This is a genomic window from Serratia sp. CoH_134_PS_4 (assembly GCF_058190535.1).
On record NZ_JBXWKI010000022.1, the window covers coordinates 1 to 41,660 of the forward strand.

General features: G+C 44.5%; 47 protein-coding genes and 1 pseudogene. 11 read left to right on the forward strand and 37 right to left on the reverse strand.

Annotated elements, in window-relative coordinates; translation table 11 throughout:
- Positions 1-362 precede the first annotated feature (362 nt).
- The 17 genes from AC2FCQ_RS23385 to AC2FCQ_RS23465 form a co-directional block, all read right to left on the reverse strand.
- Positions 363-830, reverse strand: coding sequence for a conjugal transfer protein TraL (locus AC2FCQ_RS23385; RefSeq protein ID WP_241391969.1), 468 nt, complete (start codon positions 828-830; stop codon positions 363-365).
- A gap of 36 nt (positions 831-866) precedes the next feature.
- Positions 867-1,259 carry a cag pathogenicity island Cag12 family protein gene (locus AC2FCQ_RS23390; RefSeq protein WP_261136818.1) on the reverse strand — a complete coding sequence of 131 codons (393 nt, stop codon included), beginning with the start codon at positions 1,257-1,259 and terminating at the stop codon, positions 867-869.
- The gene (locus AC2FCQ_RS23395) at positions 1,252-1,521 is read right to left on the reverse strand and encodes a hypothetical protein (protein ID WP_261136820.1); all 270 of its coding nucleotides are present in this window, start codon (positions 1,519-1,521) and stop codon (positions 1,252-1,254) included. Before AC2FCQ_RS23395 ends, AC2FCQ_RS23390 begins: the two co-directional genes overlap by 8 nt.
- 57 nt (positions 1,522-1,578) lie before the next feature.
- Complete coding sequence (locus AC2FCQ_RS23400) at positions 1,579-3,405, reverse strand: type IV secretory system conjugative DNA transfer family protein (protein ID WP_261136822.1); 1,827 nt, start codon at positions 3,403-3,405, stop codon at positions 1,579-1,581.
- Positions 3,392-4,423 carry a P-type DNA transfer ATPase VirB11 gene (gene virB11, locus AC2FCQ_RS23405; protein ID WP_219015155.1) on the reverse strand — a complete coding sequence of 344 codons (1,032 nt, stop codon included), beginning with the start codon at positions 4,421-4,423 and terminating at the stop codon, positions 3,392-3,394. Before virB11 ends, AC2FCQ_RS23400 begins: the two co-directional genes overlap by 14 nt.
- Positions 4,423-5,757, reverse strand: coding sequence for a VirB10/TraB/TrbI family type IV secretion system protein (virB10, locus tag AC2FCQ_RS23410; RefSeq protein ID WP_261136824.1), 1,335 nt, complete (start codon positions 5,755-5,757; stop codon positions 4,423-4,425). Before virB10 ends, virB11 begins: the two co-directional genes overlap by 1 nt.
- Complete coding sequence (gene virB9, locus AC2FCQ_RS23415) at positions 5,754-6,683, reverse strand: P-type conjugative transfer protein VirB9 (RefSeq protein WP_261136826.1); 930 nt, start codon at positions 6,681-6,683, stop codon at positions 5,754-5,756. Before virB9 ends, virB10 begins: the two co-directional genes overlap by 4 nt.
- Positions 6,680-7,381, reverse strand: coding sequence for a VirB8 family type IV secretion system protein (locus AC2FCQ_RS23420; protein ID WP_126179346.1), 702 nt, complete (start codon positions 7,379-7,381; stop codon positions 6,680-6,682). The genes virB9 and AC2FCQ_RS23420 overlap by 4 nt, the downstream gene beginning before the upstream one ends.
- A 191-nt stretch (positions 7,382-7,572) precedes the next feature.
- Positions 7,573-8,745 carry a TrbL/VirB6 family protein gene (locus AC2FCQ_RS23425; RefSeq protein WP_261136829.1) on the reverse strand — a complete coding sequence of 391 codons (1,173 nt, stop codon included), beginning with the start codon at positions 8,743-8,745 and terminating at the stop codon, positions 7,573-7,575.
- Between the two features lie 9 nt (positions 8,746-8,754).
- On the reverse strand, positions 8,755-9,006 hold the full coding sequence (locus AC2FCQ_RS23430; protein ID WP_126179348.1) for an EexN family lipoprotein: 252 nt from the start codon (positions 9,004-9,006) through the stop codon (positions 8,755-8,757).
- A 14-nt stretch (positions 9,007-9,020) separates the two neighbouring features.
- Positions 9,021-9,737, reverse strand: a complete 717-nt coding sequence (locus AC2FCQ_RS23435; RefSeq protein ID WP_126179349.1) for a TrbJ/VirB5 family protein — start codon at positions 9,735-9,737, stop codon at positions 9,021-9,023.
- A gap of 9 nt (positions 9,738-9,746) precedes the next feature.
- Positions 9,747-12,497: a VirB4 family type IV secretion/conjugal transfer ATPase gene (locus AC2FCQ_RS23440; protein ID WP_261136832.1), complete on the reverse strand. Its 2,751-nt coding sequence runs from the start codon at positions 12,495-12,497 to the stop codon at positions 9,747-9,749.
- Between the two features lie 15 nt (positions 12,498-12,512).
- A complete protein-coding gene (locus AC2FCQ_RS23445) occupies positions 12,513-12,797 on the reverse strand; it encodes a TrbC/VirB2 family protein (RefSeq protein WP_126179351.1) in 285 nt (94 codons plus the stop codon).
- Positions 12,798-12,801: 4 nt separating this feature from the next.
- Complete coding sequence (locus tag AC2FCQ_RS23450; protein WP_261136834.1) at positions 12,802-13,446, reverse strand: lytic transglycosylase domain-containing protein; 645 nt, start codon at positions 13,444-13,446, stop codon at positions 12,802-12,804.
- A gap of 56 nt (positions 13,447-13,502) precedes the next feature.
- Complete coding sequence (locus tag AC2FCQ_RS23455) at positions 13,503-13,937, reverse strand: hypothetical protein (protein ID WP_261136836.1); 435 nt, start codon at positions 13,935-13,937, stop codon at positions 13,503-13,505.
- A 301-nt stretch (positions 13,938-14,238) separates the two neighbouring features.
- Complete coding sequence (locus AC2FCQ_RS23460) at positions 14,239-14,478, reverse strand: hypothetical protein (protein WP_261136838.1); 240 nt, start codon at positions 14,476-14,478, stop codon at positions 14,239-14,241.
- A gap of 92 nt (positions 14,479-14,570) precedes the next feature.
- Positions 14,571-15,038 carry a transcription termination/antitermination NusG family protein gene (locus tag AC2FCQ_RS23465; RefSeq protein WP_219015150.1) on the reverse strand — a complete coding sequence of 156 codons (468 nt, stop codon included), beginning with the start codon at positions 15,036-15,038 and terminating at the stop codon, positions 14,571-14,573.
- A 221-nt stretch (positions 15,039-15,259) separates the two neighbouring features.
- Here AC2FCQ_RS23465 and AC2FCQ_RS23470 point away from each other — a divergent pair, with 221 nt between their 5' ends.
- Positions 15,260-15,541 carry a helix-turn-helix domain-containing protein gene (locus tag AC2FCQ_RS23470; protein WP_126179355.1) on the forward strand — a complete coding sequence of 94 codons (282 nt, stop codon included), beginning with the start codon at positions 15,260-15,262 and terminating at the stop codon, positions 15,539-15,541.
- A 478-nt stretch (positions 15,542-16,019) separates the two neighbouring features.
- On the opposite strand, the gene mobP1 is transcribed toward AC2FCQ_RS23470, so the two are convergent.
- The 11 genes from mobP1 to AC2FCQ_RS23525 form a co-directional block, all read right to left on the reverse strand.
- On the reverse strand, positions 16,020-17,168 hold the full coding sequence (gene mobP1 / locus AC2FCQ_RS23475; protein ID WP_260524319.1) for a MobP1 family relaxase: 1,149 nt from the start codon (positions 17,166-17,168) through the stop codon (positions 16,020-16,022).
- Positions 17,158-17,715 (reverse strand): DNA distortion polypeptide 1, encoded by a 558-nt coding sequence (gene ddp1, locus AC2FCQ_RS23480; protein ID WP_261136841.1) that lies wholly within the window; start codon positions 17,713-17,715, stop codon positions 17,158-17,160. Before ddp1 ends, mobP1 begins: the two co-directional genes overlap by 11 nt.
- Positions 17,716-18,563: 848 nt before the next feature.
- Entirely contained in the window at positions 18,564-18,773 is a 210-nt protein-coding gene (locus tag AC2FCQ_RS23485; protein WP_126179359.1) for a hypothetical protein, read from the reverse strand.
- 126 nt (positions 18,774-18,899) lie between these two features.
- On the reverse strand, positions 18,900-19,085 hold the full coding sequence (locus tag AC2FCQ_RS23490) for a hypothetical protein (RefSeq protein WP_490309111.1): 186 nt from the start codon (positions 19,083-19,085) through the stop codon (positions 18,900-18,902).
- A 112-nt stretch (positions 19,086-19,197) separates the two neighbouring features.
- Complete coding sequence (locus AC2FCQ_RS23495; protein ID WP_261136846.1) at positions 19,198-19,713, reverse strand: J domain-containing protein; 516 nt, start codon at positions 19,711-19,713, stop codon at positions 19,198-19,200.
- A gap of 481 nt (positions 19,714-20,194) precedes the next feature.
- Complete coding sequence (locus AC2FCQ_RS23500) at positions 20,195-20,629, reverse strand: helix-turn-helix domain-containing protein (protein ID WP_261136849.1); 435 nt, start codon at positions 20,627-20,629, stop codon at positions 20,195-20,197.
- Positions 20,626-20,895, reverse strand: coding sequence for a hypothetical protein (locus AC2FCQ_RS23505; RefSeq protein ID WP_126179362.1), 270 nt, complete (start codon positions 20,893-20,895; stop codon positions 20,626-20,628). Before AC2FCQ_RS23505 ends, AC2FCQ_RS23500 begins: the two co-directional genes overlap by 4 nt.
- On the reverse strand, positions 20,888-21,448 hold the full coding sequence (locus AC2FCQ_RS23510) for a hypothetical protein (protein ID WP_219015178.1): 561 nt from the start codon (positions 21,446-21,448) through the stop codon (positions 20,888-20,890). The genes AC2FCQ_RS23505 and AC2FCQ_RS23510 overlap by 8 nt, the downstream gene beginning before the upstream one ends.
- 41 nt (positions 21,449-21,489) lie before the next feature.
- A complete protein-coding gene (locus AC2FCQ_RS23515; RefSeq protein ID WP_261136851.1) occupies positions 21,490-21,771 on the reverse strand; it encodes a type II toxin-antitoxin system RelE family toxin in 282 nt (93 codons plus the stop codon).
- Positions 21,761-22,012, reverse strand: a complete 252-nt coding sequence (locus AC2FCQ_RS23520; protein ID WP_219015177.1) for a type II toxin-antitoxin system Phd/YefM family antitoxin — start codon at positions 22,010-22,012, stop codon at positions 21,761-21,763. Before AC2FCQ_RS23520 ends, AC2FCQ_RS23515 begins: the two co-directional genes overlap by 11 nt.
- A 61-nt stretch (positions 22,013-22,073) precedes the next feature.
- Positions 22,074-22,766: a hypothetical protein gene (locus AC2FCQ_RS23525; RefSeq protein WP_261136852.1), complete on the reverse strand. Its 693-nt coding sequence runs from the start codon at positions 22,764-22,766 to the stop codon at positions 22,074-22,076.
- 1,138 nt (positions 22,767-23,904) lie between these two features.
- Between AC2FCQ_RS23525 and AC2FCQ_RS23530 the strand changes: the two genes are divergently transcribed.
- From AC2FCQ_RS23530 to AC2FCQ_RS23545, 4 genes are all read left to right on the forward strand, one after another.
- The gene (locus AC2FCQ_RS23530) at positions 23,905-24,843 is read left to right on the forward strand and encodes a replication initiation protein (protein ID WP_261136861.1); all 939 of its coding nucleotides are present in this window, start codon (positions 23,905-23,907) and stop codon (positions 24,841-24,843) included.
- A 9-nt stretch (positions 24,844-24,852) separates the two neighbouring features.
- The gene (locus AC2FCQ_RS23535) at positions 24,853-25,314 is read left to right on the forward strand and encodes a hypothetical protein (protein WP_261136853.1); all 462 of its coding nucleotides are present in this window, start codon (positions 24,853-24,855) and stop codon (positions 25,312-25,314) included.
- 212 nt (positions 25,315-25,526) lie between these two features.
- Complete coding sequence (locus AC2FCQ_RS23540) at positions 25,527-25,898, forward strand: DUF2726 domain-containing protein (protein ID WP_261136855.1); 372 nt, start codon at positions 25,527-25,529, stop codon at positions 25,896-25,898.
- 3 nt (positions 25,899-25,901) lie between these two features.
- Positions 25,902-26,744, forward strand: coding sequence for a HEPN domain-containing protein (locus AC2FCQ_RS23545; RefSeq protein WP_261136857.1), 843 nt, complete (start codon positions 25,902-25,904; stop codon positions 26,742-26,744).
- Positions 26,745-27,181: 437 nt separating this feature from the next.
- On the opposite strand, the gene AC2FCQ_RS23550 is transcribed toward AC2FCQ_RS23545, so the two are convergent.
- Entirely contained in the window at positions 27,182-27,499 is a 318-nt protein-coding gene (locus AC2FCQ_RS23550; protein WP_260524432.1) for a hypothetical protein, read from the reverse strand.
- A 23-nt stretch (positions 27,500-27,522) separates the two neighbouring features.
- On the reverse strand, positions 27,523-28,167 hold the full coding sequence (locus AC2FCQ_RS23555; protein ID WP_218218577.1) for a ParA family protein: 645 nt from the start codon (positions 28,165-28,167) through the stop codon (positions 27,523-27,525).
- A gap of 714 nt (positions 28,168-28,881) precedes the next feature.
- Between AC2FCQ_RS23555 and AC2FCQ_RS23560 the strand changes: the two genes are divergently transcribed.
- Positions 28,882-29,454 carry a cytochrome b/b6 domain-containing protein gene (locus tag AC2FCQ_RS23560; RefSeq protein WP_001515348.1) on the forward strand — a complete coding sequence of 191 codons (573 nt, stop codon included), beginning with the start codon at positions 28,882-28,884 and terminating at the stop codon, positions 29,452-29,454.
- 199 nt (positions 29,455-29,653) lie between these two features.
- Positions 29,654-30,577: a cation diffusion facilitator family transporter gene (locus AC2FCQ_RS23565; protein ID WP_000167917.1), complete on the forward strand. Its 924-nt coding sequence runs from the start codon at positions 29,654-29,656 to the stop codon at positions 30,575-30,577.
- Positions 30,578-30,833: 256 nt separating this feature from the next.
- On the opposite strand, the gene AC2FCQ_RS23570 is transcribed toward AC2FCQ_RS23565, so the two are convergent.
- Positions 30,834-31,475, reverse strand: coding sequence for a recombinase family protein (locus AC2FCQ_RS23570; RefSeq protein ID WP_001567361.1), 642 nt, complete (start codon positions 31,473-31,475; stop codon positions 30,834-30,836).
- A gap of 167 nt (positions 31,476-31,642) precedes the next feature.
- Here AC2FCQ_RS23570 and AC2FCQ_RS23575 point away from each other — a divergent pair.
- Positions 31,643-34,620 (forward strand): annotated as a pseudogene (locus tag AC2FCQ_RS23575) (Tn3 family transposase).
- 162 nt (positions 34,621-34,782) lie between these two features.
- Here AC2FCQ_RS23575 and AC2FCQ_RS23580 read toward each other — a convergent pair.
- The 5 genes from AC2FCQ_RS23580 to AC2FCQ_RS23600 all read right to left on the reverse strand — a co-directional run bounded on the left by AC2FCQ_RS23580 (position 34,783) and on the right by AC2FCQ_RS23600 (position 37,815).
- A complete protein-coding gene (locus AC2FCQ_RS23580; protein WP_261136810.1) occupies positions 34,783-35,010 on the reverse strand; it encodes an antirestriction protein ArdR in 228 nt (75 codons plus the stop codon).
- A gap of 11 nt (positions 35,011-35,021) precedes the next feature.
- The gene (locus AC2FCQ_RS23585) at positions 35,022-35,264 is read right to left on the reverse strand and encodes a hypothetical protein (RefSeq protein ID WP_260524390.1); all 243 of its coding nucleotides are present in this window, start codon (positions 35,262-35,264) and stop codon (positions 35,022-35,024) included.
- 110 nt (positions 35,265-35,374) lie between these two features.
- Positions 35,375-36,196, reverse strand: coding sequence for a SprT-like domain-containing protein (locus AC2FCQ_RS23590; protein WP_260524389.1), 822 nt, complete (start codon positions 36,194-36,196; stop codon positions 35,375-35,377).
- Positions 36,197-36,260: 64 nt separating this feature from the next.
- Positions 36,261-36,599 carry a hypothetical protein gene (locus AC2FCQ_RS23595; protein ID WP_260524388.1) on the reverse strand — a complete coding sequence of 113 codons (339 nt, stop codon included), beginning with the start codon at positions 36,597-36,599 and terminating at the stop codon, positions 36,261-36,263.
- A 475-nt stretch (positions 36,600-37,074) separates the two neighbouring features.
- Positions 37,075-37,815, reverse strand: coding sequence for a phosphoribosyltransferase (locus AC2FCQ_RS23600; RefSeq protein WP_260524387.1), 741 nt, complete (start codon positions 37,813-37,815; stop codon positions 37,075-37,077).
- 433 nt (positions 37,816-38,248) lie between these two features.
- Between AC2FCQ_RS23600 and AC2FCQ_RS23605 the strand changes: the two genes are divergently transcribed.
- A complete protein-coding gene (locus tag AC2FCQ_RS23605) occupies positions 38,249-38,554 on the forward strand; it encodes a hypothetical protein (RefSeq protein ID WP_260524386.1) in 306 nt (101 codons plus the stop codon).
- A 386-nt stretch (positions 38,555-38,940) separates the two neighbouring features.
- Here AC2FCQ_RS23605 and AC2FCQ_RS23610 read toward each other — a convergent pair whose 3' ends face one another.
- Positions 38,941-39,732, reverse strand: coding sequence for a tyrosine-type recombinase/integrase (locus AC2FCQ_RS23610; RefSeq protein ID WP_260524385.1), 792 nt, complete (start codon positions 39,730-39,732; stop codon positions 38,941-38,943).
- A 441-nt stretch (positions 39,733-40,173) separates the two neighbouring features.
- Between AC2FCQ_RS23610 and AC2FCQ_RS23615 the strand changes: the two genes are divergently transcribed.
- A complete protein-coding gene (locus AC2FCQ_RS23615; RefSeq protein WP_261136811.1) occupies positions 40,174-40,728 on the forward strand; it encodes a TIR domain-containing protein in 555 nt (184 codons plus the stop codon).
- Positions 40,729-40,783: 55 nt separating this feature from the next.
- Positions 40,784-41,620, forward strand: a complete 837-nt coding sequence (locus AC2FCQ_RS23620; RefSeq protein WP_261136812.1) for a macro domain-containing protein — start codon at positions 40,784-40,786, stop codon at positions 41,618-41,620.
- Positions 41,621-41,660 lie beyond the last annotated feature (40 nt).

The window sequence follows — 41,660 nt, forward strand, 5'->3', positions numbered from 1 at the left end:
GCGGAGCTACAGATTACGGAGACGATCGGGGATTAACCGATTTTTGAATCCAAAGACCAGGCTAAAACCTGAGTACAAAAGAAGAAAAAGGACAGTCAGAGTCCATGACAACCCGACCACACTTTTAATTACACCACGGAAAGTATCAAAGCTTAATGTAATATCTGACGATACAGGGTCTTTAGTTAACAAAAGCATCATCCAGAAGGTCAGCACAGGAAGCATTATTGATACAGCCACAATCACACGGATTGCCAATTCAGATAACCCCGTAAAAAACGCCCATAAATCATTACCACGTTTAAAACCCTAGTCAGGGTGCGGTTTTTAATTTCCATAGCCAATCCTCCAATCACATGTGATTACCAGTAATACGTATCTCCGACCTTTTCACCGTCGATATAAATATCAACGTAGTTCTGGCTCCGGCACCCTGGCGGGTAATGATTGCCGTTGTTGATAATGCACAACTGGTTTTTCTTGAATTCGGCGGGCTTGGTTTCATATTTCGTACACCATTCGTCGCCGTGGCCGTGCGCCCAACGTACACACTCTTTACGCTCAGGGAGCCATGCACCTTTACCGGTGCTAGCCGATCCGCTGCTACCACTGTCTACGGCGCAGGATGAAAAGCTGGGTAACGGCGATTTGCCTTTCTTGACCCGTTTAAGCATCGCAGAATGCGCTGAGCTGCATCCCTCAGGAAACCCACTGGGCAAACACAGCCAAATCGCGCATTCATCCTCTGATGCGGCATAGGACGTTTTCGGCGTAAAGCCACTGACGAGTAAAAGGGCAGACAATGCCAGCCCTGCAAGCAAGGTTTTCATATTGAACCTCTAAATTGAATTTACGGTGGAAGGGGATTAACGCGAAAGATAAATATCCGTGCTGTTGCAGTTCAGGCAATCAACTTTAGCCTGATATCGAATAACACCTTTAGCCCCATGCTGACGAAGCCATGACTTGGTAGAGAAGAAACTCTCCGAGCTGGTTGTCGCCACCATCACGAATGGCGAATGCAATACTGAATAGTAAATATCGGCGGTATACGGTGTATGAGGTGAAAAATCACGAATGATATTCGACCATCGGCCACTCACCGACAGCGACGGGATCAGCATGTTGTTTTCCTTCCATGCCGGTAATCCTGTGTTCAGGATTTCTTGATTGCCTTTCCAGTCTACGGGCGGCGGTGGAGGCGGGGAAGAACACCCAGCGAGGATAAACGCCGCTCCAAAAATAAGTTTTTTATTCATTCGTTTTTTCCTTAACGCTACCAACCACGAACACATTCGACTTCACCTTTTCTATTTGTTGATGTAGCAGGAAAATGCGCGCGTTGTTTTCCTCAAGCTGCACGCGAATAGCTTGCAACTCTTTAAGCTGTTCCTGCTGTAACTTAATCAACTGCTGCGTATTGGTATCCGCTTTAACATCATACGAAGGTGTACCCGCACAAAATCCGACAGTAGGGGCTAAGAACATAGCCACTGTGATTACTCGTTTAAAAAAAACCATAAGGACTCCTTATTTAAATTACAGCATTACATGCTGATAGCAAATCTCACTCCATCGTTAGAATAATTCCGCCTCAAGCTCTCCTAAAGACAGCATGACTTCCTTCGATGGATAATCCAGTCCTTTACGGCCTGTTGCCGTCCCCCTATTCAACTTTTTAACCTCCGCTTCAAGTTTAGGTGACACCGAAACAAGCTTATCCATGAAGTAGTGGTTGTTATAGTAGAATGCTTTTTTACATTTGATGGGGTTTTCTCCTTTGAGCAAGATAAACTCCTCTTCAAACTTCAACGTACTAAGTTCCTGAGGAAGAACCAGCGCACGCTGTGCGTCACTCTCTGATTCACCACGACTTAATCCGCCCTTACTTCTATTCTTACTTTTCCCTGTATTCTTTAACGTGGTGTAACCTAATTTAGCCGAGACTTCATCCGCATCTTCTTTTTCACTGACCGCATAAATCACCCGACAAGGATGGTTTGCCATTAATGACTTAGCCCCATACAATCCGTAAATCTCAATCAGCTGTGCGATATTTTGGTAAATGGTTAAAAGTTTCAGCTTAAAGCCAGCAATGAATCCAGAGGCTTTCTTGATGTAATGCATCGCACCAATGGATGGGAACTCATCAAGCAAGAAAAGAACATCATTTTTGTTTTCCGGCACGAAGTCCGGATTTTCACGCATATTAACGTCAATGGCAAAATTGAAAAACAGATTTAAAAATGAATCAGCAATCTTTGCATCATCGGCGTTAACACCGATGTAAACCGTGATTTTCTTTTTACGTAACTCTCGTAAATCAAAATCATTGCGGTCGGTAGCTGCACGAAAAAGCGGAAGCGTAAACGAATCAAGCTTTTTCTGAAATGTCTCTTCCGTACTAGATTTAGCTTCACCCTCTGCCTCAAACAATTTTTTAATCTTGTTCAATGCATCGTTGATAATATACGTATCATTAGCATTCCCTTGAGACATTTCAACAAGTGCTTCTCTGTCTGACAAAAGCGCCTCCTGATCTACGGCAAAATACAAATCCATTACCGTACCGATAGAAAAAAGAGGTTTTACGCTGATGCTCGCAAGGAATTTCTTGTCATATTTAATCAAGTAATACAGCAGTTCTGTAAACCCAACAAAAACCCGACTGGCCGCGCTGTTAAAGTGCGCTTCCGGGCCACTCAATCCAACTGACGGCCAAACAGTTTCTGCCAGGTTCTTCAAATAACCAGCCCCTTTCTCTGAGGCCAGGTCAATATAGAAAAGTGGGTTAAAACCGTGGGTTTTGCTGCTGAACGGATCGAGAAGATAAACCTTATGGCCGAGAATTAATTGCCTGAACTTACTGGTTATCTTGTAACACTCTTGCTTAGGGTCAAGCACAATCATCGAGTGCAACCAGCTCAACAAATTGGGAATAACTACAGCTGCCCCTTTACCAGCGCGTGTACCCGCCCCCATAGAGATAAAATCCGGGGCGATGTAGCGCAACAGCTTACCTTTATGGAGGCCGATAATGACCCCCCCTTTACTATCATCGCCCCAGGTCACGACCTTGGAACGACGAATATCGGCATCACTGGCAAATTTGGCATTCCCGAACAGCGCGACCTTTTGCGTAGACAGTTGGATCATCAACCCCAACATCGCCACCAGGGAAACCCCTAACCCTATAGCCAGAGCCAAAAGCCCTTGTAACCGTATATCAGAACGGACATTGCTATCCGTTAACACCTGGAACAGCATTGAAAATCGATAAATTTTGAAAAAGCGGCGCAGCGAGACGCCGTTCAGGAAGTAAACCGCCACACTGGCGACCATGACGGTAAGCACTCCCATCATGATCGCCACAAAAACCCACTGCCCTCGGTTAAATTGCCCCATGCCCCAGCTCCTTCATGTATTGCTCGCGATGTACGGGTTTGAAATAAATCTCCCCCATCCGGCGAACATTGCCATTAATGTCAATGCTGGCAACCACATCAATGCTGTTTAAAACTTTACGCAGCAGAACACTGTAAGGCATGTTTTGGCATTCGGTATTTTGATAACAACGCTCAACCATACCGATTATCGCTTCATACGGAGAGCCTGCATGTAAAGATGAAATAATCCCTTCATGCCCTGAACCGATGATTTTTAAACAGTCCCATGCTTCCCCACCGCGAATTTCCGCTAACAAAATTCGGTCAGGGTTCATACGGTAATTAGAACGCACTAATGACGCAGGGGTAACAATCGCCTTATCACCGGCCTCAGCCGGGTAAAAGAGATGTACATAATTCTTGTGCTTATAAAACTTGATTTCGGGGTTATCTTCAATCGTGGTAATGCGCAGATGCAACGGGATAAAACCGATCAGGGTTTTCATATAAGTAGTTTTACCCGAGCCAGTTTCCCCCACAATTAGCATCGTCTTTCCGTATTCAACACATTTTTCCATAAAAAGAGGAATATTGCCCGACTGGTAAAGCTTCAGAAGTTCATCATCATGGTTCTGGGTGTTTTCTTTCCCCATTACCCGATTATAAAAACCGTTTTCTACATAAGATTGATGTTCAACGTTAACCAGCGTCGGTTTACGAATGGTAATAGATACTGTTTCCCTTTCGCAAGTTGGCGGGAGAATTACCTGACAGCGCTCTCCGGTTTCCGTTGTCGCCGATAGTATGGGTTTCAGGTCGGAGATATCATCATCATTGGCGTTTGCCAGTGCTGTCGAGAATGCCATGCAATCGTCTAATGTTATTGGGGATTCATGTTCTTGCCAAATCCCCGCAATTTTCGTGAAAATTTGACCTGGACGATTAACCGCAACTTCGGTTAATCCCTCCATTGCCAGAAAATCGCCAAAATACTGATTTTGGTAATACGACAGTGATTCGTTGATTTTCTTTTCCATTAGTATCCCCATCCTTTTTGTTTAACAGCATAAACATTTGAAAAATCGATATCCTCACCGGTAATCAGGTTAATAATCTCACCCTGATTTTTATAAAGCGTCGGCGGGATATTGACGCTGTTTTCAAATGCGGTTTTAGCCACTTCCGCCAATGACTGGCGGCTGTTTTCGGTGTAATCCGTATTACGGTCTTTGCTACCGGCCTGATCGGTAATGGCACCGGTAACGTCGGGGATCATCCCCAGCATCAGCGCCCCACCGAAACGGTCGAGCCAATGGCTATCAATCCAGCCTGACACCCCAGCTTCCCCCAACTCCCCGGCGGCTTGTGTATCCATCATCGGGATATCGAGGTAGGGTTTCTCCCGCGTCCTTAGCTTTGTCACCATGATGAACGCGCGCCCCTGGCCGTGATTTAACGTCCCGGTGCGGTATACGCCTTTGGCTTCTGTCCCTTTAGGGATCAGCTTGACGTTCCCGCTCGCGCTGTAAATATCTTTACTGATGGTGCAGCGAATTTTACCGGCCAAATCAGAAATAAACCGGTAGTCCAGGGAACACGGAATATTTGTGTTTTCCGATATATACAAGTCGGGGTTGAGCGATATGCGTCTAACTTTTGGTTGGTTAGCCGGCGATGCTCCCCCTTCTTCTAATGTGCCTGGTGCGCCAGGTGTACCGGGTGAGGTTGCAGCCGGTACAGCGGTAGCGTTGGCCTGCGCGTCCTCAATTGCCTGCTCTTCTTTGCGGGTTTTACCGCTATTTTCCGCATTGGCTGCCCCGTCCACCGTCTCCAATGCCATATAGCGCGAGAATGTCGGTTTTTGGGGGGGTAATGGGGCGGCGTCGCCGCTGGCAGCTTGTTGCTGGCTGTCATCGCCTGGGGTACTACTGGCAGCAACAGGCGCAGGCGCCGCAAACGGATCAGAGCCTTTACCCAGGTCGGTACGCCGCGCAGCCACGCCATCATTACGCTGCGCATCACTGCTTTGCTTCGAATCCGTCTTAGGGCTGCGGTTCTTTTCCCAATAGTTAAAAGCAAACGTCCCGATGATCACCACCCCGATAGCCATAAAACCAATGCCAAACAGCATCTTGTTTTTCGGGCGTTTTTTCATCTTGGCAACATCAGCGGCCGTGGCTTTTGAATCCTCTGCCGGTGCCGCTTCTTGCTGCTCGGTCAAATACTTCTCCCGGACAGCTTTTTCCATATCAGCCACTGACATCTCCGCATCTGCTGACTCTCCTGCAGATGAGTTTGACGGGGTTTGGCCAGCAGCCCGTTCACGCGCTTCATTCTCCAATTCGTCTACGCTTTTTTCCTGGTCACTCACGGCTGTACCTCCACACGCTCAACGTTTGGCGAGACTGTGTTCCCGTCTTTTACGGTCACTTTCCCGAACCCTTGATTTTCAACCCCGACCACGCTGTCACCAGAGCGCAGCACAAACCGGGGGTTGGTTTGTGAAATCACCATCACCTTAAAATCGCCTTTCTGCTCTGTGGTTGGTTTCACAGAGACTTCCTTGCCGTTTTCTTCCAGGAACACACTCGGGAACGTCTTAACCGGAGAGAAGCCCATATACGTAAACCGGCCATCGTCATAGGCAAAGTCCGGCGTAATAAGGCGGCTACCTTTCGCCACTCGCATCGAGTACGCCCAATTGCGGGGAGCTTTAGCCAATTCAAATTGGCGCTCTATGCTTTGTTGCATCCGTTGTTTTTCGAACTCTTTTTGTCGCTCCGCCTGGGCAACCTGTTCTTTCATCCTGGCTTCCTGCGGGTAGAGGTAGTTGACGACATACGCGACATCTTTCGTTGACTTGCCTGCGTCAATCAGACGCAATTCCAGACTGTAGAACCGCTTAGTCGTTGTCACAAAAAGGTTGGTACGCCACCCCTCATCGGTCGGCTGGAATACCTGAACGGTCTCTTCCGTCTCACCGTCATCACCACCGCTCTTGACGGCTTTCACCGTCTGCTTGATCGGCGCTACAGTGATGTACACCCGGTTAGCCTCTTTCTGAACATCCCAGCCTTTCGGCATGCCGACACGCGTACTGATCACGTCCTCATCATCATCAAACACCAGGGTCGACACATACCCCTCAGAGGCTTTAACTACCGTGGTATTCCTGGGATTAAATGACACCTGCTGCATACGACTGTCATAGCTGCTGCCCTGTGGTACAGCCGCCGCCAAAACGCCCCCTGACCACACCAGGGCAACGCCAAGTGAAAGTGCGCTTAACGCTCTCATGATGCCCCCTGTTCCTGTTCACGCTGATAGCTGGTCACGGTAAAACCCAACGGGTTTAACTGGCGTTGCTCAGCAGACATTTTTTGCGATGGGTCAAACCGATAAGTCAGACGTGTAGTCCAGAATTGAGAAACAACGTTGCCGCTTTTCACATCCCGGATACGTTTTTCCCAGCGAATAGTTGCCAATAAATCAGGGTTATCTTTATTCGATGATTCGGTTACGAAGTCAGTAATGATTCGCACCTCAACGGTGGATGTTGCGCCATAAACCTTATCTGGCGCATTGGCACCACCGTACCAATCGAGATAACCTTTATTCACTTCACCGGTTCCGTAGACTTGAACGGCGTCATAGTCATGTTGTAAACGGAACCAGTTATAACCTTCGCGCTTTTCGACGTAATTACCGATGAAATATTTCGCTAACGCTAAGTTTTCTGATTCTTTACCATCTTCAACCGTAGTGACCTTTTCGATATAACCCGTCAGTTTATCGGCAACATAGAGATCGACTTTGGTTTCTTTCAATGGCAGTAAGGTAATAAGGCCAATCAAAGCCAGCACACCGAAAAGAACACCGACCCCCGCAATAATAAAAGCAATTTTCTTATCGCGCTGATCACGCTGAATAGTTTTTAACTCAAAACTTTTTGAAGCGGCCAGATAGTCTTTAGTTTTACTAGACTTACTTAACATAAGCGCCTCCAATAGAGGTATTAATTGGTTCTAATTGCCCCGATACCGGAGGAAGGGTGTTTTGCTGCGTTGCACATCCAGAAAGCACGCACAGCAAAAGCAGCACGCCCGTTATTTTCATAGCGAGTACCTTAAATGTATTAAAAATTAATGGAGAGTAACGTCAATGAGGAACAGAAGCGGTTATCTGATTACATGGCGTCTTTAATCTTTGGTTCGTTTTTAACTGTAGGTGCGCTTTTCCATTGCATCCCGGAAGAGGTTTTTGGCGCTTTCGGAGTGATGTCAGCTGGTTTAGGACTCTCCCCGCTCACTCTTGACGCCATAATATTACGGTATTTCTCAGTAACGGCCTTGGCCGTCATTTGTGCCCCCTGTCCCATTGCATACCCTGCGCGGCCTGTCGTGCGGGCATCGCCCTTAAAGCCCTCGCTCATGCCTTTCCCCAAATCTTTTGCGCCGCCTTTCCCCATCTTAACCATGCTCTGCGCAGCTTTAGAGGCACCAAACAACCCAACCCCCACCCCCATTGCTGCCGCTGCCTGCATTGTGCCTTCAACGCCAACACCAGCGAGCTGTGTGGCGAACTTACTGGAAAGCCAAACAAGTACAGCAGCCAAAACACCGGTCGCACAAGCCTGAGCACCGAGTAGTATTAAATTACTCATATCCGCTTGTTGGTTAGCTTTGGCAAGAACATCATTAAATAGGGTTATGGTTATACCAATAAAAAGAGTCGCAAAAAGAACTGTCAAAATACTTGAGAATATAATTTGCAGCCAATTATTAAACATTTGACGCAAGAAGCCCAAGAGCATGCAAAAGATAAATATAGGAGCAACAATTCCCATTAGTAGTATCGTTATCTCTGCAATTACAAAAACCGCAGCAGATACAAGCGTAGTAACTAAGGATCCAGCCCAGGCAAGCATAGCGCCAATGCCACCATCAAGCTTTACGTAAGTAGAGTCGTCCAATTGAAGTAACTTATTGGCTAAATCAGATGTACTCTGCCACATCGAATCTAACATTTGCCAGGGATCTGAACCATGCCCAGATACAGAAGCAAACCCATCTTTCATTCCATTAAGCGCATCAATTGTTAGAGTTAAATAACCTCCGAGATTAAGCATAAACGCCAATATTACTGACATTTTTGCCAAGTCCCATATGATACTTTCAATTGGACGCTGTAGTTTACCAGCAAAAATACGATAACCAGAAACTAAAACATAGAGTGAAATTGTTGCTTGAATAAGAGTTGCCATTAATCCGGCATAAGCCATCATCTTGCCCTGCGTTGCTGCTTGCAGGGCATCCATGACGGTATTATGGAAATGGACGAAAAGTCCTTCACCCGCCATATAAATACCTTATCTTTTCATAAGAGGTAAAAATTTTGCCTTTGTCTGTTCGTCACCTAATTGAGCGAAAGAAATAGCAGCACGACGAGCAAACTCACAGTTGTCGCTTGCTTCACCAGAATCAAGGCAATTCTTATAGACCTTGTACGTTTCATCAGGGTGGCTTTTATACCAAGTCTCTGATTTCGTTTCATCCTTGCAAGCTGAAAGCGAAAATAGAGCAGCAGTAATGAAAGTAATGCTCGCGACGTTAAGTTTCATTGTGATCTTCCCTTTTAGTAAGTAGGTACAGACGCCTTTGCCTGTTGTTCACGAAACGCCTTGTGTCGTTTCGCTTCCAACAGTTTATCACGCTGTTCGGCAGATTTAATGTTCATTTCCCATTGCGTAGAGAGCACGTTCAAATGCACACTCTGCGCCTGGATACTGTTCGCCAAATCCTGTGACTCTTTGCTGTCCTTGGAGTAGCTAATGCGATCGGCCAGCTGGTTAATATTGGTCAGCGTATCGTTGATTTTCTTTTCAACCTCCGAAGTCTGCTCTATCTGCCAGGCTTTATTGACCACTTCCTGCTTACACACGGTGGCAATTGACGAATCGGCTTTCGGGTCGCAAACATCAAACGACTTATACTTGTCGTAAATACGCTCTAAATCGCCAGTAGGCAGGTTATCACTGAGAATAAAGTCATTCAGGCTCAAGCCACGTTCCTGAAGTGCCTTTATCTCGTTTTTCATACTTTTGGCCTGGTTAATGAACTGCTGTACATCACGCACACCGGTCGCCGTTGCAAGCTGATCCTGATAAGAACGAAGCTGGCTCTTATAATGCTGAACTGTCTGTTGCCAGTTTTGCATCTCCCGCACGAACTCCTGGGCGCGTTGGATATTGCTAACACCATCAAAAACCGGAATACCCCCGGCCAATACGGAAGCCGATGGAGAAAACAACGCAGCCAGCAGCACACATGCAGTCAGTTTATTGCTTTTCATAGTAATTCCTTATGCAACTAGTTTTAGGTACGAATCAACCCACTCGTCCGGCTTCATGCCTTCTTTAAAGATTGAGTCGAAGATTTCCAGATCGTCTTTATCAGCGCTGAGTAATTTGGTGGTTACACCAAGACCGGATAAATCCAATGTAACAAGCGCAGCAAAATCATTAAGGTCGCCTTTATGCAAAGGTGATTTAACGATAAGAAATTGCCGCGATAACGGATCAAGACTTTTAATAATATTAAAATACCGCTCGGGGACTTTCAGCTTATTCACGTACTCGTCATAGTCGGCCTTAGGATTTGCCATATAGAAATGCGTTGTACATTGTTCACGCATTGCCCCTGACACACTGCTTTTTATAATCTCCTCTGGCGATTGCGTCGCGGGGATCATCAGTCCGTTAAGTTTACGCATCGTTTTAAGACGGTTATAAACAAAATCGGCGAAAGCCTCATTACCGATCCATTGCCAAAATTCATCCATTTGAATAATTAAACGACGACCATCGAGCAAGCTGGTAACACGGTATAGAAGATAGAAGGATATGGCGGGACAAACATCGGGATTATCCAAGAACTCAGTGCCATCGATGCCAAATATATCATACTCACTCAAATCGAAAGTATCGTTATCATTATCGAACACCCAGGCTAAATCACCGCCCTGAGCCCATTTTGCTAATCGAATTTTAAGGCCATCTTCCCGGGCTTCTGCTGTTGATGGCTCGCTGATATTTTCCAGGAGTTTCGTAACACCAAAAGCACGAAGCTCTTTAGGCAATTTCATTACCCGGTTGATACCGTCATTGAGCATCTTTTCTCTACGTTCTGAAAGCGTATTGCCATTTGCTGTACACAGAATTTTCATCAATTGCTTGATGAAAATGATATTGCGCTTGGTGGGTTCCAACATGAAGGGCGCGAATCCGCTAACTTCACCACTTTTAACCATGAAATACTGCCCACCCAACGCCCTGATCCCCGGTTCTGCTGCTCGGTCTTTATCAAAATACACCGTCGTCAGCCGCTTGGATTTCACATTGCTGGGGAACAAATCCTCCCTGCGCCACTTCTGAGCCATTGCGGCCAGGAACAGCATCAACACCGTTTTACCTGACCCGGACGCACCGAGGATATCAGCATGGCCGAGCGTCTTCTTTCCCCGCTCATCGATACCCATTAGCGTGTTATGCAGATTGAGGTCATATTTTCCGCCTGAGGGTGTTTTCAACTGCACCAACGGCTCCCCCCAGGGAACACCGTCGCGCTTACCGGCGAAAAAATTATGTAATGACTCAATATCCACAAAGTTCTGACTGCTGACCGGCACCAGACGCGGACGAAGATGATACACCCCCGGCAACTGAGCCAGGAACGCCGCACCCAACGACAACATCGACAGTGATACGATAAGCCCCAGATCTTCGAGAACGGTCACGATAGCGTTACTGTCACGTACCAGCTCATCCATCGTATCTGCGTATATCATTAGCGAGTAATGGAAGCGGCCAAACGAAATGACACCCGATGTCACAAGGTCTTTCGCAACTTTCAAATCCACCAATTGCGACTCAGCTTCATCACCGGCGCTGTTTAAGTGCTTTAGCTTGTCATCAATGCTGGTGATCGTTTCCCGTTTCCCCATAGCACTGAATGAAGTCGTTAATACATACGTCACCGGTTGGTATAACAACGCATCCATTAGCCCTGCCTCGGTCTGCTCACAAAAATCCTTGATTTCTATGGAGCGGAAGAAGCGTTTAGATCTCGCCGTATTAACTTGCCCGGTATCCTGTGAAAGAAACAAATCAACACCACCCAAAACTTCATAAAATGGCGTTTTAGTTAAGCGTACCTTTTGCCAGATACCCGATAACAAATACTGATAAAAGCTGAGTTGTGAAGAATAAACACCAGTTTCATCTTCATACATGCCTAGCGGCCTTGCATGAAAGCGTTTAAGCGACGCACTTAATTTACTGATTATTTCGCGCATCTCAGGCAGAGTTTCTTCAATGGCCTTCTTTTTCTCGGCAGGTTTACGCATCGCGTTTTGTGCCTTTTGTTCCTTGGTAAAAGGCATATAACACACTGTATAAAAAATACGGTTGCGATAAAGCTTCGTGTCTCTGATTCCGTCATAATATTTACGACTTATTTCATCAGCGAGGTCATTACCACTCGGCGAATCCAGATGCTCGTAAAACTCTTCACGAATACGGTGAGTATAAAACGTGACCGGCTTACCCTCCCACGACCGGAGCATAGTATTTAATTGATTATTGATAATTTTCAAATCATCATCTTTCTCGCACTCGAAAGGCACACCCAAAATTTCCCAAGTGGCGATTTCATCAGTGCTTCTTGTTTTAACGATTTGAGTATCAATGTGAGATGAATAAGGAATGATTTTTTCCAGCGGCATACGCTCATTCAATTTCATGCTATTGATTATCTCCGACATATCAACCGCATCATATTGAGCGGCTGAAATAACAGTGGCGTCATAATGACGATTCATTTTAAACACGCCACGCGTTTGATATTTCAACCAAATGAGATGAAATATCGACTCATCTTCATTGGTCATTCTTCGCATGATAAACCATGCCGCGATTGCGAGGATAAGACAGAACCAGCTTACGTTAGCGCTGAGAGTAATCAGCGCTCCTTCTACGACAACGAACGGAATAAGCGGGACACCAATCCCGCGTAATACCGGCTGCCGTGCTAATGCCTTAAATAAGGTTGCCATGCAGCCCCCTGAAACTTAAGAAAGCCACTTACCGATCTCGGCCGCAGCAGAGATGATGCCAGCGCCAAGGATAACGCCCCAACAGTCCTTGATTGACTCACCACGGAACAAGCAACGGAAACCGACGATCAGCGCCGCAATCGCGACAGTAACGCCAACAAGTGAGTGTGCCTCTTCAAAAACCTTTTGAAGCAGTTCCTCTGTTTTAGTCAACCCAGCCGCATTTGCAGATGAAGCAGCCGTCAACGAGACGATAGCCAACAGGAACTTGTTTTTAAAATCACGAGCAGTCTTGAACATAATATTACCTATTTAGTGTATGGTTATCGGCGATGAATTCGCCGCGAATTAACGTGGTTGGGTATAATGTGATGACCTTCTTATCCTTAATTTCCCTTTTATCCTCTCCTATTTTATCTGTAGCCTTGTCATATTTAGTACTTGGAACAACAAAAGTTTTCCCTGGTGAATCAGGATAGCCAATACGTTCAACATAACTTGTCTTATTGAACTCAGACTCTTTCTTTTTCCCGGTATTAAAATTACCGGAGTAGTAGCAGCTCAACGCGTTCTTGAGCGTTTTTCCCCTGGTGTAGCAGTCGGTGAGTATCTTTTCGAATACAGTTAGATTGGTGCAAGGGTTAAACAGTTTTTCAGCATCAACATTGAATTTTTCAAAGTTAGTGCTCGTAATTTGCATCAATCCAACCGAGTAGCGTCGTTTCTTCAATTCGATGTTTCTGACGATGGAAAGCGCATCTTTTTTATTATTTGGAAGATGAGTTATAACGCTCTTCCCATCTTTTATCCTTTGTTCTTTTGGAATTATCTCTGCAATAGCATAGGGATTAAGTCCTGATTCAACCCTGACAACATCCATCGCAGTATCAGGGTGAACAGTGGCTGCGCACTGCATCGCAAGTGCGATAAATGTTGTAGATGAGATCATATTAGTTATTCCGTAACAGAGGTTTTTAAAGTAATTTACTTCTTTTTCAAAATTGGTTACTCGTCACTATTAGAACAATTTATTGCTTTTAGCACTCTCTCACGTAGCTTTATATCTGTTAATCTCTTTTCTCTCAGAGAAATGAAACTCTCTATTTCACTAAATTCTTTTCGACCAATTAAAAAACATTTATCGAAAAGTGGAATAAAAAAATCGCAAAACTCCTTATCTTCGGCGCAGTCACCGAACATAGTGAAAATAGCTGATGATGATTCAACTTTTTTACTATTATTAAACTTGACAATTAAAAATGAAAAGATGATCAAGCCCATTGATAAAACAATGAAGGTTATACCTTTAAAAATAAAAACAAAAAGACATACAAAAATAGCTGAAAAGATGGTAACCAATCCATTCCTTGCTTCAACTTTATTATTATGCCGGTCGTGTTTAAGAATCTTATCCATGTAGTAATCAGTATCGTGTTTCATAAAAACCCCTTAATCTAACTATTGATTTCACGAACATATATAAATGAGAATTACAGACAACCAGAAAGCGCCACAACCCAAAAAGATTAATTGCCATGCGTGCCGAATTAGAGAATTCATAAAAACCCTCTCAAACATAAAGTAGTTTACATTACATTAATGAAATTAACGTTTAGCCATTTCTTTATTGCAGGACTTATAAACCAATACCAATTTACAATTATCAGTAATTGGCTTGATGCTAATATTTTTGCACTGGATTAAATCAACAGGAGTAGATACAGCCAAACAAATAGTAGCTTTAGGTTTTTTTTCCATTGCGATCGCTCTCAAACGCTTTGATGATATCGTTTTTGGCCTTCTCCCCATGCAAATCGATTAGATACTGAAAGAATTGTGCCGTGGTGATCTGTTTCCCCGTCATAAATGACACTTCGATTGCCAGTTTTTCAACAACTTGCTTTCGAGGAGCGCCAATGTAAATTACACCTCCTGCCGTTGATGGCTTTTTTATACGATCAAGACCTGTATTTGATGACATGAAGTCTCCTGATAAGGATGCAAAAAAGTACCGCTGAGTTTCCCCAGCGGTTATGAAAAATCTATATTTAGATAATGTGCTACGTTTATCAGTTAATGCGCGGTTCTAACGTAGCCATCGAGAAAGTTGATGAGAGAAGCCATTCGATTTACAGGTTCGCTTTGCCCGTTGATTTCTTCAAGTTTAGCCAGAAGGTCAACAGGGACATTACTGTAAGAAACCGATTGATCACTTTTATCAACTTCCGTCAATTCAAGGTATCGTAAACCTGCGATAACTGCCTCAGGGAGAGGACGAATCTTACCGCCGATCTTAACAAATTCATTCACACCTATAAGCTGGGTGATTTTCGTCGTGTGAACAACTTCGGGGTCAAAGCACAAGAACAGATAAGCAGGGAAAAGAGGCCGCTGGTTGATGCGCACGCTCGTCTTGCTGTCTGCCCGTTTCGTGATCACCGTCAGTAATGGTGTGTAATGAGTGACCGACAACCGCTCAAACCCTGCAAGGATTTGCTTGTAGGCTTTCGGACTATGGTAAAGCAGAAACCAACCCTTCATAGAACCTCCTTTTCCACGCTGACGCCCTGAGCGATCCAGGTGGATATCCCCAATACGTGCCACGTCATAACTGTATGGATATACAGTATTATGCAAATCTATGACATGTGCAACTCTCGTTGTTGTTTGGTGATTCCCTGATGTTACGCAATACGTAACATTAAAAGTGATAAGTGATGGTAAACGTGTGCCAATGTTTCAATTACTTATCAGGTTTTATAATGGTTCCGAAGAGATTGAGAATTGCGCGTAAGTACGCCGGACTATCCCAGGAAAAACTCGGTGTCTTGAGCGGTATAGATGAAGGGTCAGCCCGAGCTCGTATATCCAGGTATGAGCATGGCGTTAATCGCCCCACCTATGAACAGACACGCCAGTTCGCCAAAGTGCTCGACGTTCCTACATGCTACTTCTACATCGATGATGATGGCTTTGCCAACCAAGTTTTAGCCCTGTATGACAAAATCAACAACCCAACCATGCCGCCGCGTACATTCTATTGATGTTATACCACGCTGACGCCATTTCCGATCCAGATGGAGGGGAAGAAGGAAGGACTCGATCACGTTGTTATCTATCTATATACTGCTACATTCACATAGTATCAAAATTTACGGCCAATGAAAGTAGAAAAGGCCACGATAGTATGCCAACAAATGGTGATTAAACAGTAAGAAAAACCATTAAAAATGCAAAATACCAGAATTAAAATCCATCCGCTAAGACATTACTAGATCAATCGATCGCCTTTAACCTCTTAAACAAACAAAAATTCTTTTTTACACAGTTCTTACTTAAAAAAGATTAACCGATCAATTTCAACAACTTGCAGTGCCATGCAAATTTTCATCTATACGATGAAATATTGTCATTGTATCTACGGCAAGATAACTCTCAATTTATCAAATATATTCCATATAGAATATATCAAATATATCATCTATGTGAACTGAGTGAATTCTAACTCCCATCCGCGTGCGGTTATAGCTTGAATACGCCCACTTTTATTCCGACCTTGTCCTGCTGTTGTTGCTTCAACAAACTCATTTTAGCATCCTGGAACTGCTTTATGCTGACACTCTGTTTTATGAAACGTTGCGGATCATTCAGCACTTCAACGTTGTTAAACTGAACCTTTCTATCAATACCAATCACACCTTTGTTCTCAACAACCCAGTTATTTCGCTTAGACTCTTTATAGCCTTTGACTTCACCTTGCTTATCAAACAAAGGAACCTTAACAGTTGTTTCCCCTTCCTTTTTTATCTTAATGACACTTCCTATATTCACTTTTTCCCTGAGTAGCTCATTTGCTAAGTTGGTTCCCCAAATAGTCATTTCCTTTTCGCCCTTTATCGTTTTCAGTTGAATATAGTTTTGACGTTTATTTTTAGGGTCGTTTTTGTAATGCGTGTTCCCAAAATCAACCACTTCATAAAGATTACGCGTTTTATCAGGTTCTGCTTTGATTTTAGTTTTAAGTGCAAAGTCATGCTTATGAGTGGCCTTTACGTTATAGCCTTTGTCTTGGAGTTTTTGTGCGAAACCAGAGCGTAAATCGCGGAGATCTTGCTTACGTATGTTTATCCGATGACCGGCATTGTCAGGTATACGCAGAACAACATGTACATGAGGGTTGTCTGTGTCCTGATGATAAGCCATCATAAATCGATTGTCGGGGTATTTTTCTTTTATAACATCCCGAACTGAATCCAACATATCATCCTGGCTAACACCGACCATGGAATTTGTATTGAACATCATGTTATGTGTTATATGAGGGTTTTTGTTATCATCAAGACGTGTTTTATCCTCAGGGGAAATCATATAGTCGTAGGCTTCGGAAATATCTTTATCACCTTCATATTCTCTCCCTTCATCATCTTTTAACTTTAAATCAGAATCACGACTGATGTAATTAATTGAATTTTTTATTCCTCGGGCTGTTTTGGCATTACCTGTGATCTTAACCATAACTTCACGACTAGCACCTTTAGAAGTAGTACGCTGCTTTACCCCTTTCTGATAAGCAGCACCACCATTCCTGGCTTTATGTGCAAGAGGATTTTTTGACGCTCGATCACTCCGCGCCTTTCTAATCTTGTACTCTTTATCAACACTAACGCCCATCTCTGCCTCCCCGTTTCCTAAAGTTACTCCTATTAATCCCAGCTGTTGTTAACGTATCAACCTGTTTTTTCAAGGCTTCAATGTTTTCATTAAGACGGCGAACATCCTGTAAAAATTCATCATCGTTAATAGTTAACATCTGTTTTTTTGATATGATGTAATGCAAATTACGCCCTACCACATCAACAGCGTTCCTCGCCCTCCGAAGCTCTGCAACTTCATCCGGGTAAAAAGCTGGAGCGTTGGTCAATGAAGATGCCAGGCGAAACCGCGACTCTTTGGACAAAGACCAACCATTTCTAGCGGCTTCACGCTGCAACTTTTCTTTCAGCTCCATGCTAACTTTAACATTAAGCTTCTCCGAGTTATCCTGAAAATTGAAGTCGCTAATTCCATAATTAGTGGTGCTTTTGGTTGCTGTAATAGCCAATGCGATTTTTTTTAATAAAGATGCAGGTGTTAACCCTGCTATTGTCGCTTCTGATTTTAAAATATCGTATGCGTCAACATCCAGTCTAAGTTGTACATGTTTTACTTCACCCCCCATTAGAGAACCTCCGGCAACGTTATTACATAGTTCATATAATAGCAGAATGCATGTGTATGTGGCTATATTTACAGCAGATGGTGATCTGATACAAGCCTATATCTAACTCTGCTCTAAAAAACACAAAATGAAAATATTCGCTTTTAAATCATATCATTAACGCCTCTAGATGTGTTCGCTATGCTCACCCATCAAGACAACGGAAATCACGCCCAGGTCGCCGCATAGCGTCGCCCAGCCCGCTCACCGTTGCCAGCGTTAAAAACGTTCTGTGTAGCGGCGAGTTGGTTTAAGCTTTGCAGGCGGAGGGGGGGATTTTGCGTTATGTGGGTTAATTACGCCTACGGCGGCTTCGGGGGAATGTTACAGCGGCGCTCATCTTTCTTTTTCTTTTCCCCCTACATGCCCTTTCGGGCATAAAAAAGGGAGCCTTAGCCCCCTTTCTTTCATCATCTAATCCTTGTTAAATCGTATTTTTCACCGTACCACTCAACTAACTGCTCTGGGGACTCTTTCGCCTCATACGCTTGGAGAATAAAATCCGAACTCAAAGAAACGTCTTCCATCGTTAAGCCATATCGGTGCTCAAAAATCCGTTTAACTCCTGCCTTGTAATAGTGAATTGACTTCGTGTAAATCAATTTAGTTTTCATAGCGCATACCCCCGCAGGTAATCTACCCACCAACGCAGATCGTCCCATGCATGTGCTTTCATTGCCGGTATACGGGTTTGTTTTCCGCTTGCGAGTTGTTTTGCGAGCTGTATAATATCAATTGGCATTTTTAATTCCTCGACAGTCTTAGATTTGCCTGAGAGCCGGATTGTTAGCGCAACCCGGCTTTCTTTTTTAGATGGCTTGAATTACTTCATTTACTTCCTTCACAACATAGTTGTAACCCTTGTTGTTTTGGCCGAATTGGAAAGCCGCATCAAATTTATTCAGTGCATTTGTGATATAACGGCAAATCACAACTTCACCAAAAGAATTTTCTGCAATAAATACAACTTCAAAGCGAGATAAGCGGAGGGTATCAAAATTGCGGTTAGATTCTTTCATATTCATTACTCCAATCACCTACGGGGTGTACCGATCGAATCGCTATTGATTCAATAAATTCATTATACATCGTTTGATATCCGATGCAACTTTTATATTCATCAATAATAAATTAAGCGGTGTGAGTTAAGCCTGGATTTGATGACGGGTTGCGTATTCTGCGAAGTATCGATTGCCGTTTATATTTGCGGGGGTCATGGTAACGATATACCCGGAACCTGATTTCTCCACCGCTTCGAGCGGATAATAAGACCGGTTTAGAACATTTATAACCATGTCTCCTACAACTAATTCTTTAGTTTTCTTTTCCATCGTGAAACCCTCTGCTGTAGTGATAATTATCGATTCAATAAATTTTTTATACATCGTTTGATATTTGATTCAACATAAGATAAAAAAATAAGGCGGGTTTCCCCGCCTTGTATTAATTTGTTTTTTCTAATTGTTTTTTACCTTTTGCTTTTCTTTGTCCATTTGTTCCATACATTTCGCGGATTTCTTCGATGGTGTGTGTTTTCCTGTTGTAAACACTTTTATGCTCCTCTGGTCTGTAATACCACTCTTTTTTACTAGGTGCCCACTTGCATTTTAGCGATTTAAGTATCTCTTTATGATTTTTAGTTTCACCTCTAATCCAAACCCAGTTTCCTATCACTTCAAATATTACCCCTTCCATCGTCACAATCGTTTTTAATACACTTTCAATTTCATCACTGTAGTTATACACATCCTCTTCATTCTGTGATTGAAATTGATTTATTTTTTCAATGTTATTAGTAAGGAATTCATACGCCGCATTAATCATTTTCATCATTTCTGCGCCGATTGGGTTTTTATCTGGGTGATATTTAACAGCGAGGCGTTTGAATGCTTTTTTCAGTTCTGCCTGATTAACTTCACCAGTTAAACCGAGAACGTTGAGGGCTTCTTGAATGTTCATAATTTTATTCCTAGCGCCGTTCGGGGCGTACCGTTCAAATCACTGCTGACTTGATAAAACCATTATACATCGTTTGATAACTATCGCAATGTTTTTATGCACGTAAGTGCATGAAAAGCGGCACTATGTAGTTAAAAATTACACTATTATAACCCCGCTGATGCCCGCCCTTGGGCGGTACAATATTGCATAAAGCAAAATCCCCCCCTCCGCCCTGCTAAGCCTATACGCGCCAACAGACGACGCAGACGCAAAACCAGCCCTTACCTCGGTGAGCGGTCAGAACGACGCACAGCGCCGTTTTGAGCGTGATTTCCGAGGCGTTAGCGGATGCGCTTGCGCAGACGGTTACGGGGGAGAACGTAGAGAACAAACAGAAGGAAATAAACACAATCAAAAATGGCGGCGCCGGCTGATGGCCATGTGTAAAAATGATGGTGTTTTCATCCCTGGCGCCTGGCTGCAGAATGTGCCTTTGACGTCAAATTGACAAATACGGATGTTTACCGGCCAACAATAACAAAAAATTATACTCCCCTACGGTCAGCGTTCCGCGTGTGTTCGGGTTCTCTTTTGACTGCCAGCTGCGCGGCAGACACTCAAACAGTGCGGCGGCTTGTTCAACGCTCAACCCGGCAGCTTCCCTCAACTGCCTAACGTCGTCAGCGCTAGGTTTATTCTGTACCGTCATCAGCTCCGGTTGTTTCTGGGTCAAAACATATTGAGGATGCTCACCGGCAAGCAACAGTAAAAACTGGAACTCACCGGGTCGGATGCCGATCGTCTCTTTTGACGTTTCAGACTCCTTTTTTTGCCACGTAGCCAAAGTAACGCCAAAAAGCGCAGCAAGTTTTTTTTGCGTCAATCCGAGTTGATTTCTCAGCTTTGCGATTTCCGCGCCGGTCGGTGTCGTCATTCTTCACCCTTAAAAAATTCAGAATCGAGTAAAATTTTAGTTGAGCGCAACTTGGGTAAATCTAGCCCTTTTAATTCTTCTTTGCTGCTTGCGGTAAACTGTGAGACTTGATCCACAAATTCCTTTTCCGTTCCGTCTGGAAAGCGTTTACGTTTGATTCGTGTAAACACGGCTTCTAACTGCCCGTTATCCAATTTAAAAACTTCTGTTTTAAACGTATTCATGCCGCTGGAACCAGCATGATGATAGACGCAGGTCTTAGACATTGTTTTGCCCTCTTAGCTGGCTAATAAACCCAACGATCCGAATAGTTTCATCCATCGTTAACCCTTTTAGGTCGAGTTTATAATTTTCATAGCAATAGCGTTGAACCTCGCCGCCGATCCCCCCATGACTCAATCCACACACTCTATCGGTGTGACCATAGCGAGGCCGTTCGACACTGACTAAGCGGCTTATAGCATCGATAAACCACTCTTTAGCCTGTTTCCGTTCAGCGTCTCTTTGTCGCTGGCTATCCGCATCTGCAAGCTTTGCCCGGAGGCCATTGAATAAGCGCTTGCGGATATCACGGCTGATCGCCGTTGGCGTTCTACTGTGGGAAATTTTAATCGCTGTATCGCTGCAATGGTCAATGACGGCCAACAGCTGAAACTGGTGATATGTGCAGGTGATTATGATGCTGTAATGTCGGTATTCAGGAGAGCGCAAGACTTGACGCCATTGCTCAGACTTTAGACGGTCAATGTGCCACCCGTCGCCGAGTAGCAAGCAGACTTGCTCAAGGGTGGTAATTTGCTGATTTGAAAATTCTTGCATGTTGTACTCCTATCGCCAATCGGGGCGTACCGTAATAAATCTTACCGTTTGTCGGCAGTTAAATAGACTTCATCCCCTGCCCGTTTGCCAACGGCGATCACCAGCAGGACGATTTCGTTGTCGATGGCTTCGTAAACCAGTCGATACCCGGATGAACGTAGTTTGATTTTATAGCGGTTCTGGCGGCCACTGAGTCGGGACGCTGGCACATGAGGGTTTTCTAATCGCTCAGCCAGCTTTTTTTTCAACTGCTCCCTGATCGGATGTCCCAGCTTTTTCCACTCTTTCAGAGCCCGTTTTTCAAACTTGAGTTTATAGGTCATCGAGGGTAACGCTCACAAACTCGGCATTTTTCATGCGCTCATCAGCGATTTGATTCAACTCAGCATCTTCGGCCAGCTCACGATAATAGGCGTAGAGCTCGGGGGGAACGCAGTAGAACGCTGGTTCGTTGCGATTGAGGATCGCGACCGCTTCACCGTCACCATCGGCCACGGTTCCCATCGGATTTTTTTTCAGGTCGGTTATCGACGCTGCGGTAGTAGTTAAAATCTGATAAGCCATGAGAGACCCTCCTTCAATAGAACACCAATAATAGCACCATTAAAAGTATTTTTCAATGTATCTAGCTGCGAAAATCATCTTCGAACGGTTCCATTAATTCATTAATATATGAAATACCAAACTCGTTTTTTATATCCTCTTTAATTCGGTGACAAAGTAATTTAACCGCGTCTGTTTTTGCTGCCATTTCAATTGTGCAATCGTAAAGCCGCTCTAACATCAAAGTTGTTTTAGTAATGTTCGAACCATATTTCGACAACGCATAAATTAAAAATTTACCACCCTCTTTATCGTTATGTTTCTCCATAAATAAAGTAGCGGCCAAGTCATCCCCATATGCGAATTCATCCAATATGATCTTCTTTACCTTTTCCGGGAAACTGACTTCTATAATATCTACATCACTTTCTCTAAATTTACCCAAGAATTCAATGAAGGGAGAATACTTTTGGGCAAATGGAATGAATTTATTTGCAGGAATTACACAAGTATAATAACAGTGAAAACCGTCATCCATTTTTGATTGAAAACCCAAGTCTCGATCATAATGACTTTTGCAGAAATCAACCAAATCAACTAAAGCGTTTTTTTCTAATAACCGTTCGTCAGCAATGATGGTTTGTTCCTGGGTTTGCTCAAAGTAGTCAACGCCTCCAGTACTGATTGCTTCAAGGATCGCAAAACTATTCAAATCACACTGTGCCAGAATGCTCATTTCAATTCGATGCATTTGTATATTATTGATTCCAGCCATAAATAATTATCCTTGTAACGTTAACAAGCACAGCCAGGGATTGTAGCTCCGGCGACCCGTAAGACTATGTGAGCGGAAGGAAAAAGCAAAGGTGCAATGATACCTTGCGCTCAAACGCCATCAGCAGCCCATAGAGCGATTGTGAGCATATTGATGAGCTGAGCCTTCACTTACATGCTGATAGTGGCTCTGAACGCGTTACAGAGAGTCACTAAACGATCCTTTCAGGATCTTCCGCACCGCTCGCCGCAGTTTTGGCTAGCGTAGGCAAGCTATGCGCCGCCGGAGTCTGTCAAAACGAGGAAGCGGAATTGCTACGGTGTTTAATGTGAGCACGTTCACACAGTAGCATATTGGGGCGATCAGGAGGTCTGACCGTGGGTTGTGTGCCTGCGAGTTATCCACAGGGCTTTGTATTACTGATCTTTTTTTACTTATTAAAAGACTTAGTTCAAAACTTACTTAAACTTGATCTTAACTTAATAGACTTAAGCAACATTTTAGTAACATTTTCATATTGTTGTTATTTAAGTATTTATTCCTTTTTTTTTATTGAGTGTTAGGTCTAAAGGTGAACACCTATGCCGCAAAAGGTGAACGTTTATGCCGTTAAGGGTGAACACCTATGCCGTAAGAGGTGAACGCCTATGCCGTTAAGGGTGAACGCCTATGCCGTAGAGGTGAACGCCTGTGCCGTAAGAGGTGAACGCCTGTGCCGTAAGAGGTGAACGCCTATGCCGTTTGCTGTAATTTACGTTTGCAATAGGGGTTGCAGGCTTTTCCTGGCTGATTTTTGAGCGCTACAGGTCATATAGTAGTCTGATATATATATCATTTTAATAGATCAGTTTGTTGATGAGTACCTTTCAGAGCGGTAAGCCTTTCCTATCAGATATATGCTTATGTTTGTAATGACTTTTTATGAAAGGTGAACGCCTATGCCGTGTTTGGTGAGGGAGAGTGCCGCAAAAGGTGAACACCTATGCCGTCTCGAATTACACTTGATTACACAGTTAAAACCTCAAAGGTGAGATTTATCTTTTTTGATATCTCACTTAAAGGTGAACTCTTTTTTCTTGCAAAGTTCACCTTTGGTGTTATTGTTGTTCTGTCGAATAAGATAAAAAGGTTTGTACGGATGAAACTTCAAAATGTGACGCCAAAAACTAAGATAAGACATCGGAATGAAATCAACTCTACATTCTCCATGCTTCCCTTGTCTGCTCGCCGAATCTTGTTTATGGCTATTGCCCAACTTGATTCCAAAAGAATGCTAGAGCAAGGGCAGACATTCAGAATAACTGCAAAAGAGTATTCTGTGATAGCTGATGTGGACATATCTGTCGCTTACAAGCAACTTAAAGAGGGTGCTAGCGAACTACAGACCAGTATCATTAGCATTCCAAAGAGTCAGCTTTTAGAACCATTCGCAAGAGCTGGGGAACCTTTGTTACCGAAGAAAGGGAAAAAATCACCGGCTGATACTATACGATCTTTAAACTTGACTGAATATTGTGACTATGCAGAAAGTGAGTCATCAATAGAGCTGAGTTTTACACGATTCATCGAACCATACATTTGTAGATTGAAAGACAACTATACAACTCAAGTTCTGTTATCCACGGTTAGACTCTCAGAGACGAATGCTAGCTCACTTTATCAACTTATTAGAAAAAACATCAGCATTGGAAAGAGAAGCTATTTTGATATCGAGGTTGATGATTTAAAAGATGAGTTGAATTTGTTTAAAATTGAAGACAACGAAAAAAATTACTTTTATCCAGACTTCAAAATTTTCAATAGAGCGTTTTTGAAGAAAAACATTTCTCTAATAAATGATGTTACCGAAATTAAAGATCTAGATTTTTCAATTATTGAAAAAGTTGCCCGTAAAGCTTCTAAGCTTCGTTTTACTTACTCTGTAAGTAAAGAGAGTGAAGCAGAAGATGATTTTGCAGATGAGGCGCTGGAACTAAACCAAAAAGGTGAAGTGAAAGCATCGAGTAACAACTCTCGGCGTGATATCAATGCAATCTCAGAGCCAGACACAGAAATCCCTCAGGGCTTTAGAGGTTAAGGAGGCTTTATGTCAAACATCTATCAGTTCCCGCAAGGCAAGGAAAGAACCAGTTTTAAAGCAGCCGTGAAACGTGTGAGTCATGAGAAAAAGAAGGCAGTGAGTAATGGCCGCGTTCTGAGGTGGCTAGATTTCCTTTGGTTTACGGTTCGCTATGCAATTGCTTTACTGCTCACTGCTGCCGTTCTGTTACCTGCTAATGTGCTCTACCCGTTCAGGAAGTTGTTAACATATCTGACTGTAGGGCTTGGACTCGTTTTTTACTATACGGTCTATGATGAGCATTTTTATAAAGGTACTGACTTCACGCTTATCTGTTTGATCGCAATGACGGTGATAGCTCACTTGGGTTTAGTGTTGGATATTGTTTTTTTGAAATTTGAGCCTTTTTTCCGTCTGATGCATGTTAAAAATAATACGCCGTTTACCAGGGAAAACCGTAGCCAGAGCGGTGCAGCCAATGATGATTGATTGGTATACCCTCCCCGTTCTGCAAAGCGATTTTTTCCGTGCTACCATAGAGTAAGGTGATAAATGAGAACTTCGGAGCAGCAAAGAGAACTACACGATGCAAGATAGGCAAAGTGACCACATATCCATGCATTTCATGCATTACTATGTGTTCACTTTGCCAGTGCTGCCGTAGGCTCTCGGGTTGCTATGCAACAGAAGGAGTAATGATAATGGATTACCAACAACGTAACCCACTAACGATACAAGAGAAGGAGTTCTATGCCAATCTGGTGCAGCTCTGCCCTCCTGGTGTCGTGGTTTTGTCTAAAATTAAACTTGCCGAACTGGTGAAACCCACAGCAGAATCAGGTAGTGATAAATTCTATAATGACATCAAAAAAATCCTGAGTGTTACCCTGGATTTTGTTGTGTATGATTTGAATAACAATTATACCGTGGCGGTGTTTGACTATCAAGGAAATGGGATTTTCAAAGAGGAAAGGAAATCATTTCTTTCTGAGGTGTTTAAACAATCTTCGATTGAATATTTTTGCATTTCAAGAGTTGCGGAACTTTACTTAATTGATTTTTTTAAGGGGTAATATATGGGCCTTGTTAAGAGTTTGTTAGATGACATGCAGGAAGAAAGAAAAGAAGAATGGATACGCGAACATCTGGGACTAGATGAAGACAGCGAGCTTGATGAACTATCTATTGAATATGGAGAAGCAGAATTTCAGTTTCATGAATACCAGGATCATCTTGCAGATGAAGCTGCCTATCAGTTTGAGTTAGAAGAAGAACAGGAAATGGAGATCGAGTGGTTAAAAAAGAATCCCCATCTTGATATTTTTAAAAATTACTCCAGTGCCTTAGAAGCTGTTCTCTCTCTCAATTCAATTGAAAACAATGAAACACTCATAAAAATGCAAGTGGCCTACTCAGTCACTATCCTGGAATCTTGTCTCAGCGAAATGTTAAAATCTGTGGTTTTATCCTCTGATCGTTACATACGAAACGCTGTTTCCCATGTGAAGGGGTTAAATGACACTACGGTATCTTTGAAGGAAATTCTTGATGATGGTTCTATCATAGAAAAGAGAGTAATGAATTTCTTTTCTGATATTCTTTATCATCAGATTCCAAAGGTTTTAAATATCTATGAGGTTGTCTTGCAAGCAAAACAGCCAAAAGAAAATCGGTTAGGAGAATTAGTTAAGTTAATAAAGCTTAGGCATGACATTGTTCATCGCGATGGAAAAACCATAGAAGGGAAAAGAATTCCTCTTACTTCCAATGATGTTGAAAACTCAGTCAATCTAGTTCGTGTTTTTTTAGCTATTGTCAGTGGTTATATTTCTTCTGCTATCATTACTAATGAAGAAAAATATGAAGAGGACGAGAAATTAAAAAGAGAAGCTTTTTTAAAAAGTATGCCGCCTTTTTGAGTAAATGCCCCTTTCGGGGCTTTTTACTTTTCAGTTAAACATGCGTAAATCGCGGGTATAACTTTGACGATAAGCAGTATCATGCTTATTACTATGTACGCAATATAGCCTATCCTTGCAGGCCATGAGGCTTCTTGAATTACAGTAATTATGTGATTTATTAATTCCATTTATCCTCCTGTAGATGTCGTTAAGAGGGGATTGGGCATTCCTTATTTTTCGAAGAAATTTTCATGGGGCGTATCGCCTGTGACCCAATAGCTGGGATTAGTAATCCACGCCCGCCGGTCGAACGCAATAGCAACGCGGCGGTTGAACAACCAATGACACCAAGCAACAAATCGCGAATTTCCCTCGTAAAGAATCGAGTTGCTAGGGATTCCGACGATGTATCTGGTTCTTGGTTTCCTGCTGGACATACCACCCCCTTAACACTTTCAATTCCAACGCCCTGGGCTTCTCAGGCTTATTTCTCCTAACAACATTAGCAGGTCGTTATCATCTAACTTTGCCAAGGTTTTTAATGCGGCACGGATAACGTTTGTTTTTGTCGCACCGGTTCTTTTAGCTGTGTTCTCTACAAAATCCTTTTCTTCTTCGGTCAATGTAAACAGCGTAGGTTTAACTTTTTTACGCGTCTCAGGGCGCTTATCCCCTTCCCTGATAAATGAAGTTACCTGTTCATTTTTATCCACCTCCTCATTTTCTGAGACAATTTTGCGGGTTGGTAATTGTACTTTTGGTTTTGTAGACATTACTGTCACCTCTTTATAATAAATTAGAAAATGCCAACTTCATGGCACAACAATTCAATCTCACCTTTAGCTTGGCCGTCTTTTGCTTCGTGTACGCCCTGCCCTGCGTTAAACGTTTTTACGTATACAGTGCGTTCGCCGATACGTTGTTTTGTCGGCTGTAACCAATACTCATCGCTTTTAAGCATATTAGCTAAATCGGTGGCATCGGTATTCCCGCTGCGGGTTGAACAGCGGTTAAAGACCAGGTGCGCTTTCAGTGAAGGGTTGTGCTTTTCCTGTGCCGTTCTGACGGTTTCCGTGAGGGCTGCGATGGAATCGATTTCGGATTGAGAAGACGGTTTTACCGGCGACAGTAAAATATCGCTCACAGTTAGCGCTGAGCGGAATTCCTGGCTATCGTGACCGGCAGTGTCAACCAGGACAATATCGTAGTGCTTATTCAGTTCTGTGAGTTCCTTACGTAGATCCCCGTAAGCTTCAACGAACGTGAATGACGGTAAACCGGCTTCCTGGCGACGTGCATACCAGCTCTTGAGACAGCCAAGCTTGTCAGAACCCACCATAGCGATGGTTTTCTTTGACATGTAACGTGCGGCAACGGCGATGTTGGCCGCTTTCGTGGATTTACCTACCCCGCCTTTATGACTACCAATCAGTACAATCATGATGACCTCGCGTGTTAGTAATATGTCCGATATATGCAGGTTAGCATTTATCGGATATATGTCAATACTAATATATCAAATATATTATCGATAGTATATTGGCGAGATTTCCCCATTCACCTGAGTGAGAAGTGCCGGTTAGAAGTCAAGTGCTGGCTCTTTTAGGGGTCAGTTTGGATATCGAAAATTATTGTACGTTAAGGTGATTTTTTGTACCTCTGAGCTGTGGTAGAGCTTGACCACTTTGACAGGCAGCTTTGAGCGAGAAGCGGACATTGCAGACTGCCCAGTAGAAAAAGTGCTATCAGAATTATCTAAAGGAAGATCGTATTTACCATGTCTCATTCTAACTGTTTAATAAATTACAAAAATTAAAATTTCCATTTAATATCATCGCGTTAAGCAAGAGAATTAAACCTCTCATTTAATTTATGATTCTTATTTAATTCATGAGTTGGTGTAAAAATAGGTTGCCGCACTATAGAAAGACACATATTTAAACCCAGCAGGAAATCATATTTGAAAGTAATGTGTTTAAGGGGCTGCGTAACAAGAACAGCAAGTAAACACATAGTAATAACAGTTACCATTCCCATTTCGCAAGTGGCCATATCAGAGGTGAACTAATGCCTGCTGCAATTTTAAGAATTAAGGTTATCCTAATAATTCTTTTGTATGATTAAGATCATCGATAAATTTACTAAGGACTCATTAATGAAATTGCGACTCTGGAATCTATTACCCCATGATTACGCTCCTTTTTTTCGTATTCTTCACATCATTGTGGCATTTCTAATATTATCACAAATTATTAACTCTAATCTGACAGAGACCGAAGCAATTGGTGAACATAGTCTTGAAGGAGTTATAACCTGGATGCACATTATTTCAGGGTTAGGACTGATTATTTGTGGTTTTATTATGTTAAGTTGGATGCTTACTCAAAGAGGTTTTACTTATTATTTTTCATGGGTAGGGCTTGACTTTAGTGGTATTAAGCAAGATATAAAAACGTTGACTAGTTTCCGACTGCCCGATGCACATTCGGGAGGTATTGCCAGTACAATCCAAGGATTTGGAGTTCTAGCATTGCTAATTGTAGCACTTTCAGGTGGCCTATGGTTCTTGTTGAATACCATGCAGTCAAATCTGGCTGAAACAGTAATCCACTGGCATAAGTTCTTTACTACTTTCATTGAGGTCTATTTTTATGCACATGGTGCAATGGGAGTTTTGCATATTTTAATTGAAAAATATAAAAGCCGCTCAGTTAACCTAAGTGACTAATCTGTTGTGAGATAATATTACTTCAAGTTGAAGAAAACCCTAAAAATAAAATTTAGTTTACTAGAAGATGAAACAGCACTTGCAGAGACTTTTTAATTAAATTTAATAAAAACGAAAAAATATTCATGGCGAAATGATTGTTTAATTATCTATCATGGATAGAAATGTGAGTTAGTCGTCCTATTTTAGGAAGTTAATAATGACTAAAACAAAAGGGTTACCTCGTCCGCTGACGCACTACGCTTGGCTTTCCATTGCCACGGCTATTGCCACTATCGGACTCAAAGGTGTGGCGTGGAAAATGACCGGTTCGGTCGGTCTGCTATCTGATGCCATCGAATCCGTAGTTAACCTCGCAGGAGCCCTAATGGCGCTCTGGATGCTGACCTTGGCTGCGCTTCCGGCCGATGAGAACCATGCATATGGGCACGGCAAAGCCGAATATTTCTCGAGTGCTTTCGAAGGATTTCTGATCCTATTGGCGGCAGCCAGTATCGCCTATACCGCAGTTGAGCGGATGTTAACTCCACAGCCGCTTGAGGAGATTGGTCTCGGATTACTGGTTTCAACAGTCGCATCAATCCTTAATTTTGTGACGGCTCGCATTTTGTTAAGGGCTGGCAGGCAGCACAACTCTATCACTCTTGAGGCAGATGCTCATCACCTGCTGACCGATGTCTGGACGTCGGTCGGTGTCATTTTTGGTGTCGGACTGGTTTATCTGACCGGCTGGTTTTGGGTCGATCCGATCGTTGCATTGCTGGTCGCAGCCAACATCGTTTGGACTGGTTATCAGCTTATGAGTCGTTCAGCTGCAGGTCTGATGGACGTATCGCTACCCACGGAAGAACTCAAAAAAATCGAGTCACTGCTGGCAGGATATCGTGAACAGGGGCTTGATTTCCATGCACTACGTACACGCCAGGCTGGCGGGCGGGCGTTTATGACAATGCACATCCTAGTTCCTGGGCGATGGACTGTTCAATATGGGCACGACTGGGCCGAGCGTATAGAGAATGATATCCGCACCGCACTGCCTTTTATCCATATCACCACTCATGTGGAACCGTTGGAAGATCCCGCGTCAATGAACGACCAAACGCTCGACATTTCTGATCACTAAACTAACCACATGTCGCTGGTCGGGCAGGGTAACAAACCTCGCTCTACAAAAATTTCAGGTATTCTCTATAATTCTGAGGGTACTTGATGTGACCTGCGCCCAATTGTTGGGCACGCAATATTTTTAAAAAGTCCGCTTCTGGCACACAGCGGACTTTCCTTACATAGATGATGCGTCAGGCTGCTAATCACAAAAGTTGTTACAGGGCGCTAACTATTAGGCCATGACTGCAAATAAACACCGTTATTCCAGCCTTTCAGGCAGTTTCATTATTTTTATGAAGCGCTTGTATCCGGCAAACCTGTGAAGCACTGTAGCCTGTAGCATCCGCCGTTTCCCGGATACTCAGTTTCTTTACCTGCCGGTAGTACAGGACTTTCTGATGCCGTTCCTGATCGGCCTGCTTACCCCGGTACTTTCCAATTGTATGAGCCCGCTCGATTCCCTGTTTTTGCCGCTGGCGGCGGCTCAGCCAGTCCTTATGTGACATTGCGGCCATCAGATCGATAAGCATGTTATTGATGGCGGTTATTACTGCGCGGGTTATCGGGTCGGCCTGCGAAGGGTCCTTATCTGACAGTGCCTGCCATGATGTGGGCACATCAAGACTGACAATTCGCAGCTCATGTTGTTCTATCTGTTTTTTTAGCGTCATCCAGTCGCTGTTGCTGAGACGTGTCAGACGGTCTATCTGCTCGACCAATAAAATATCATTGTGGTGACTGTCCATCAGTAAGCGCCCTAGTTCCGGGCGCTCAAGTTTTGTGCCACTGATATTTTCCCGGTAGTAGCTGGCGATTTTATGCCCCCGTTCCTGGACGAACTGCTCCAGCATCTCTTTTGCCCGATCGGCGAACTGGTCTTCCGTCGATGCCCTTAAATAAGCTCTGATGAACATTTTCCCACCGCGTTATCGCATTTAGGTTATTGCATTTATTCTATCGCATATAGGTTATGTCATTTATCGTGTGCCGTCACGTTTTGGTTGTGGCGTCAAGGTGTACCCTTATGCGATAAGCATTTCTGTTAAAAATACCGCATCGGATAATTTACGAGGGAAACTATATGGCAAGGAGGCAGATTCTTTCTCTGTCGGAAAGAGAATCATTACTGGCATTACCGGACGAAGAGTTAACGCTGACCCGGATGGCGTATTTCAGTGAACATGATCTGGCACTTATCAGTGCCCACCGTAAACCTGCCAGCCGTTTTGGTTTTGCCGTCCTTCTTTGCTATCTGAAAAATGTCGGCTTTACCCCGGATAAAAAAATCCCTCCCTCTGATGCGCTGCTGAAGCATATCGCCAGCAGGCTAAAACTTACCGGGGATCTCTGGCCAGCTTACCTTTCCGGCAGGGAAACTACGCGACGCGAACATTTAACCGAACTGTACCGCTATCTTGGCGTAAAAGCGTTCACCGGCAAAATACAGCAGGACTGTATTACACACCTGCTGCCGATGGCGACGCGCACCGATAAAGGTATTCTCCTGGCCGAAGAACTACTGGTCTGGCTCCGGCAGAACAACGTGATAATCCCCTCGATTGATGTCGTGGAGCGTTCCTGTGCTGAGGCCATGGCAGGCGGCGATAAAATCGTGTTTCAGACCCTGAATGCCCCGTTAACTCCGGCTCACAGGGATGCTCTGGATTGTTTACTTGAGTCATCGGATAATCAGTCTTCCAGGCTGACATGGCTTCTGCAACCTCCGGGTAAAATCAATGGTAAGAACGTGCTGCAACACCTTGATCGGCTCAGTAGCATTGAATCGCTGGCATTACCGGAAGGTATAGATCGTACCATTCACCAGAACCGGTTGCTGAAACTGGCGCGGGAAGGCCGAAAGATGAGCAGCCGGGATTTGACCCGATTTTCAGCAGCCCGGCGTCATGCGATCCTGGTGTGCGTGCTGGAAGAAGCCAGAGCCACACTGACAGACGAAGTGATTGAGCTGCATGAACGAATGCTGAACAGCCTTTTCAACAAAGCCAAAAGAACACAGGCTGAGCGCCTTCAGCAGACCGGAAAGCTGATCCAGTCCAAACTGAGGCAGTACATCGATGTTGGTCAGGCGCTGTCTGATGCCCGCGACTCCGGTGGCGATCCATGGCTCGCAATAGAAAACATACTCCCGTGGCCTGAATTTGTCGCCAGTCTGGAGGAAACACGCCATCTCGCCAGAAAAAATAATTTTGACCCGCTGCATATTATTACTGAGAAATACAGCACATTACGGAAATATGCCCCGCGCATGTTGTCCGCTTTACAGTTAGTCGCAACCCCGGCAGCACAACCTCTGGCTGATGCGCTGGTTGTGATCAAGGATATGTACCGGAAGCAGTCACGTAAAGTTCCGGCGACTGCGCCGCTTGAGTTTGTCCCTGAAAGCTGGCGCAAGGTGGTGATTACACCTGCGGGTATTGACCGGCAGTATTATGAATTTTGTGCGCTCAGCGAGCTTAAGGGAGCGTTGCGCTCCGGGGACATCTGGGTTAAAGGCTCACGCCGCTACAAAAATTTTGATGATTACCTCATTCCCGAAAAGGACTTTGACAAACTCACACCGGCGCTGCCACTGCCCGTATCTGCTGATTATCATGAGTACATTGCCAGCCGTATGACTCTGCTTCAGTCCAGACTTGAAGAGGTCAATGCCATGGCTGCCCTTGGTGAACTGCCCGATGTGGAAATATCCGACAAGGGCGTAAAAGTCTCTCCGCTGGATAACTGCGTTCCGGCACAGGTTTCACCGCTGGCAGAACTGGTTTACAGCATGCTACCGCGACCTAAAATCACGGAAATTCTCGACGAGGTAAACTGCTGGACGACGTTTACCCGTCATTTTTCGCATATAAAAAATGACATTACCCGTCCCGATACCCGCCAGCTCCTCACCACCATTCTTGCGGATGGCATCAATCTTGGCCTGACCAAAATGGCAGAAGCCTGCCCCGGGAGCACCAAATCATCACTCGAAGATATTCAGGCATGGTATACCCGCGACGAAACCTATTCAGCCGCGCTTGCTGAGCTGGTAAATGCGCAGGGAAAAAGACCACTGGCGGCATTCTGGGGAGACGGAACAACGTCATCATCAGATGGACAGAATTTCAGAACAGGCAGCTCAGGCCGCTACGCAGGGCAGGTTAACCCGAAATATGGGCAAGAACCTGGACGTCAGTTTTATACCCATATTTCGGATCAATACAGCCCGTTTTACACCTGCATAATAAGTCGGGTCAGGGATTCAACCCATGTTCTCGATGGTTTGCTGTATCACGAAAGCGACCTGGAAATCAGGGAGCATTACACCGATACAGCTGGTTTCACCGATCATGTCTTTGCCCTGATGCATCTGCTAGGCTTTGCGTTCTGTCCACGAATCAGGGATCTCCACGACAAAAAGCTGTTTATCAAAGGGAAAGCAGACCAATACCCGGCGCTTCAGTCACTGATATCAACAACCAGCCTGAATCTGAAAGAGATCGAAATTCACTGGCGTGAAGTGCTGCGCCTGGCAACCTCGATAAAGCAGGGAACCGTGACGGCATCCCTGATGCTTAAAAAGCTTGCCAGCTACCCCAAGCAAAACGGACTTGCCAAAGCACTGAGGGAAATTGGCCGTATTGAACGAACGCTGTTTATGCTCGACTGGTTCCGCGATCCGGCACTTCGTCGGCGGGTACAGGCGGGACTGAATAAAGGAGAAGCCCGTAACGCGCTGGCGCGCGCGGTATTCCTGCACCGTCTGGGTGAAATCAGGGATCGTAAACCGGAAAATCAGAGCTACCGCGCCAGCGGACTGACGCTGCTGACGGCAGCTATCTCGCTGTGGAATACCATCTATATGGAAAGAGCGGTCGATGCCCTGAAGCGTAAAGGGATGAAGATCAACGAGCGACTGCTATCGCATTTGTCCCCGCTAGGCTGGGAACACATCAATCTTACAGGCGATTATATCTGGAAAAGCAACCGGATACCGGCTTCCGGTAAGTTTCGTCGGCTGCGGCCAGCTAAAGTAGGAAGGTCAAAAAACGACCTTAACGTACAATAATTTTCGATATCCAAATTGACCCCTTTTAGCTGTTAAGCTCTGTGACGTGATGCCATTAAAGAGGGTTAAGGTGTGGTGGTTTAATATCCATGAATGATGTAACTAAAATGTAAGTGAAGAGAAGGGGGCATAGCCCCCTCAGAACAACGAATTTATTGCTGCACTACCCACCTTTTCGCCCCATCATAGTCATTACCCCCTTCAGCGACAAAAACATGAGCGTCACCATCAACAGCGATCGCGCCTGGACGTTCCTGTTGGGCATCACGCAGGCAGTTTTTCCATCCGTAGACTTCTCCGTCCCAAATGAGAACAACTCCGTCACTGGCGTGCTCTGCATTCTGTTCACGCCATTTTTTTGCTATCTCAACATGTTCCATGATTCCCTCCATCACAATGCCATCAGCCCATTATGTGCCTTTTTGTAGTCTTCGATTTTACCGCGCAACTCATCACGTTCCCATTTCATCGTTTGCAGCTCACGCTTCAAACGCTCTATCTCTTCACAGTGACGTTCATACGTCATCAGCGACTTGAGCAGTGTCTGTGAAGCCGTCTTCTCACCTAAGCGATTTCCCACCGCAACCAGGGCCGTGTCGTGCTCTGGCTGAGTCCTGATCGTTAATGTACCCATCTCTAACTCCTTTGATAGTATTTATGCGAACGGCGCCTGGTTCCGGGAGGCAGTAATGCCGTCAATTTTGAATTGGCCATCGAGCCGGCGAAGTCGATTCTGATAGCAGATTACTTATCGACGTCGGTAAATGCGACGTTGCACTTACCACACAGAATATTCAAGCTGGGTTTGCCCCATGCCGTATCGCCACACTCCGGGCATACATGCTTATGTCGAGTTTTGGGTTTCGGTTGCAAAACAATCCCTGCAACCTCCGAATCGTCCCCGTCATCGCTACTCTGCACAGAGGGCACCAGTGCCAACGTCAGCAGTCGTTCAACGCCTACGGCATCCTGTTGAACTTCCCCTGTTGGGTTCGCCTGTAGTGCCTGAGCGAGCGTTTCCCGCCATTGCTCGATGATAGGCGTCAGGTCTTTCGGTTGTTCCACTTTGACCGGAAACCGGTCAAACCAACTAAGCGCAAAGCCGGTACGGAACAGTTCCAGCGTTTCTTTCTGAAAGCGGCCGCCGGGGATTGGGTAGTCGTTGATCGACTGCCCGAGTTTGTCACCGCCCGGCCTGCCAGTCGAAGATGGCATTAGCCCTACAGCTTCCATCTTCGCTGCCCACTCTGCATTGTGATAGCCCTTGCGCGATGGCTTACCAAAGTGGAATTGCCACATATGGCACTGCTCATGTACCAAAGTCTGCATGACCTCAATCAGCGGGTAGACCGGGAAGTATTCAGGATTAAGAGCTATTTCGTCTATCTGTGTACCGTCAGCCGGTGAAACAAACCGGTTACGGCTGAAATAGCCCATCGTGTTCTTCCCCCGCTGGAAAGTGATCAGGCAGTCCGGCAGCTGGCCGCCGAATAAGCGCTGATTGTAGAAGTCATACGCCTGTTGCAGTTCCGCATAGGCGCGTTCTGTTGCACGTTTTGATGTCATAGCAGAATAACCTTGATGTCCTTTCATCTAGTCAGCGGCTGATGCCGCCGACTTTTGATGGTTTTTAAATGAACTGATCTGCGTACTTATTTGCCAGTTCGTCTGCGTTCTTCAAGGGCCCTTCCAGATTAGTTGTGTGATCACAGATAACGTCCCATCCATCGTTACCGTAAACAAACAGCACCCAACCGGCACGATTTACATGGTCACCCGCGTTGAATACTTCCAGCTGGTCAATATCTGTAGAAAACATATCACCCAAGATGCTGTCAGCATCATTTGAGGGAGCATTAACGATTTCTTCACCATCAAACACGGAGATCTGATAGCCAGCCTGGACAAGCCCTTTTACGGCTGCGACAGCAATTTCGCGCTCGATGCGCAGACGGTCTTCAACATTCATGTTCACTCCCTCGCTTTTGCGGTTCGTGTATTGTACAAAACAGATAATGACACACATAAATGTATTGTACAATACATTTTGATAGCAAATTCGCTTTCCCCTCGTAGTGACCAGGTATAATTTTACTATCATTTTGAATGCGAGAGATGAACTGCAGAAGGAAAATTTGATGGTTTAAGAGGGAATTCCCCTCTTGGCAGACTTTACTATCCCATAAACGACAAAAGGCATCCTTTCGGATGCCTTTTACCATTCCCGCAATTTTACAACCTGCTTGTTGTCTTAGCCGCTCTCTAAGATGTGAATCTTGACCCTTACAGCCAGGCTACACATGCGCAGCGCGGTCGCCGTTTGATAATTTATAGAGCAGGGGCGCTCATACCAGCTCTACCACTAACAATCATAGATTATTGTGGATGCCAAAATATTAATCAATTTACCGTGTTATTGCAACTTTTTTGTTTAGGGCCAGCTGTCACCTTGAGGAGCCAAACAGCGTTAGCGCCTCGATTCTCGCGTCCGGGTATTGTTGTTTCAATATAGCCTCGGCACTAACCAGGGAAGCCCCTGAAGTAACCATATCATCTATCAATAAGATAGCTCTCGGCGGTGCGGCAGCCGTTACATTCCCGAGCATAAATGGGTTGATGTGTTTGCGCAATTTAACGCGGTGAATTGATTTAATTTGAAAGGGTTTTTCTTCGCCGTGTCGATCGATAAAACGCTTAATATCACCACGCAATACCGTTTTGTCTTTCGATGAAATGCGCAAATCTTCCAGATTCGCTATCACATTGCCCGCAGTGATTTTTTCCAACGCATCAGGGTAACAAACGCCCTGGTTAGTGTGTTTAAAGACCTTATCAGCGAAGCGGCAACAAACAGGGCTACTTGAGGGTAAAGGAACAATCCAATCCCATTGAAAGCCCCTGCCTAAGTACAACGGGAGTATTTGCCGAAAGCTGGCACACAGCATAGCGATATCGCGCGGGTTCGTTCGCAGTTCATGCAGCCCCTTAATCACATAAAGCATGGGGCTGTTATCGCCGGGGTCGTTTTTGTCGCGCTTCCCTTTCGTTCTCGCAAAGATAGACGTTACTTTCAAGGTTCCCAGCATCAACTCTACGGGGTTACCTTCTGGCGTGGTAATGCAAAAATGATTATGCGAATGGTCAACCGTAACCAGTCTATTCTCAGCGTCGACGACAAACCCCACGTAAAACTCCGTTTAAAAGTCGGCCGTTAACGGTCGATAATTGGAATGAGCCGGTGCGGCTTTGCAGCCGATACACCGTATGGCGTCGATGTTAATGGATAATGCATTCCTGCGGCAAACCCTACAACGAATAACACCTAACTCTCGTTAGTCCTCAACCTTCGCGTAAATGCTCGTTGAGTCGCGTTTGGTCAGCCCAACTGTGCAGTTCCAGATAGCCCGGCATCGATTCCGCGCCGCCGCAATGGGCAAGGTATTCCCCGATTAACACGTAGGCGCTAAACTCGAAAGGGCGAAGAAGAAGCCACTGAAATTAAGAATATATCCGATATATTGATATATCAGACACATATCCCATCAATCTCTCATCTTGATCTCATTAACCATAACCGTGCTAAAATAACTGTATATAAACACAGGTAACGAGGTCGCAATGAAAAACGGCTACAACCCTTTCCAGCGAACCGGCATCGATGTCTTTCAGCATAGAGAAGAAACGATCCGCATCGTATATTTGGGTGCGTACCTGGAACGAATCGAACCCGGCTCCCTCGTATTCATCCAACGTGCCGATAAGCTTTTCTGGATGGGCCGGGCTTGGCTGGATTTGTTTTGGATGGAATTAGAAAAGCCCGTCACGGTAATGGAAGGGCTGGCGTTCCTCTCACAGCAGGACTACATGCGTGTACTGCATGAGAAAGAAGGGGACTTTGTGCATCAGCATGAACTCCCCTTTTAATAATATATCGGAAATATTGATATATCCGATATATTCTCAAGCGCGTACACTATTTTCAGACTGTGCAGGCTTAGCCCTGGTAGCCCTATGGCTCAAAAACAAGAACAGTACTGACAGTCCAACACCAACCCACTTGTCGGGCGCTGATGAAAATAAGGATGTAAAGAATAGCGTTGCATAGATGAAGTAGAGGCCGATTCTTGGGAAGAGGTGATCCATAAGTTCCTTCGTTTGTGATCCGCACATAGAATACTAAATGTACAAACATCCAGCACCAAGAACAACAACATTAAGCAAGACGTAACAGTAAGGCTTAACGGGAATATATCCGAAATATCGTTAAAAACATATATCCAATATATTCACCAACAAATATATCCGATAAATTATCTAGGTGATATCTTAGATATATTACCTATTCCCATCATGGCGATCGCCTCTTCCGGTTGCATCGAGAACGTCAGGCCAAGGTCGCGCGTCACGTCCAGGGCGAATATCTTCGTGTAGACCTCCGTGCTCTCGATACGTTGGTGTCCCATCAGTGCTTGTACCTTCTTGATGTGAACCCCATTCAACAACAGATGCACCGCGAAACTGTGCCGGAATGTTTTCGGCACAATAGGGCGCACCGAAAACGTTACCCCGTCACGCTCTGCACGTCCTACTGCTGCCTTTAACCAGTTGCGCGGGGTTTCGCTGCTCTTGAACCCCCAGAGCGGCGTAGCCCGGCGCGTCATCACCTTGAAGGTGGTGAAATACTCCTGCACCCGGCGGACGTAGGTCGGATCCGGCAAGGGCACCGCCCGGAGTGGGGGCTTCTGTTTCTCTTCCACAAGGCTATCCAGGGAAGGGCGGCCAACCGACCGGGGAGGGGCTTTACGCTGCTTAAGGGTGCGCAGGCGCACGAAAGGCATCAGGTCATCATGGAAGAAAAAATCGTTCGGTGTCAGCGCCCCGGCTTCATTGGGTCGCGCCCCGGTATTCCACAACGTTTCGAAGAACAGCCGCTGATGCATATCGGGGATATAGGACAACAGCACGGCCACTTCCGGGGCGAGCAGGTAGAGCGGCAGATCCAGGTCGGCAGCGATCGCGATTTCACGCAACCGGACGGCGTGGTCAAATCCCCACATCGGGCTGATTGCGCTACGCGAATTCTGCAAAATGTTGTGGGGCATAAGAGTCAATTTTTCAATCTCCGCAATCTGGTCACTATTGCATCACCCGGACATCAAAATAGGATGCCGGAAGGCCGATGCCGTTTATTGTGGCAGAAGGGCGGGAGCAGGGCGACGGGAATAATTCGGTGATCGGTCAGGAGGGGATTTGGGGAGTTTACGTCTATTCACCAGAAAAACCCAATCAAGCAGAAAGGGAACCGGGCGAACGGGACGCCCGTCGCCGCTGCCCGGTAGCATCAGCGGTGTACAGGCACTTGATACTGTTGGGATTATAGCGGATTTGACGGGGCAGGGGAGGGGAATTAGGCACTTTACCGGTAAAGCCCAATACCTAGGGGAAACACAACACGTTCAAATAAAGTGACTAGTATGTGATTATCACTGGCAAGGAGCGTGTATAATTTCACAGCTACTTTTGATTAAGGAAGGGGTACTCAAATGAATGGAAATTACTGTGCGTTTTATGTTGCCGAACCTTTTAATGAAAGTGTTTTAGGTGCTCATGCAACTAAGGATTTTGTTTACTACAATACATTAAGAATGTGGAAAGGAGCTGACGCTAACTTCCCTTTCAATAATTCACATGACACAACATATAATGTTCGCGATGGCAGTAACTGGGAGCTAACGTTAATGCCTAGGCTCAGGCAACGCCTGCGAAACTCAAAAAACATCATTCTATTTTTAAGTCAAAGAACAGTAAACTCCAGAGCGCTGAGGGAAGAGATAGATTACGGAATTAATTCATTAGGATTGCCAGTGATCGTGATTTATCCAGATTATAGTACGAAAGAAAGTTTGTTAAACAACAACACTTTAATACCGCAAATACAAAACCTTTGGGGTAAAATCCCTACATTTAGAGATTCAATGTCTTTAGTCCCTACACTACACATCCCGATGAATAAAGCACTTATCTCACACTCACTATCTGATAGTAAGTTTATGGTGAGAACCAAAGCCGTTCCAGACGTTTATAGATACCCTGTTTAATATAATTAAAGCGCCATATTCGGCGCTTTAACTCCACATGGAAAGAGGAATAAAAATGGCAAAGGTTAGTTTCTGGGATAAGCAGATTTTTAAGGAATTTAAAGATTATACATCAATAATTTTTGGTGTGATTGGTGGATCGTTGTATTTTGTAGACATACCAACGGGACAAAAAGTAGCATATGGAATTGTATGCATTGTGATTTTATTTTTTGTCTATATCTACCTTTGGCGTAGAGCAAATAGCTTGAGGGAAATAAAGCTCACTATTGATGAGAGTACTGTCATCATTAAAACCGGTGATATTTTCGCTCAGGATGGGCTAAAAGCTATAGCGTTCAATGAATACTTTGATACTCAAGTCGACGATAGGATTATCGCCGCAAGTAGCCTCAATGGTAAATTCATTACGGATCACCTACCTTGCACTGTAAAGGAACTCGACGATCACATCAAAAATTATAAATTTGATGAGGACGAAATAAAAAACATAGATGAAGAAAGAAGGGATGGTAAAAAGCAAAAGTATGAGATTGGTACTATCTGTGTTTTAGATAACTTTTTAATTACGGCACTATCCAAATTCAATAATAAAAACGAAGCAAACCTCACCATGCCTGAATATCTCGAGTTTCTGATAAGTTTTTGGGATAAAGTAAACCGTGTTTATGCTCAAAAAAGTGTCTCTGTACCTATATTCGGGTCTGGACTCACACGAATCAAAGGCCACAAAACAATTGATGAGCAAGACCTACTAAAAATAATGTTGTGGACTTTTAGAGTTAGTGAGATGCGTTTCAAACATCCGGCAAAACTAACAATAATGATACACGAAGGAAAAATAGATAAAATAAATCTTCTTGAATTAAAAACAGCACGGAACGGTTTGTAGTTATTTTAAGCCTAGGTTTACAGCCGCTAAGCGGCTTTTT

Bases quoted from the DNA above. Each gene is read 5' to 3' on its own strand.
- AC2FCQ_RS23385 (WP_241391969.1), bottom strand. From the start codon at position 830: ATGAAAACCTTGCTTGCAGGGCTGGCATTGTCTGCCCTTTTACTCGTC.
- AC2FCQ_RS23390 (WP_261136818.1), bottom strand. From the start codon at position 1,259: ATGAATAAAAAACTTATTTTTGGAGCGGCGTTTATCCTCGCTGGGTGT.
- AC2FCQ_RS23395 (WP_261136820.1), bottom strand. From the start codon at position 1,521: ATGGTTTTTTTTAAACGAGTAATCACAGTGGCTATGTTCTTAGCCCCT.
- AC2FCQ_RS23400 (WP_261136822.1), bottom strand. From the start codon at position 3,405: ATGGGGCAATTTAACCGAGGGCAGTGGGTTTTTGTGGCGATCATGATG.
- virB11 (WP_219015155.1), bottom strand. From the start codon at position 4,423: ATGGAAAAGAAAATCAACGAATCACTGTCGTATTACCAAAATCAGTAT.
- virB9 (WP_261136826.1), bottom strand. From the start codon at position 6,683: ATGAGAGCGTTAAGCGCACTTTCACTTGGCGTTGCCCTGGTGTGGTCA.
- AC2FCQ_RS23420 (WP_126179346.1), bottom strand. From the start codon at position 7,381: ATGTTAAGTAAGTCTAGTAAAACTAAAGACTATCTGGCCGCTTCAAAA.
- AC2FCQ_RS23425 (WP_261136829.1), bottom strand. From the start codon at position 8,745: ATGGCGGGTGAAGGACTTTTCGTCCATTTCCATAATACCGTCATGGAT.
- AC2FCQ_RS23430 (WP_126179348.1), bottom strand. From the start codon at position 9,006: ATGAAACTTAACGTCGCGAGCATTACTTTCATTACTGCTGCTCTATTT.
- AC2FCQ_RS23435 (WP_126179349.1), bottom strand. From the start codon at position 9,737: ATGAAAAGCAATAAACTGACTGCATGTGTGCTGCTGGCTGCGTTGTTT.
- AC2FCQ_RS23440 (WP_261136832.1), bottom strand. From the start codon at position 12,497: ATGGCAACCTTATTTAAGGCATTAGCACGGCAGCCGGTATTACGCGGG.
- AC2FCQ_RS23445 (WP_126179351.1), bottom strand. From the start codon at position 12,797: ATGTTCAAGACTGCTCGTGATTTTAAAAACAAGTTCCTGTTGGCTATC.
- AC2FCQ_RS23450 (WP_261136834.1), bottom strand. From the start codon at position 13,446: ATGATCTCATCTACAACATTTATCGCACTTGCGATGCAGTGCGCAGCC.
- AC2FCQ_RS23455 (WP_261136836.1), bottom strand. From the start codon at position 13,937: ATGAAACACGATACTGATTACTACATGGATAAGATTCTTAAACACGAC.
- AC2FCQ_RS23460 (WP_261136838.1), bottom strand. From the start codon at position 14,478: ATGTCATCAAATACAGGTCTTGATCGTATAAAAAAGCCATCAACGGCA.
- AC2FCQ_RS23465 (WP_219015150.1), bottom strand. From the start codon at position 15,038: ATGAAGGGTTGGTTTCTGCTTTACCATAGTCCGAAAGCCTACAAGCAA.
- AC2FCQ_RS23470 (WP_126179355.1), top strand. From the start codon at position 15,260: ATGGTTCCGAAGAGATTGAGAATTGCGCGTAAGTACGCCGGACTATCC.
- mobP1 (WP_260524319.1), bottom strand. From the start codon at position 17,168: ATGGGCGTTAGTGTTGATAAAGAGTACAAGATTAGAAAGGCGCGGAGT.
- ddp1 (WP_261136841.1), bottom strand. From the start codon at position 17,715: ATGGGGGGTGAAGTAAAACATGTACAACTTAGACTGGATGTTGACGCA.
- AC2FCQ_RS23485 (WP_126179359.1), bottom strand. From the start codon at position 18,773: ATGAAAGAATCTAACCGCAATTTTGATACCCTCCGCTTATCTCGCTTT.
- AC2FCQ_RS23490 (WP_490309111.1), bottom strand. From the start codon at position 19,085: ATGGAAAAGAAAACTAAAGAATTAGTTGTAGGAGACATGGTTATAAAT.
- AC2FCQ_RS23495 (WP_261136846.1), bottom strand. From the start codon at position 19,713: ATGAACATTCAAGAAGCCCTCAACGTTCTCGGTTTAACTGGTGAAGTT.
- AC2FCQ_RS23500 (WP_261136849.1), bottom strand. From the start codon at position 20,629: ATGACGACACCGACCGGCGCGGAAATCGCAAAGCTGAGAAATCAACTC.
- AC2FCQ_RS23505 (WP_126179362.1), bottom strand. From the start codon at position 20,895: ATGTCTAAGACCTGCGTCTATCATCATGCTGGTTCCAGCGGCATGAAT.
- AC2FCQ_RS23510 (WP_219015178.1), bottom strand. From the start codon at position 21,448: ATGCAAGAATTTTCAAATCAGCAAATTACCACCCTTGAGCAAGTCTGC.
- AC2FCQ_RS23515 (WP_261136851.1), bottom strand. From the start codon at position 21,771: ATGACCTATAAACTCAAGTTTGAAAAACGGGCTCTGAAAGAGTGGAAA.
- AC2FCQ_RS23520 (WP_219015177.1), bottom strand. From the start codon at position 22,012: ATGGCTTATCAGATTTTAACTACTACCGCAGCGTCGATAACCGACCTG.
- AC2FCQ_RS23525 (WP_261136852.1), bottom strand. From the start codon at position 22,766: ATGGCTGGAATCAATAATATACAAATGCATCGAATTGAAATGAGCATT.
- AC2FCQ_RS23530 (WP_261136861.1), top strand. From the start codon at position 23,905: ATGAAACTTCAAAATGTGACGCCAAAAACTAAGATAAGACATCGGAAT.
- AC2FCQ_RS23535 (WP_261136853.1), top strand. From the start codon at position 24,853: ATGTCAAACATCTATCAGTTCCCGCAAGGCAAGGAAAGAACCAGTTTT.
- AC2FCQ_RS23540 (WP_261136855.1), top strand. From the start codon at position 25,527: ATGGATTACCAACAACGTAACCCACTAACGATACAAGAGAAGGAGTTC.
- AC2FCQ_RS23545 (WP_261136857.1), top strand. From the start codon at position 25,902: ATGGGCCTTGTTAAGAGTTTGTTAGATGACATGCAGGAAGAAAGAAAA.
- AC2FCQ_RS23550 (WP_260524432.1), bottom strand. From the start codon at position 27,499: ATGTCTACAAAACCAAAAGTACAATTACCAACCCGCAAAATTGTCTCA.
- AC2FCQ_RS23555 (WP_218218577.1), bottom strand. From the start codon at position 28,167: ATGATTGTACTGATTGGTAGTCATAAAGGCGGGGTAGGTAAATCCACG.
- AC2FCQ_RS23560 (WP_001515348.1), top strand. From the start codon at position 28,882: ATGAAATTGCGACTCTGGAATCTATTACCCCATGATTACGCTCCTTTT.
- AC2FCQ_RS23565 (WP_000167917.1), top strand. From the start codon at position 29,654: ATGACTAAAACAAAAGGGTTACCTCGTCCGCTGACGCACTACGCTTGG.
- AC2FCQ_RS23570 (WP_001567361.1), bottom strand. From the start codon at position 31,475: ATGTTCATCAGAGCTTATTTAAGGGCATCGACGGAAGACCAGTTCGCC.
- AC2FCQ_RS23580 (WP_261136810.1), bottom strand. From the start codon at position 35,010: ATGGAACATGTTGAGATAGCAAAAAAATGGCGTGAACAGAATGCAGAG.
- AC2FCQ_RS23585 (WP_260524390.1), bottom strand. From the start codon at position 35,264: ATGGGTACATTAACGATCAGGACTCAGCCAGAGCACGACACGGCCCTG.
- AC2FCQ_RS23590 (WP_260524389.1), bottom strand. From the start codon at position 36,196: ATGACATCAAAACGTGCAACAGAACGCGCCTATGCGGAACTGCAACAG.
- AC2FCQ_RS23595 (WP_260524388.1), bottom strand. From the start codon at position 36,599: ATGAATGTTGAAGACCGTCTGCGCATCGAGCGCGAAATTGCTGTCGCA.
- AC2FCQ_RS23605 (WP_260524386.1), top strand. From the start codon at position 38,249: ATGAAAAACGGCTACAACCCTTTCCAGCGAACCGGCATCGATGTCTTT.
- AC2FCQ_RS23610 (WP_260524385.1), bottom strand. From the start codon at position 39,732: ATGCCCCACAACATTTTGCAGAATTCGCGTAGCGCAATCAGCCCGATG.
- AC2FCQ_RS23615 (WP_261136811.1), top strand. From the start codon at position 40,174: ATGAATGGAAATTACTGTGCGTTTTATGTTGCCGAACCTTTTAATGAA.
- AC2FCQ_RS23620 (WP_261136812.1), top strand. From the start codon at position 40,784: ATGGCAAAGGTTAGTTTCTGGGATAAGCAGATTTTTAAGGAATTTAAA.